Raw genomic sequence first — 57,671 nt, forward strand, 5'->3', positions numbered from 1 at the left:
TGCTGGGCGAAGGCGAACAGTTGCCGAGCCCCGAAGGCCCACTGGCGATTCGCGGCACCGAGGGCCTGGTGCTCAGCTACGCCAAATGTTGCACGCCGATCCCGGGCGACCCGATTGTTGGCCACTTGTCCGCCGGCAAAGGCATGGTGGTGCACCTGGACAACTGCCGCAACATCACCGAAATCCGCCACAACCCGGAAAAATGCATCCAGCTCTCGTGGGCCAAGGATGTCACCGGCGAATTCAACGTCGAACTGCGAGTGGAGCTGGAACACCAGCGCGGCCTCATCGCCCTGCTGGCCAGCAGCGTCAACGCCGCCGACGGCAATATCGAGAAAATCAGCATGGACGAACGCGATGGTCGCATCAGCGTGGTCCAACTGGTGGTCAGCGTGCACGACCGCGTGCACCTGGCCCGCGTGATCAAAAAGTTGCGCGCCTTGACCGGTGTGATCCGCATCACCCGCATGCGTGCATAACCGATCCATTACAAGGAGTCATTCATGACCAAGACAGTTATCACCAGCGATAAAGCTCCAGCCGCCATCGGCACTTATTCCCAGGCGATCAAGGCGGGCAACACCGTCTACATGTCCGGCCAGATCCCGCTGGACCCAAAGACCATGGAACTGGTTGAAGGCTTCGAAGCCCAGACCGTACAGGTCTTTGAAAACCTCAAGTCCGTGGCTGAAGCTGCCGGTGGTTCGTTCAAGGACATCGTCAAGCTGAACATCTTCCTCACCGACCTCAGCCACTTTGCCAAGGTCAACGAGATCATGGGCAAGTACTTCGAACAACCTTACCCAGCCCGCGCCGCCATCGGCGTTGCCGCCCTGCCAAAGGGTGCACAGGTTGAGATGGACGCCATTCTGGTCATCGAGTAAAACACCCGGCGCAGCCCAAACAGGCTGCGCCGACTTCGTTTCAGAAGGATTTCGTAATGCGCAAAGCGCTTGTAGCCTCCTCGTTGCTCGCCCTGTTGCTCGGCGGCTGTGCCAGCAACCCCGCCGACCTGGATGTAAGCGGTACCTGGATCAACCAGGCCGCCATCGACGCGGCAGCCAAGGGCGGCCCTTTGCGTGAAGCCCTGCAGTCCTATGGCCCCAACCTCGAGTGGGAGGTCAACACCAAGGCTTTGCAGGCGCGCTACTACAACGGTTTTGAAGTGGCGGAAGGCAAGTTGTCGGGTGAAAAGCCCGGCGCATGGAACGTGGATTTCTATGGCAGCTCTGCCACCGAACTCAAACGCAAAGGCAAACAACTGCTGCAAGTGGCCAACGACAACGAGCCCGAGCAGCTGTTTGCCCGCGCCAAAGACCCGGCCCCAGAAGGCGCGCCACTGGGCGCCAACTTCGAACGCACGCTGTACGCGGCCTATATGGGCGGCGACTGGAAGATCAGCGACGGCACCGGCAGCGGTGCCACGGTGCAGTTCCAGGCAGACGGCAAGGTCGCCGGCCTGCCGGGGGTTGATCGCTATTCACTCTGCCTGGCAGGCGATTGCGCCTCCATGAGCGGCGGCTACGACAGCATCTGGCTGCAACTGGACGGCCAGGGCAACCCATGGATCTTCACGCGCAAGGGTAAGCAACTGGAGATCTTCCAGGCGATCAATACCGCGCAGGCCGATGAAGTGCCTTCGTTTACGCCAGGCCCTCGCCAATGGTTGCTTGAGAAGTAATAAAAGCCTCGCCCAAATCCAAATGTGGGAGCTGGCTTGCCTGCGATGACGGTATTACATCCAACAAAGATGTGATTGATATACCGCTATCGCAGGCAAGCCAGCTCCCACATTTTTTGCCGCGCTTCAGCCTTTCAGAATCGCCGCATAGCCTTCCCGGTAAGTCGGGTATGTCGGCGTCCAGCCAAGCGCCTTGATACGTGCATTACTGCACTGCTTGCTCCCCGCACGCCGCACACTGGCGTCCTCGGCCCATTCGGTCACACCCAGGTACTCGCGCAACCACGCCACCACCTCGGCCAGTGGTGCCGGCGCATCGTCAACGCCGATATAGACCTTGTCCAGCAAACCGCCCTTCTCCACATGCCGCAGCAAAAAGGCGAGCAGGCCCGCGGCGTCATCGGCGTGGATACGGTTGCCATACAACGGCGGGTCAACCGCTACGCGATAGCCTTGGCGAACCTGAGTGAGCAGCCATTCCCGACCCGGGCCGTAAATCCCGGTCAGTCGCACGATGGTCGCTGGAATACCGCTGTTGAGCGCCACCTGTTCAGCTTCCAGCATCACCTGCCCGGAATAGCCCTTCGCTTGCGTCTCGGACGTTTCGTCGACCCACTCACCGTTTTGCTGCCCATACACACTGCTGCTGGAGACAAACAGCAAATGCTTGGGCGTCTGGCCGTAGTCGTCCAACCACTCCAACACATGCTGCAACCCTTGCACGTAGGCGGCGCGATAGCCGGCCTCGTCGTGGTCGGTGGCAGCGGCGCAGTACACCAGATAATCCACCCCGCCGATCGGCCAGGTGTCCGGGCAGTCCTTTTTGAACAGGTCGCCGGCGATGCCGATCACCCCGTCGGGCAGGCGCGAAATATCGCGGCGCAGGCCGTGAACCTCCCATTCCGAGGCCAGCAATTGGCTAGCCAGCCGACTACCCACATCACCGCAACCGGCAATCACAACAGAAGGCACAGACATCACAAAACTCCATTCTCAAAGGCGCAGATTAGCCGCGCGAGTGGATCAACGGCCAGTAAAAAGCGAAATAAAGTAACAGTGCCACTTTAGTTAACAAGAATTACTTGCAATAATAACCGCCCATTTGTCCTCGACCCTAAATGGTCTGGAAGGACGATCACCCATTTTTTCTCTCAGGTCCGGCCAGCATGACACGTCATACAACCCCCGCTTCGCCAACCAAGCTTCACAGCCCCTCCCGCGCCTGGCGTGCGATTGCTGCGATGCTGTTCAGCGTATTGCTGGCACCGACCGCCGCATTCGCTGACGCCACTGCCCCAGCCGCTCCGGCAGCTGCCGAGCAAAATGCCGCTACTGCGGCAACGCCTGCCGTCGCGCCAGTGGCCACCGACCCGGCCCAGGCCGCCGGCGCCGCCGCACCTGCCGACGAAACCGGCGTGGTGCTGGAAGAAGACAACACCCTGGGGATGGCCCACGACTTGTCCCCATGGGGCATGTACCAGAATGCTGACGTGGTGGTGAAAGCCGTAATGATCGGCCTGGCCATTGCCTCGATCATCACCTGGACCATCTGGATTGCCAAAGGCTTCGAGCTGTTGGGCGCCAAGCGTCGTCTGCGCGCTGAAATCGTCCACCTGAAAAAAGCCACCACCCTCAAGGAAGCGAGCGAAACCGCGACCAAGAAGGGCACCCTGGCCAACCTGCTGGTGCACGACGCACTGGAAGAAATGCGCCTGTCGGCCAACACCCGTGAAAAAGAAGGCATCAAGGAGCGCGTCAGCTTCCGCCTTGAGCGCCTGGTGGCCGCCTGCGGCCGTAACATGAGCAGCGGCACCGGCGTACTCGCTACCATCGGTTCCACCGCACCCTTCGTCGGCCTGTTCGGTACCGTGTGGGGCATCATGAACAGCTTCATCGGTATCGCCAAAACCCAGACCACCAACCTCGCCGTCGTTGCCCCCGGCATCGCCGAAGCCCTGCTGGCTACCGCCCTGGGCCTGGTTGCCGCAATTCCTGCGGTGGTCATCTACAACGTCTTCGCCCGTTCGATCGCCGGCTACAAGGCTCAGGTATCGGATGCGTCGGCAGAAGTCCTGTTGCTAGTCAGCCGTGACCTCGATCACCTGCCTACCGAGCGCAGCTCGCAACCGCACATGGTGAAAGTGGGGTAATCGGCCATGGGCCTGCATTTGAATCAAGGCGACGACGAACTCGTCGAGAACCACGAAATCAACGTCACGCCGTTTATCGACGTGATGCTGGTGCTGCTGATCATCTTCATGGTGGCGGCACCGCTGGCAACCGTGGACATCAAGGTGGACCTGCCCGCGTCCAGCGCCAAGCCGGCGCCGCGGCCAGAGAAACCGATCTTCCTCAGCGTCAAGGCGGACCAACGCCTGTTCCTGGGCGAAGAAGAGGTCAAGGCTGAAACCCTGGGGCCGGTGCTGGATGCCAAGACCCAAGGCAAGAAAGACACGACCATCTTCTTCCAGGCCGACAAAGGCGTGGACTACGGCGACCTGATGAGCGTGATGGATGCCCTGCGGGCAGCCGGCTACCTCAAGGTAGGCCTGGTCGGACTTGAGACGGCAGCCAAGAAATGATCACGACGCGCCACAAACTGACGCGTTATGGCACCAGCCTCGCCGTCGTGCTGGGCGTGCACGCCGTCGCGATCATCATCGCGCTCCAATGGTCCGCGCCGCAGGCGATCCAGCTGCCACCCGCCGCCATGGTCATCGACCTGGCGCCGCTGCCAGCACCGCCGCCGCCTCCAGCACCGCCCAAGGTCGTTGCGCCGCCGCCGCCACCGGTCGAAGAGCTGCCCCTGCCGAAGCTGGCCGAGGCGCCCAAGCCAACGATCCAGGTGCCCAAGCCGGTCAAGCCCAAGCCCAAGCCACAACCGCCAAAACCGGTGGAGAAGAAGCCCGAGCCGCCCAAGGAGAAACCTTCCGAGGAGCCGCCGAGCGAAACGCCGCCGAGCAACGCACCTGCGCAGAAGTCCGCCCAGCCTACACCGGGCCCGTCGGCACAGCAGCTGGCCGCCCAGGCATCCTGGCAAAGCACGTTGCTGGCGCATCTGCAGAAGTACAAGAAGTACCCGCCCGGCGCCCAACGCAGTGGCAAGGAAGGTATGAACCGCTTGCGCTTCGTGGTCGATGGCGAAGGCAATGTGCTGTCCTACGAACTGGAAGGCCGCTCCGGCAACGCCGACCTGGACCGTGCAACCCTTGAGATGATCCGCAAGGCTCAGCCGCTACCCAAGCCACCGGCAGACCTGTTGAAAAACGGCAGCGTCGAACTGGTCGCGCCGTTCGTCTACAACATCGACAAGCGTCGCCGCTGAGAGAGCACTGTGGGAGGGACTTGCTCCCTCCCACATTCGCTTTAATACCTCAGTAAAATTCCGATATTCCCCACTCAATCCCCAGCAAAGTTCTGATAACGTGCGTCTATCGATTGCAGCCGGTATGCTTGGCCCGCAACCTCATGGACGCCCGCTATGACTCTCACAGAATTACGCTACATCGTGACCCTCGCCCAAGAACAGCACTTCGGCCATGCCGCCGAGCGTTGCCACGTCAGCCAGCCGACGCTGTCGGTGGGTGTGAAAAAGCTTGAAGACGAACTCGGTGTGCTGATTTTCGAGCGCAGCAAGAGCGCCGTGCGCCTCACCCCGGTGGGCGAAGGTATCGTTGCCCAGGCCCAGAAGGTCCTGGAACAGGCGCAAAGCATTCGCGAACTGGCCCAGGCCGGCAAGAACCAGCTGACCGCGCCGCTCAAGGTCGGCGCGATCTATACGGTCGGCCCCTACCTGTTCCCGCACCTGATCCCGCAACTGCATCGCGTCGCGCCGCAGATGCCGCTGTATATCGAAGAAAACTTCACCCACGTGCTGCGCGACAAACTGCGCAACGGCGAGCTGGACGCGATCATCATCGCCCTGCCCTTCAACGAAGCGGACGTGCTGACCCTGCCGCTCTACGACGAGCCGTTCTACGTGCTGATGCCGGCCTCCCACCCGTGGACCAAGAAGGACACCATCGACGCCGGCCTGCTCAACGACAAGAGCCTGCTGCTGCTCGGTGAAGGCCACTGCTTCCGCGATCAGGTGCTGGAAGCCTGCCCGACCCTGACCAAGGGCAACGACGGCGCCAAGCACACCACGGTGGAATCCAGCTCCCTGGAAACCATTCGCCATATGGTCGCTTCCGGCCTGGGTATCTCGATCCTGCCGCTGTCTGCGGTAGACAGCCATCACTACGCCCAGGGCGTGATCGAAGTGCGCCCACTCACGCCGCCGGTGCCGTTCCGTACCGTAGCGATTGCGTGGCGCGCCAGCTTCCCGCGCCCCAAAGCGATTGAGATTCTCGCGGACTCGATCCGCCTGTGTTCGGTGGCCAAGCCGCCCGTTGCGAGCTAAGCCACGGTATGACTGAGCTGTCGCAGGTGTCGGTGACGGCACTCAAGGGTGTCGGTGAGGCCATGGCCGAGAAACTGGCCAAGGTCGGCCTGGAGAACCTTCAGGACGTGCTGTTCCACCTGCCCCTGCGCTACCAGGACCGCACCCGCGTGGTGCCCATCGGCCATTTGCGCCCTGGGCAAGACGCGGTGATCGAAGGCACCGTCAGTGGCGCCGACGTGGTGATGGGCAAGCGCCGCAGCCTGGTGGTGCGCCTGCAGGACGGTACCGGCGGCTTGAGCCTGCGCTTCTACCACTTCAGCAACGCGCAGAAGGAAGGCCTCAAGCGTGGCACCCGCGTGCGCTGCTACGGCGAGGCACGCCCTGGCGCATCGGGCCTGGAAATCTACCACCCGGAATACCGCGCCATTACCGGCGACGAGCCGCCACCGGTGGACACCACGCTCACGCCGATCTACCCGCTGACCGAGGGCCTGACCCAGCAACGCCTGCGCCAGTTGTGCATGCAAACCCTGACGATGCTTGGCCCGCAAAGTCTGCCCGATTGGCTGCCCCTGGAGCTGGCCCGCGATTATCAGTTGGCGCCCCTGGCCGATGCGATTCGGTATTTGCATCACCCGCCCGCCGATGCCGATGTGGACGAACTCGCCCTCGGTCATCATTGGGCCCAACATCGCCTGGCCTTTGAAGAACTGCTCACGCACCAGCTGTCCCAGCAACGCCTGCGCGAAAGCATGCGTTCCCTGCGCGCCCCGGCGATGCCCAGAGCCACGCGGCTGCCTGCGCAATACCTGGCCAACCTCGGCTTTGCGCCCACCGGCGCGCAACAGCGCGTGGGCAATGAAATCGCCTACGACCTCAGCCAGCAAGAACCGATGCTGCGGTTGATCCAGGGTGACGTAGGGGCAGGCAAAACCGTGGTCGCTGCCCTGGCCGCCCTGCAAGCCCTGGAAGCTGGCTATCAAGTGGCGCTGATGGCACCGACGGAAATTCTCGCCGAACAACACTTCATCACCTTCAAGCGCTGGCTCGAACCGCTGGGCCTGGAGGTGGCGTGGCTGGCTGGCAAGCTCAAAGGCAAGAACCGCGTGGCCGCCCTGGAGCAGATCGCCGCCGGCGCACCGATGGTGGTGGGCACCCATGCGCTGTTCCAGGACGAAGTGCAGTTCAAGAACCTTGCGCTAGTGATCATCGACGAACAGCACCGATTTGGCGTGCAACAGCGCCTGGCCCTGCGCCAGAAAGGCGTGGGCGGGCGCATGAACCCGCACCAGTTGATCATGACCGCCACGCCGATCCCACGCACCCTGGCCATGAGCGCCTACGCCGACCTCGACACCTCGATCCTCGACGAGCTGCCGCCGGGGCGTACGCCGGTCAACACCGTGCTGGTCACCGACACCCGGCGCGTCGAAGTGATCGAGCGCGTGCGCGGTGCCTGCGCCGAAGGCCGCCAGGCGTACTGGGTATGCACCCTGATCGAAGAGTCCGAAGAACTGACCTGCCAGGCCGCCGAAACCACTTATGAAGACCTCACCAGTGCCTTGGGTGAGCTCAAGGTGGGGTTGATCCATGGCCGTATGAAACCGGCGGAAAAAGCCGCGGTAATGGCCGAGTTCAAGGCCGGCAACCTGCAATTACTGGTGGCTACCACCGTGATTGAAGTGGGCGTGGACGTCCCCAACGCCAGTCTGATGATCATCGAAAACCCCGAACGCCTGGGCCTGGCGCAACTGCACCAATTGCGCGGGCGGGTTGGCCGGGGCAGTGCCGCCAGCCACTGCGTGCTGCTCTATCATCCGCCACTGTCGCAGATCGGTCGCCAGCGCTTGGGCATCATGCGCGAAACCAACGACGGTTTTGTCATTGCCGAAAAAGACCTCGAACTGCGCGGCCCCGGTGAAATGCTCGGCACGCGCCAGACCGGCCTGCTGCAATTCAAGGTCGCCGACCTGATGCGCGATGCCGACCTGCTGCCCGCCGTGCGCGATGCTGCGCAAGCATTGCTCGAGCGTTGGCCCGATCACGTCAGCCCCTTGCTCAACCGCTGGCTGCGCCACGGCCAGCAATACGGCCAGGTTTGACCTCTTCCCTGTAGGAGCGAGCTTGCTCGCGAAAAACGCCAACGATGACGCGGACGCTCTGGATGATGGCGCCGCCAGGAAGGTCTTCGCGAGCAAGCTCGCTCCTACAGGGTAATCAGCACACCGCCAACCTCATCACAAACGCCACTTATCCGACCAACACCCGTATCAAGCTGGTTATACTCCAATGAATGTAAGAAATTGGATCAGGCCATGTCAGAAGTTGCCCTCGCCACAGCCCCACTGACCGCCCCGCCGGTCATTCGGGCGCTGCTCGCAAAGCTCGCCATCCCCTACACGGAAGTCATCGAACAGCCTGGCCTGAACCCTGCCCGAAAGGTCCAGGCGGTGTTGCTTGAAGATGCGGTTGGCGCGCTCATGGTGCTGTTTCCCCAAAGCCAATTGCTGGACCTCAACCGCCTCGCCGAACTCACCGGTCGCCGCCTCACGGCTGTCGCCCCCGAGCGGGTCGAGCGCATGCTGGGCAAGCATGACCTGAGCCTGCTGCCGGGCTTGCCGCCACTGACCAGTTCGCCGTGCCTGTACGAAGGCCGCTTGCTCAATGAGCCGAGCCTGCTGGTGCATTCGGGCGAAGCCGGGCTGTTGCTGGAAATCCCCACCGACGCCTTCAAGAGCCTGCTCACCAAGGCCAGCGCCGCACAGTTCGGTGAGCCCTTGAGCAACATCCGTCCGAACCTCGACCGCCCCAATGATGACCGCGAGGAAATCACCCAGGCGATGCAAGCCTTCACCGCTCGCCGTATCCAGCAACGCCTGGAAGCGACCATCGAAATTCCGCCGCTGGCCGACACGGCGCAGAAGATCATCAAGCTGCGCGTGGATCCCAACGCCACCATCGACGACATTACTGGCGTGGTGGAAACCGACCCGGCCCTTGCCGCCCAGGTCGTAAGCTGGGCCGCGTCGCCCTACTACGCCTCGCCGGGCAAGATCCGCTCAGTCGAAGACGCCATCGTGCGCGTGCTGGGCTTTGATCTTGTGATCAACCTGGCGCTGGGCCTGGCCCTGGGCAAAACCCTGAGCCTGCCCAAGGACCGCCCGCACCTGCCCACGCCGTACTGGCACCAGTCGATCTACACCGCCGCCGTGATCGAGGGCCTGACCCGCGCCATGCCCCGCGCCCAACGCCCGGAAGCCGGCCTGACCTACCTGGCAGGTTTGCTGCACAACTTCGGCTACCTGCTGCTGGCCCACGTGTTTCCGCCGCACTTCTCGCTGATCTGCCGCCACCTGGAGGTCAACCCGCACCTGTGCCACAGCTACGTCGAGCAACATTTGCTGGGCATCAGCCGCGAACAGATCGGCGCCTGGCTGATGCGCTACTGGGACATGCCGGACGAACTGTGCACCGCCCTGCGCTTCCAGCACGATCCCACGTATGACGGGCAATACGCCGAGTATCCGAACCTGGTGTGCCTGGCGGTGCGCCTGTTGCGCAGCCGGGGGATTGGCTCCGGGCCGGATGAATCCATTCCCGACGCGTTGCTTGAGCGCCTGGGCCTGAGCCGCGAGAAGGCCGAGGACGTGGTGGGTAAAGTGCTGGATGCCGAAGTGCTGTTGCGCGAATTGGCTTCGCAGTTCAGCCAGGGGTAAGCCCACCGCCTGTTAAACCGCTATCGCAGGCAAGCCAGCTCCCACAGTTGACCGTATTTCCAAGTTGGAACGCGGTCACTGTGGGAGCTGGCTTGCCTGCGATGAATCCAACTCGGTCTACCTGACCACCTACTTCTTTTTCTTCGGCTTCAAATACTTGGTCAGACCCTGGAACCAGATCACCAGTGCCGGGTTGCCCTTGATCTGGATCGACTTGTCCTGAATCCCCGTCATGAACGCCAGTTGCTTGTTCTTCGCCTGCATCGTGGCGAAGCCGTAGGCGGCATCCTTGAAGGCAATCGCGAAGGCCGGCGCCGGGTGGACACCTGAGCGGCTGGTGATGCGCTGGTCTTTGACGATGAAGTGACGGGCAACCTTGCCGTCGAGGGTCTGCAGCTGGAAGGCCAGGTCTTTGTCACCCAGTTGCTGCTGGAAGGCGGGGTTGGTGCGGCTGGCTTTGCCCATCATCAGGCCCAGCACCCACAGGAGAAGACGAAATTTCATGCACACGGCCTCGGTGTATTTATTGGAGTGGCCGCAGCAGTGTAACGATTTGCAAAAGGAACGCCACCGATCTCGCGCTTTAGGCGCAGATCGGTTGGCGTTTAACGCTTATAGCAACAAGTACTTAAACGTTAGGGCAAGGCACTGGCGCCCAGTCGGCCAGGTTTGGATTGCGGCAGGTTGCTTCGATCTGGGTCTTGCCCGCACTGGCGACCTGCTTGCTTTCAGCTTGCTTGGCCTGCACGGTCTGGATGCTACGTTCGGTGGTGACCGCTTCTTTCGGCACTGTCGGCAGAACCGGCTTCTTGGCTGGCTTGACGGCTTTCTTGCCCTTGGCCGGAGCGACCACTGGCGTGGTATCGGCGGTGGCCACGGTCACCACATCGCTGCGCTGTACGCCGACCTGTTGCAGGTCTTTCTCGTAGGCCTGGGTGTAGTTGTTCAGGTCTTCGCTGGCTTTGCCGTTGACCGTCACGATCAGGTCATTGGACTCCTTCAGGCCCGCGACGATTTCCGCCAGGCGCTTGCGGCCTTCGGTGTCGTTGACGGTCTTGGCCTTGCGATCAGCCACCAGCTTGGTGAATGCGCTCTGGTAGCACTGCTGCGACGCCTTGGCATAGGCGGTGCTGCGGTCGATGTCCGAGGCGCTTTTGTTGAAGTCGGTGGAGTAGGACGCGATGCGCTGGTTGTCATCGGTGATCTGTTTCTGGCGCTCGGTGTAGTAACCCGCCGCACCGCCAGCCAGGGCGCCGCCTGCGGCACCGATCGCGGCATTGCGGCCACGGCTGTCCTTGTCGCCGGTCAGCGCGCCCAGCAGGGCACCGCCGGCCGCGCCGATCGCGGCACCGGTGACGACCGACTTGGTCATGTCCGAATCGGTGGCGCGCAGGTGCTGCACCGGCTCGTAGCAGTTGGGGTAGTACTCGACCTTGGTGCTCGACGCCACCTTGGACGCAGGCGACGTAGCGCAACCAGTCAACACGGTGCTGAAACCAGCTACGATCAGCAGCAGGTGACGCTTGGAAACCGCCTTACGGGAAAAAAGCATAGATGTGATCTCTGTTAAGTTTGACTTGCCCAGCACGGCCCACCGCCGCCTGAGTCCCTTCCAAGCTCGCTAGACAGCCAACGATCAAGACCGCTGACCGCTCGCTGCGAGCAATTCCTTCAAGATCGTTGCCGGGTCGGCCCGCTGTTGCTTGCGGTAGTTGCCAACATGGCGAACGAACAGTGTCGCGCGCGTCACCAGGCTCTTGCCGAGCACTGGCTTGCGATCCAACTCTTCCTTGATCCGTTGAAACTGCGCCTGGATCACCGCATCGGTGTAGCGCGTGCCGGTGGCCAGGTTGTCGATGTAAATCGCCACCGCGCCGTCCAACGCGCTGCGTCCATTGGTGATGGCCATGTCGAACAGCTGCGTGCTGGCCTCGTCCTTGCTGTCCACCGCCTGCTGGCGACTCTTCTGCAGGTTGGCCAGGCGGATGTTGTAGTTGCTGATGGTCTCGGCCACCAACGCCGCCGACTGGATCAAATTGCCCGCCGCTTCTTCGCGTTGCTGGGCGATCAGCGACACGTTGCGCTTGAGCTCTTCGTTGACCAGGCCCAGTTCGGCTTGCAGCTTGGGATCGACACTGGCGGCGATGATGCTGTCCAGGCGTTTGGTCGGGTCCTGGGCGTCGTCGATGGCATCGGTCAGCGCGGCCAGGCGGCCTTCCTTCTGCCACTGGGCGAACAGCTCCTTGTAGCGCGAGCGCGGCGCCGACAACGCGCCAATCGCCACGCGAAAACCAGTGGTCTCGTTGCTTTGCTCGGTGCCATCAGCGGCAAACAGCGGGTATTCGCGGCGCATGCCGGTGAACAACGTGCCCTCGCCTTCCAGGTAGTTGCCGCCCTTGACCACAAAGCCGCCGTAGGTGCCCTGGCGGCGGCCAGCGTGTACCAGTTGGAAGGATTCCTGGACCATTTCCGCGGCGTTGCCGATCACGTCGAACATGCCGATGGGGTTAGGCAATTTGGTGCCGATGGGCATCAACCGCGCCGCCTGGCCGGTGCCGCCAGCCACTTGGTTGAACACCGCGTAATCGGCCAGCGGGCCATCGCTTTCACTGCCCTCGGCGCGCCGTGGATACAGCCGGCCTTCCAGGTCCTGGCGGCTCACCGCCTGGCCGCCGCGTGCGGCGTACTCCCACTCCACTTCGGTGGGCAGGCGCACAAAACCCAGGCCACCGTCTTCGGCCGACGCACCGCGCCCGCTCACCGGCAGCAGTTCGCGGTGGTATTTCATCAGCCAGGCGCTGTACACCGCCGAAAAACGCTCGGCTTCAAAGCGCGACAGTTTCACCTTGGGCAAACGTCCGGCCATACCGGTGGGCGCCTCACACGCCGGCGCCGGTTCGCCGCTGGCCAGGGACTGCGCCTGGGCCATCACCTGGGCGTATTGGCGAGCAGTCACTTCGTATTTGCCAATGAAGTACAGCATGGGCTTGAGCGGGGTCTTGGCGTCGGTCTTCGGCATCTGCGGCGCGATGACCTTGCTCCAGTCCTTGGGCAAGTCCTTGAGGGTGAACTGGCCGTTGATGAAGTCGCGGCGGTAACCGGAAATAAACGACTGCTGATAACCCGCCTCGCCTTCGGCAAAGGGGTAGCCCAGGTTGATTTCACGGTCATCCAGGGTGCCCTGGGCCAGAATGTAGGCGTAGCGGAATACCATGTTGCCTTCGCAGGGCAGCGGCAGGCTCACGTCGTCCGGCAACGGCTTGGGGTTGTCGAGCTTGTCACTTGCTTCATCAGCCCAGGCCAGCGAGGCCAGGCTCAGCGCCACGCAGGCGCCCAGTAATTTATACATCTCTGATTCCTTCAGAAGCCTGGATACGGGCCACCCGCCAACCACCACAGGCGGCCGCCACGGCACTGACGCCGAGCACCGCCACTAGGGCCAGGCCGTAATGGCGCGCCAACAGATGGCTGGCGTACTCGCCTGGCACCTGCACAAAAAGCTTGTTCAACGCCGCCTCAGCCAGGCCATACAGCCCAACGCTGAGCACAGCGGCAAAACCCGCGCTGTATAGCGCTTGCAGCAGCACAAACAGCAACAATGCGGCGGTGGAAAACCCCAGCAGGCGCAACACCGAGAGTTCACGGTGCTTACGCGCCACCGCCGCCAGGGTCCCCGCGAAAATCGCCGCAAACGCCCCGGCCAACGCCAACCCGGCGATGATCCAGAACACAATCGACAGGTTGCGGCTCAACGATTGCACTTGAGCGATGGTGTGCGCCTGGGTTGAAACCAACAGGTTCTGCTCGGCGAAATACACCCGCAACGGTTCCACATCACTGAGGCTGCGCGCATACAGGCGAAACGCCGGGTAGATGCGCTGTTCACTCACGCTCGCCGCTTCACCGGCCCAACCCAACGCCGGCACCGCACGGCCATCGCGGTAATCTTCCGCTGCCTCCAGCAACGCCAGATCGGCAAACAGGCCCTCGCGAGCGAAGGCCTCCAGCGGCAACACCGCCAGCACCTGCAACCGCGTGCGCTGGGCCTCGACGCGCCCCGCCACTTGCCGCGCAAAGCTGGTTTCCAGCCAATCACCGGGCCTTGCCGCGAGCTTTTCGGCGGCGGTATGGCTGAGCACGATCTGGTCCAGGCCGTGGGGCATCGGCAAGCCTGCCAACAACGGGTCGCCTGCGGCAGTCGGCAGCATTTCCAGGGTCAAGGTGCCCACCTGCGCCGTGGCCGCAATCTGCCGTGTGCGCGGCACAGCAAACGCGACATCGCTGCGCTCACCCAGCTGCGCGATAAACGCCGCGCTGAATCGACCACCGCCCAACGGGATGATTTCACGGCTGGCGGGGTCGGTCTCCAAGCGTTCGGTCAAACTGCTAACCAGTCCAAATTTCAGCCCGAATAACACCAGCAATGGTGCGATAACCGCCACCAATGCCAACACCGAACAGGCCGACAGCCACCCATCGTTGCGGTAGTCCTGCCACGCAAGCGAAGCAACCAGGCCGATGCGCATCAGCACGCCTCCCCGAGGGTTGCGGTGACGCCGCCGTCTGGGTCGCGCTGGCAACTGATACGCCGCACCTGCAAGCCACTGGCGCGGGCCAGCGGTTCGTCATGGGTGGCGATCACACAGGCCGTACGGTGTTCGCGGGCCTGGGCCAGCAGCGCCTGCATCACGCGCTCGGCGTTGAGCGGGTCCAGGGACGCCGTCGGCTCATCAGCCAGCACCAGTTGCGGCCCATGGGCCAGAGCCCGCGCACAGCTGACCCGCTGGCGTTGGCCCACCGACAACGCCGCCGGGCGCTTGGCCAACTGATCGCTGATCTGCAACTGCTCAGCCAGGCGCGCCACGCGGCCGTCGTCCTGCAAGCCCAGCAGTTGGCGCGACAGCGCGATATTGCCGCGCACGTCCAGAAACCCCAGCAACCCCCCGGTCTGCGGCACATAGCCCAAGTGCTGGCTGCGTAACGCGGCCAGCGCCGATTGCCGGTCGGCACGCCACAGCGCGCCGACGTCGTGTTGGTTGAATGCAAACTGCCCCACCTGATCCGGCGCCAACACCAGCGCCAGCAGGTCGAGCAAGGTGCTCTTGCCGCAACCACTGGGGCCGACAATTGCCAGTTGTTCACCCGCGCCCAGCTGCAACGCAGGGATCGCCAGGCTGTAGCGCTGGCTACCGACGCCCCGGCTCTTGTGCACCGCGCTCAGGTTCAACATTACGGCAGCGTCGACAGCGGCACGCGATACAACGCATCGCCCGGTTCGGCATCGCCGAAACGGACCCAGTTGGCCACGTCGTTATGGAAGGTTTCATACAGGCGGATTTTCGAATCCAGCTCGTCGATAAAGTCTTCCTGCTCGGCCACGCTCAATGACAACCACAGGTCCTGGGTCATGTTCAGCGACTTGCTGCGGTACGGTAGGCCCTCCAGGTATTCACCGAGCAGGCCGCCGTCAGCCAGGTTGCCGCCCTTGCGCAGGGCCTGCGGGTCGCGGCTCATATAGGCCGAGGCGCTGGCGATCTCCTGGAAGAAATCCTTGGGCGAGCTTTGTGTTTTGCGCGCTGCATCCACGATCAACTTCAACGATTGTTGCAGGTCGTTGAGTTGCAGCTTGGTCAACATCACGCACACCTGGAACGCTGGCAGCGCCGGGTTGGTTAGGTCACGATCAGCGGTCCAGGCGCTGACCAATTGCGGTGCCTGGCTCGCGGTCTTGCGCCCGAGAAAGTCCATGTGCATGGCATGGCCGACGGCGGCGGACTTGTCCGCCAGGCTCGGCGCGGCACTGAGCAACGGCACGGGCTGCGGCGTGTTGCTGCGCACCTGATGCACCAGGTTGGCGAACACCGTGCCGATCTCATCGACGCGCTCACCCAGCTTGCGCACATCGCCCCCTGGCACCGGCGTGTACAGGTCGCCGATCTGCGGGTTGGCGTCGGCGGTGAGGACGCGATACTGGCTCTCGGCGCCGGCATGGGTTTTCTTGCCGGCATCGGTGCGCAGGTGCAGCGCGTAGATCTTGATCTGCTTGCCCAGCGCCGCCTGGCGCACTTCCGCTTCGTTCATCTGGGTGGCGGCGAACGGGTCGTTCTTGCGCAGCGCGCCGGCATCGGAAACCAGCAGGATGATTCGCCCGCCGTAGCCGGACCAATCCATGCCGTCCACTGCCTGCATCACCCCGGCAAACGCATCTTCGTTGAACGAGTGGCTGGACACCGTCGACGCTTTGACCTGGCGCGCCATATCCAGGAAGCGCTGCGGGTCGCGGCCTTGGTCGAGGCTGATCAGGGTCTTGGCGACATACTCAAGGCCCGGGGTTTTCTGAATGCTGCTGCGAAAGCCGACCATGCCGAAGCTGACGCTGTCCAACTCGCCACGCTCGGCAATGCGGGTTTGTAGCTCGTGCACCACGTCGCGAATCTGGTCGATGTAGGGCTGCATCGACACGGTGGTGTCCACCACCAGCACCACCGCCGTGCGGAACGCGTCGGCATTGGCGCTGAGCGTCGGGCTGGCCGGTCTGGCAGCGGCGCGGCTGCCTGGGTCGATGGAGGCCACGTTGAGCAACTGCACCGGCTGGCCGTTGTCGTCGAAGCTCTCCTTGGATTCGAAGATCGGCAACAGGTAGAACTGGTTCTGCGGCACCGCGCTGGCGGTGGGTTCCAGGGCCAGGACTTGCTGGTTGTCTTCTCGGTTGTTCTGCGCTTTGGCCAAGGCGCTTTTCGCTGCGGCGGGGTCGGCCAGCAGTTTTTCCACCTCACCGGGCTGGCGCAGGAACATCACGGGAGCCCGGCCTGAGCGCTCGGTGAACTTGAGCACCAGGCTTTGTTTCCAGTCGCTGACCTGGGAGGCCGGCAGCCAACCGTCGCTGCGACCATCGGTAGCGGCGCCGACGCGCACCCACGGGCTGCCATCGACTTCTTTGCGCTGATACACGTAGAGCACGGAAAACGCCGGCAGCGCTTTACCCGGCGGGCTCCCAGCGTCCGCTGAAAGCTGGGCGCCGGGTTTGCTGAGTACACGCTGGAACAAGGTTTTCTTGCCTGCCATCAGCAACGGGCGCTGACCGCCATCCACTTCAGCGACAGCCACGGGCGGCGTCACCTTGGGCACCACGGCGGCTGGCGGCTTGGCCGGTTCATCGCCGCCGTTCAACCACCAGTAGCTGGCGCCGCCAATGGCCAACGCGACGGCGACCGCCACAGCGGCCAAGGCCAATACCGGCCCACGGCGCTGCTCGGACGGAGCATTGTGCTGCGTCGGCGTGACCACCGGTTGACGCACTATTGGCTGCGGCTGCGGTTTATCCGTCGGAATGTCGATGGTGACAGGGGTCATGCCCGCCAGATCAAAGCTCAATGGAATCGGCAGCGGCCGCACCAGCGTGGCATCCGATTCATCAGCCGGCAGTTGATCCAGCGCCAACAACAGCGCTGCCGCATCCGGATAACGCTCCGCCGGGTCCTTGGCCAACAATTTGCGCAGCACACCCTGGTAGCGCCCGTGATGCACCGGCAATTCCGGCAAGGGTTCAGTCAAATGCGCCAGAGCGGTGGAAAGCGCATCGGTGCCGTTGTAAGGCAGCTTGCCGACGAGGATTTCATACAGCACCACGCCCAGCGCGTAGAGGTCGGCGCGGCCATCGATCTCCTGACCCCGCGCCTGCTCGGGGCTCATGTAGCTCGGCGTGCCCACGGCAAACCCGGCCTGGGTGAATTGGGTGCGATCGTCCAGCGACTTGGCAATCCCGAAGTCCGACAACACCGCCGTGCCATCGGCCCGGAACAGAATGTTCGCCGGCTTGACGTCGCGGTGCACCAGCCCTTGGGCATGGGCATAGCCCAGGGCCGAGGCAATCTGGCGGATGAGCGTCACGCCCTGCTCCGGGGTCAGCCCAGCAGCAATGCGCTCCTTGAGCGTGCCATTGGGCAGGTATTCCATGGCCATGTAATACAGCTCACCGACGTTGCCGATGTCATGGATGGTCACCGTGTGCGGGTGTGACAAACGCGCCAGCGTCTTGCCCTCGCGCAGGAAGCGTTCGCAGAAACTCGGGTCGGCCGCCAGCGCTGCCGCCATCACCTTCAACGCCACCTTGCGCTCCAGCGAGCGCTGGGTCGCCAGGTACACGCTGGCCATGGCGCCTTCGCCAATCTCGCCCTCGATGTCATAACCCGGAATGACGATGTTCATGACGAGACCTTCACGACGAGGGTGGTGATGTTGTCCGGTGCGCCTCGGTTGAGGCCCAGGTGCACCAGGCTGCGCACGATTTCATCCGGCGCGTCATGGCTGAGCACGTCGCGGATTTCGTGGTCTTCGACGGTTTTGTTGAGGCCATCACTGCACAGCAAATAACTGTCGCCGGGAGCGATCAACAGGTCCACCGAGGCGACGTCCAACTGGGCCTCAACGCCAATGGCGCGGGTGACGATATTGGAGCGCGGGTGGGTGCGGGCGTCGGCTTCGCTGAGCAGGCCGCTGTCTTGCAGGTCTTGCACGTAGCTGTGGTCGCGGGAAATGCTTTCCAGCACGCCGTCGCGCAAGCGGTACAGGCGACTGTCGCCGGCCCACAGGCACACCCCGCGCAAGCCGCGCGCGGCGAACACCACCACGGTGCTGCCCATCATGGTCACGCCACGGTTGGCGGTTTCTTCGCGCACGGCCGCGTTGATGCGCAGCAGGTCATTGCGCAGCGCCGCCGAGTATTCGTCCAGGGAGCGGCCCAGCGGCACATGGCGCAGGCTGTCGACGATCAAGCTGCTGACATAGTCCCCCGCCGCGTGCCCGCCCATACCATCGGCCACCACCCACAAGCGGTTTTCCGGCAGGTCCAGAAAGGCATCTTCGTTGACTTGGCGAACCATGCCCACATGGCTTTTGCTCGCGGATTCGTACGTCACGCCCATCTACACCACACCTTCTTGTCCGAGCAAAAACTGCGCAAAATCGCTGGCGGCAGGCAGGCCCTGGCACCGTAATAAACCGGGGGAGATACGCTGCGAACCTCGCCCCCACCACAGGCTTGCGCCCTCGCACGCCTGTTCGGCCAGTGCGGTCATACGCTGGTGCGGCACGGTGGCTGCCACCCTTTGCAGGCCGGCGAAACGGCTGTCCACCGCCCGCGGCTCGCTGGCCGGCACGCCCAACTCGTCGAGCCCGGCGTTGAAGCTTTCGAAGGTCGCGCCGCTGTCGAGGGTGCTGAGCAACAAGGTTTCAGCCTGCTCGAACCAGGCGTCAGAACCGCCCACCAGCGACGCCGGGTTGGTGTCGTGATCCAGCAAGGTCACCACCGCCAGCGGAAAGTAACGCCCGACCCGGTCAATGCTCGGCATCACCACGCCCGCCGCCGCATCCGGCCCGCACACGCCCGGCGCCAGCACAAAGCGCCACAACGGGCTGACCAGGTACGCATTCAGCCAGTCAGCGCCGAGGCTGTTCTGGCTGGCGAGCAAACCCGCTGCCAGCCAGCTGTCCCACGGGCCTATAAAGCTCTGGGGCAAGGCGCGGCTGACGAAGTCCCCGCGGCTGGCCAACTTGCCGTAGAAACCCAGGGCCATCATAGCCGCTCCGGCAGGCTGAAGCCGCTGAGCACGCGGCTCTTGAACGGGTTGAACGCACTGTTGGCGCGCAACTCGTAGGCGATGCTCGCGCCATCGACCCGCAGGCGCAGGTTGAAACGGTCCGGCGAGTTGCCCGCCGTGAGGTCTGATTGCTCCAGCAGACGGAACCAGGCCCACGGGCCGTCCAGGGTGATACCGGAGCGACCACTGGCCGACGGCGGCATGATAGAAATACGCACCACGCCAATGCTGCCGGGGTTCGGCCATTGCATCGCTACCGGGCGGCTCGGGCCGTGGTCGTAGCTCAACTGCTGGCCGTCCAGGTCAAGCAGGAACTGGGTGATGGTAGGGTCCATCGACACCGGCTTGAGTTCGAAACGCACGATGGGTTGGGTGCCACCGGAGCGGAAGAACGCGTCCCGAATCGTCGCCGCACGCTGGAAGGTTTGCAGAACGCCAGGAGCAATCCCCAGCTTCTGCGCCGCCCCCGGTTGCCAGCGCCAGGTCTGTGCCGACGTGTCCACATAGGGCTGCAGGTATTTGCGGAAGTAGTTGTCCATCACCCCGCCCACACCGAAAAACTGGCCGAAGTCATCCAGGGTGGCGTCCCGCGCACTGCCCGGCGACATCGGGTAACGCCCGGCCAACGACTGGCGATACACGTTGACCACTTCACTGACCCAGGCCGCGTTCAGTTGGTTACGCACCCCGCCCATCATGCTGTTGGTGGTGGAATTGACCACCGACTTGACCATGCCCTGCACCAGCGGCGGCTGGCGCTCGGCGTTCAGGCTGACCCGCGTGGCCGCAGCCGCCGCCTGGTTCTTGGCCTCGCCGAGCAAGGCATCGCCGCTGGCACCGACCATGGCGCTGACCTGCACATACAGCGCATTCATGTCCGACAGCAGGCCGTCGATGGCCGCCGGTTCGCCTTCGTTTTTGCTGACGATGCTGTTGAGTTCGGCAAAGTGCGCGGTCACCGGATCATCCGCCGGTGCCGGGGCATTCGCCGTCGGTTGTGCCTCACCCAGCAAACTGCCGAGGCGCTCCTTGAGCTTGTCCACGCCGCCTTCCACCGGCACGCCTTTGGCGGCCAGTTGGCGTTCTTCGGCTTGCAGGTCGGTTTCCCTGGCGACCGCCACCAACAGTTTTTTCAGCGGCGAGGTGGGACCGGAAATCACCCGCAGCACATCGGCGGCCTGTGCCACGCTGGTGATCGGCACAAAGTCGATGTCGGCGAGCAACGCGTCCCACTGGCGCTGGTAATCCTGGAAGTACAAACGGCGCACGTCGGCGGCCAGGCTCACCACGTTCTGCTGGTCGGCCTGCTCATGGCCCAGCACCCATTGCTCTTCGGCTAGGGTGCCGGTCTGGTTCAGGCTGCTGAGCAAAAACGCCTGGCGATAGCCCTTGGCAGTAAAGAAACCACTCAACGGCTCGCCCAACGGCTTGCCGCTCTTGCGGCTGAACACCAGTGCGGCATCGCGACCGGCGGCCTCATTGAGACGAAAGTCCGGGATACCTTCGGGCAGTTTCTGGCGCTTGACGCGGTCGTACACGCGCTGGGCTACCGGCAATTGCTGCAATTGGCGACGCAGGTCGTCGATCAGGCGTGGGTCCAGGCGCGCGCTCGGCGGATGGCGTTCGAACAGCGCTTGCAAGTGCCCGGCCAGGGCCTGACGCTGGTCGGCCGGCAGGTCGCGGGGCAGGTTGCGGTCCCAGTCCAAGGCGATCCAGGCCTTGATGAAGTCCGGGTCGTAATGCTCGGTGTCGGCGAGCATCAGGTAAGCCTTGAGGCCCTCATAGAGAAAGTCCGAGTTGCCGCCGCCGTGCAGTTGCTCTTCGATACGCGTCACCAGGCGTGGGGCGAACACGGCGATCAAGAGTTTGCGGTACACGCTGGCGGACTCGGCTTCGAGCATATCGCCCTGGTACAGCCCCAGCCCTTCGGACCAGCTCGGTGAATCCCCCGCCAGGTTCTTCACCGCGTTGAGCAACGGCAGCACGGCGAGCACTTCCCGTTGTGCTGGGCTCAGGTTCTGTACGGTCTGGCCCAGTGGCGCGACCTTCTGATCGACCTGGGCGATATATGCCTGGTTGGCGCGATAGCTCACCCACCACAGGCTGCTGACCACCACCACCAGCGCGACGGTGGCCGCCAGTACGCCACGGGCGATCCACTTGCGGCGCCGCTCGACTTTCGGGTTCACCCCCACCAGGCCGCGCTCGGCAAAGGCCACGGCGGTGAAAAGTTTTTCGATGAAGTAACTGCGCCCGGTGCCGCTCTGGCGCGCCAGGTGCTGGCGGTCCAGGTTCATACTCTGGGCCATGGCACCGATCAGGCGGTCAATCGGGCTGCCTTCCTGGGTGCCGCTGGTGAAGTACACGCCACGCAGCAACACGCGCTCTTCAAAGGCGTTGGGTTTGAACACGCCTTCGAGGAAGCTTTGCAGGCAATCTTTCAGCGCGCCGAACTGCTGCGGGAAGCCGTAGATCAGGTCGCGTCGTGCCGGGTCGCGTTCCTGCTGCAAGCGCTCGACCAGGCGTTCGTTGAGACGCTGCTCCAGGCCCGCGAATTCGCTTTGCAGGTGCGCCAGCGGGCTGTCGCTGTTTTTGCCGTCGTCCAGGGCAAAGGTCATGCCCCACACCTGGGCGCGCTCTTCCTTGCTCAGGTTGTCGAAGAACTCCATGAAGCCCGGCACCAGGTCGAGCTTGGTGAGCATCAGGTAGATGGGGAAACGCACGCCCAGCTGCGTATACAGCTCCTGGATGCGCAGGCGAATCGCGGCGGCATGGGCTGCGCGCTCGGCGTCGGTGCCCAGCAGCAGATCCGAGAGGCTGATGGCGATAAACGCCCCGTCGATCGGCCGGCGGGAACGCTGCTTTTTCAGCAAGTCGAGAAAGCCCAGCCAGGCGGCTTTGTCCACCGTGGAGTTGCTGTCCTGGGTGGTATAGCGGCCAGCGGTGTCGAGCAATACGGCCTGGTCGGTAAACCACCAGTCGCAGTTGCGCGTACCACCCACGCCCCGCACCGCACCGGCACCCAATTGCGCCGCCAGCGGGAAATGCAGCCCGGAGTTGACCAGCGCGGTAGTCTTGCCCGAGCCCGGCGGACCGATGATCACATACCACGGCAACTCGTAGAGGTTGCGGCGCTCATCGCCGCCCAGCTTGGCCTTTTTCAGCAGTGCCAGGGCTTCGTCCATGCGCTGGCGCAGCGTGGACAGCTCTTCGGCGGTCGCAACGCTGTTGGGGTCGACCGGGGTTTCTGCGGCCAGGCTGCGCATCACTTCGGCGGCCTGGCGACGGGCCTGGATGATGCGGAACACGCGGTAGGCCACCCACAGCGCAAACACCAGCACGATCAGCGCCCAACGGCGCCCTTCGGGCACCAGCACGTCCAGCAGCGGGCCAACAAACCAGATGATCAGGCTCAGGGCAATCAGGCCCAGCACGGGGATCACCCAGCGAATCATGAAACTGAAAAACGCCTTCACTCGACGCCCTCCGCCAATACGGTGATTTCAACCCGACGATTGCGGGCACGGCCTTCGGCAGTACTGTTGGTGGCCAACGGCTCGGTGTCGCTGCGGCCTTCGGCGCTGAAGCGCTCGGCCTGGCCGGTCTTGGCCGCGAGAATTTCCAGCACCGACTTGGCCCGGGCTTCGGACAATGCCCAGTTGGACGGGAAGCGCAACGTGGCAATCGGGCGGTTGTCGCTGTGCCCGGTGACACGCACCTGGCCCTTGACCTTGCGAATGGCGTCAGCGATGCGCAGCATCAGCGGTTGGTAGTCATCGACGATGCTGGAGCTGGCCGAGGCGAACAGCTCATCGCCACGAATGGTCACCACAGAGCGGTCAACCTTGTCTTCCACGGCCACGCGGCCGGCCTTGATGTCATCGGCCAGGAACCCGGCCAGGCGCGGGCGCTCAATCACTTTGGGCTGCGCCACCGGACGGTCGATGGCCTGCACCGGGATCTCGCCCAGGGCATGAATATTCTTGAACACCGGCTCGGCGTCCGAGGCCAGCTTCATGCGCAGGCCGAACAGCAACGCCAACAGCAGCGCCAAGCCAATCGCCACGGCTATCCATGGCGGCATGAATTGCGCCAGGCGATCACGGGCCACGGTCACGCCGCGCCAGTGCGGCGACAGCTCACGCTCGTGCTCGCCACGGGCGCTGCGTATCGCTGCGGCGGTGCGTTCACGCAAGGCTTCCAGCTGGCTGCGCCCGTCGGTCATCACGCGGTAACGCCCTTCAAAACCCAGGCACATGCACAGGTACAACAGCTCCAGCAGGTACAGGCGTTCCCGTGGGCTTTGCAGACAGTGGTCAAGCAACTGGAAAACCTTTTCACCACCCCAGGCTTCGTTGTGCACGGTGATCAGCAGGCTCTGCTTACCCCAGTCACTGGTGCTGCCCCACGGCGTGCTCAGCACCGCTTCATCCAAGGCAGTGCACAGCGCGTAACGGGCCAACAGCACTTCATTGCGTGCCACACCGGCGGCTTCGGCGCGTTCTTCGAACTGGCGCAGGTACGCCAGCAACTGCGCACGCAGGCTGGCCGGCGCGGGATGGGCAATGGTGTTGCGCAACCGCGTCAACAACGCCAGCAACGGGCCGGCGGCACTTTCGAGCGGGTTGAGGCCCTGGCTCTTGCCGGTGAGGATCGGCGCAGCCGGCATCGACAGCGGCGCAGGTTCGGCACGCGCGGGTGCAGGTTCTCGGCCACCCGGGCGCGGCATGAACTGGGTGCGGTCATCATCATTGGGATGCATCGCCAATTATCCTCGGATCGCCCAGAAGGCCAGGTTCAAGCCCGGGAACTGCCCGGCGATATGGAAGGCGAAACCGCCGGAATTATTCAGCTGCTGCCAGTGCTCGCTGCCACGGTCCAGCTCGTAGTAGGTGCTGCCGGCGTGGTAAGGCAATTGGCGCGGCGCCACCGGCAACGGCTGCAGGCCGATGCCCGGCAGTTGCAGGTTGACCATGTCGCGGATGTGCTCCACCGAGCCGACCTTGCTCTGCTGGCCGAAACGCGCACGCAGGGTTTCGCCGGGCACATCGGCGCGTACCACGAGGATGAAACTGGCGTTGTCGAGCAGGGTCTTGTCGGCCAGCATCGCCACATGGATGCCGTAGGCTTTCTCCACAATCGGGATCGGCGTGGCCTTGCTGTCGATGAGCATCGACAGCGCCTCACGCAAGGCCGCCATCACCGGCATGAAGCTCAGGGCCAGGTCATCGTGCTGGTACTGCGGGTATTCCTGGGGGCGACGGCTGGAGGTTGAGAAGGTGGAAAACTCACCGGCCAGGCTGACCAGTTCGCTGAAGAAGCGCTCCGGGTGCAACGGGCTCAACTGGCTGAAGTGCTGGATCAGCGGCTGGGCGCGGTTGACCAGTTGCAGCAGCATGAAGTCGGCGATCTCCGAGGCACCACCGGCACCCGAGGCCACCACGCGGCCGGCCAGGGCTTCGCCACGCTGGTGCAACAGGCCCAGCAGTTCGCTGCGAAAGGCCGTCAGCGGTTTGCTCGCGGCCACGTCCAGCACGGGCGGGATGTAAGTGTCATCGAGCACCAACGCACGGTCGGCACGCTTTTCCTTGATGCGTACCAGGCCGATGGCCGCGTAGTCGCTGATGCCGTCCTGCGCCGTCAGCAGGCGCAACGCCCGCGACCCCACGGCCACCGGTGCACGGTTTTCGAACGGGGCGTTGTCGTCGCGCACTTCACGCACCTGGCTCACGTAGCGCGCGGCTTCCAGGGCCTCGCCCTCGTCCACCGTGTCACGGGCGCCGGCACGCTTGAGCGGCAGGGCCAGGTAGACCAGGCCGTCGCGCAGGTTGTCGTCGATATTCAACGGGCTCGGCGCCAGGTCGTCCTGGGGAATATTGAACGGCGTGCCATCGGGCAACAGGCCGCGGGCCGACACGATCGCCAGCTTGCCCTGGGCCAGCAGGCCCTGGTCGATCAGCAGCTCGGAGAACCCCCAGGCACCCGCCGACAACGGGCGGCTGCGGGCATCGATCAGGTTTTCCAGGTAACGGTCATGCTGCTGGAAGTGCTGCGTTCCGATGAACATGCCTTCCGACCAGACCACGCGATTGTTCCAGGACATGGGGGCTCCGATTGCTTGTTATTGGGCTGGGCTGGATGGGGAAGCCACGACGTCGGCGCGCACGGCATGCACGTCGAGGCTGATCTGGTATTCGCTGTATTGGCGCGGCGGCACGTTGATGACCGTGCGCCATTGCGCACGGTCCAACTCGCGGTAGCCCACCAGCAAGCCGATCTGGCGCGTGGACGGGTCGAGATCGCGCTGCAGGCTCAGTTGTTGGCCGGGCTGCACCATCACTTCGTCCTGGTCCAGCAGGTCGAGGCCGAGGGTGGATTGCGCACGGTCAGCCAGGGCGAAGTAATCGGAGCGTGAAAAGGTCGCGGCGTTTTTCAATTCGAAAATGCGCACCCGCACCGGCGCGGCCTGGCCGTTGGCACCGGGGTTAAGCCCGGCAATCGCGTGAAAATGCAGCTCAACGGCGGCCGTGTCAGCTTCGGCCTCGGCAGCCGCCTGGGGTTTGGCAGTGTCGTTGGCACACGCCGTCAGCAGCAGCACGGTGGCGGCTGCGAGTAAAAACCTGGGAATCATCCTGCGTCCTCAATGACGTATTTAGCTATCCGTTTTATCCATTGGTGCGAGGCGTTTTCAGCGTCGCTGTCGTGCACTGTGTTCTTCGTAGGCCCGGCTGAATTCACGACCGAACAAGTCCTGGAAATCGTCCTGGGCCTCGCGGGAAATGTTGCTGTAGAGCTCGGTGAACTGCTGCCAGTACTGGGCCTGGCGCGAACCATTGAAGAGACTGGAGAGGCCGCCAGGCTTGCCCATGCGCTCCTCCAGCTGCGCCGGTTCAAAGCGCGTGAGCAGGTGTTTGATCGCCGCTTCCACGCCAGCCATCACGGCCAACTGGTGGGCGCGCAGGTCGTCGAAACTGTCACGTACGGCGAGGTCCGGCGCCATGAACGCCTGGTTGCCATGACGCAGCAACAGCAGTAACGCTTCATCGGCATTCGGGGCGAATTTCAACGGGTTGTTTTCGGCGGGGCGGATCATCGTCTGCTGCATGCGAAACTCGCCCTTGAGGCTGGCACGGGCACGCAATACGTCGATCAAGCCCTCGACCATCAACCGGTAGCTGCGGCCGATGCTTTCCATCTGCGCGCAGGCGTCGGCTTTGTCCAGGCGCAACTGGTCCAGGCCCGCACCGCGCAGGAAGGCTTGCAGGAGGTCCGGTGGTGGCTCGGCATTGGCCACGGGGAGCGCAACAGGCTCGACCACGGGCGGCGGCGGGATGATCGGTGCTGGGGCGGGCGCAGCATTGACGATGGGTGCGGGCGCGTCGCTGAACAGGTCCCAGTCTTCGGGAATCACCGAGCCTTGCACCAATGGCTTTTCGGGCGCCAGTACGGCCACTGGAGCCGGGGGGCGAAAATCGTGTTGCTCGGACGGCACATGGTCCGCCACGGTGGGCGGCGGCACGGCGGTGGGGCTGAGGAAGTCGAACAGGTCTGGCAAGGTTTCCATGGCCGAGGCGCCCTGGAACTGCGGCGCGATCATCGGTGTGGGCGCAGGTTGGCTCGCCACGGCGCCCATCAGCGCTTCAAAGCTGTTGGGTGAGTCACCGGCAAATGGCTGGCTGTCGATGGCCTGCACGTTGAAGTCGATACGCGCCTGGATTTCGTAATCGCCGATGCGGATCAATTCACCGTCTTGCAACGGCTCGCTGTTACCCCGACGCATACGAATACCCGCCTTGACCAACTCCACACCATTGGTGCTGTTATCGGTCAAATAATAACGGCCATCTTTGTATTGAATAACGCAATGTTGCGAAGAGACGAGACGCTCAGGGTCGGGCAATACCCAGTCATTGTCAGAACTGCGGCCAATAGCCATCACGCCCTGATCCATGGACTTTTCGGGGCATTGCCCAGGTGTGATCTTGTGATAACTAGTGATAGTCAAACACAGCGACATCTTGCCTCCTTGCTGATACATCGCGCGCAGTCTACCCAGGAGGCAGCACCGCCCTGGAGAGTCCCGTCCTGTCGTACAAACGACCGCCAAAATCTGCTTTTACCAGCATGATCGCTGATCTTAACTGGCTTCCATGACAAAAATCCGCTCTGGGCGCGCCTTTCGACTCGCCAGTCGCGCAGGTTGTTAAACACCGCACATCTGTCACAGAGGGCGAATAGCTTACCTTGACAAGCCATAAGTACTACACCAAAAATGCACAACTTCTTGAACATCAGTGATGGCACAGTAGTGGCGCGCTGAGTGTATGACCAAGAAAACATGCAAAGTTCATTACGCAACTAGTGCATGAATTGCCCGCCATCCAGCGGGCCGATAAGGAGATCGAATTCAGTGGATGTGCCGTTGCTGCTCACCGCCGTTTCCGCGACGTCGCCTTGTGGCGAGGACATGGAATATGACGCGCAATTTCTGCAATTGGAACGTGATGCCAAGGGCCAACCCGAACGCAGCATGGGCGACTCGATCCTGCCCGCTGAGCCGCCCGAGTGGCGCAGCATCCAGCAGCAAAGCCTCGACCTGTTGCAGCGCAGCAAAGACCTGCGCATCACCCACTTTCTGCTGCAAAGCACCCTCGCCCTCCAGGGTGTGGCCGGGCTGGCCGAAGTCCTCACGCTGATCAACGCCTTGCTGCGCCAATACTGGGCCGATCTGCACCCGCGCCTGGATGCCGACGATGACAACGACCCCACCGTGCGCATCAACGCCCTTACCGGCCTGACCTGCGAAACCAATATTCGGCTGCTGCGCGAAAGCATCCTGACACGCTCGCGCACCTTCGGGCCCGTGAGCCTGCGCGCCGCGCTCAACGCCAGCGGCCTGCAGAGTTTTGCCGATGAGCAGTTGGGCAACCAGCAACTCAACGCCGCGTTCCTGGACAGCGACCCCGAACAACTGCAAGCCACCCGCGACGCCTTGAGCGCGGCGCGCACGGCGTGCGAGGCCATTGAGCAACAGGTCAATGACCAAGTCGGTTCCGCCCAGGGCGTGGACCTCAGCGCCTTGAAGCAGCCGCTCAAACAGGCCCTGCAACTTCTCAATCAAGCGGTGCCAGGCACCGACAGCAGCAGCGATCCTGAGGCCGTCAGTGAAGACAATGCCCCCTCGGTCGACGCCGCCGCGCCCGCAGCCCCTCGCCCGACGGGCGACATCGCCACCCGCGACGATGTGCTGCGCAGCCTCGACAAAATCCTTGCGTACTACACCCGCCACGAGCCTTCGAGCCCGCTGCCGGTGCTGTTGAACCGAGCCAAGAATCTGGTACATGCCGACTTTGCGGCCATCGTTCGCAATCTGATTCCCGATGGCATGTCCCAATTTGAAAACCTGCGCGGCCCCGACAGCGAGTAAGCCGCCGGACCGTGCAGTAACAACACCGTCGCTCAAGCGACCAGGAGCAGCAACGTGGCGAAGCAAAGTTCTCAGAAATTCATCGCGCGCAACCGTGCGCCTCGAGTGCAGATCGAGTACGACGTCGAGCTTTACGGCGCCGAGAAAAAGGTCCAGCTGCCCTTCGTGATGGGCGTGATGGCCGACCTCGCCGGCAAGCCTGCCGAGCCGCTGGCACCCGTGGCCGACCGCAAGTTCCTTGAGGTGGACGTCGACAACTTCGACTCACGCCTCAAGGCCATGCAGCCACGCGTCGCGTTCCACGTACCCAATGAGCTGACAGGCGAAGGCAACCTGAGCCTGGACATCACCTTCGAAAGCATGGACGACTTCAGCCCGGCCGCCGTGGCCCGCAAGGTCGACTCGCTGAACCAGCTGCTCGAAGCCCGCACCCAATTGGCCAACCTGCTGACCTACATGGACGGCAAGACTGGCGCTGAAGAAATCATCATGAAGGCGATCAAGGACCCGGCATTGCTTCAGGCACTTGCCAGCGCGCCCAAGCCTGCAGGGGAGCAGTAATCATGACGGACAATACCGCCCGCGAAGGCAGCCAGATCCTGGGTACTACCGAAGAAGCCAGCGAGTTCGCGAACCTGCTGCTGCAAGAATTCAAGCCCAAGACCGAGCGTGCCCGCGAAGCCGTTGAAACCGCGGTGCGCACCCTGGCTGAACAGGCCCTGGCGCAAACCGACCTGGTGTCCAACGACGCGATCAAGTCGATCGAATCGATCATCGCCGCCATCGACGCCAAGCTCACCGCCCAGGTCAACCAGATCATCCACCACCAGGATTTCCAACAACTGGAAAGCGCCTGGCGTGGCTTGCATTACTTGGTCAATAACACCGAGAGCGATGAGCAACTGAAGATTCGCGTGCTCAACATCTCCAAGCCAGACCTGCACAAGACCCTGAAGAAATTCAAGGGCACCGCGTGGGACCAGAGCCCGATCTTCAAGAAGATGTACGAAGAAGAATACGGCCAGTTCGGTGGCGAACCTTACGGCTGCCTGGTGGGTGACTACTACTTCGACCAGTCGCCGCCCGACGTGGAACTGCTGGGCGAGCTGTCGAAAGTCTGCGCCGCCATGCACTCGCCTTTCATCGCTGCGGCCTCGCCGACCGTGATGGGCATGGGCTCGTGGCAGGAACTGTCGAACCCACGCGACCTGACCAAGATCTTCACCACCCCGGAATACGCCGGCTGGCGCTCGCTGCGTGAATCGGAAGACTCGCGTTACATCGGCCTGACCATGCCGCGCTTCCTGGCACGCCTGCCGTACGGCGCCAAGACCGATCCAGTGGAAGCCTTCGCTTTCGAAGAAAACACCGACGGCGCCGACAGCTCCAAGTACACCTGGGCCAACGCCGCCTACGCCATGGCAGTGAACATCAACCGTTCGTTCAAGCACTACGGCTGGTGCTCGCGCATCCGCGGCATCGAGTCTGGTGGTGAAGTGGAAAACCTGCCGGCCCACACGTTCCCTACCGATGACGGTGGCATGGACATGAAGTGCCCGACCGAAATCGCCATCAGTGACCGCCGTGAAGCGGAACTGGCGAAGAACGGTTTCATGCCGCTGCTGCACAAGAAAAACACCGACTTCGCCGCGTTCATCGGCGCCCAGTCGCTGCAGAAACCTGCCGAATACGACGACCCGGACGCCACCGCCAACGCCAACCTGGCCGCACGCCTGCCGTACCTGTTCGCCACCTGCCGTTTCGCCCACTACTTGAAGTGCATCGTGCGCGACAAGGTCGGCTCCTTCAAAGAGAAGGACGAAATGCAGCGCTGGTTGCAGGACTGGATCCTCAACTACGTCGACGGCGACCCGGCGCACTCCACCGAAACCACCAAGGCCCAGCACCCGTTGGCGGCGGCCGAAGTGATCGTGGAAGAAGTCGAAGGCAACCCGGGGTATTACAACTCCAAGTTCTACCTGCGCCCGCACTATCAGCTTGAAGGGCTGACGGTGTCGTTGCGCCTGGTATCGAAACTGCCTTCGGCAAAAAGCGCATAAGTAACGATTGAGCTAGCTCGTTCCCACGCTCCGCGTGGGAATGCCGCCCGGGACGCTCTGCGTCCCGGTGACGCGTAGCGTCACAGGATGCGTTACCACGCAGAGCGTGGGAACGATCACCCAATCAAGTGGCATGGGCCACACAGGGAGAAAACATGGCTGTTGATATTTTCATCAAGATCGGCGACATCAAGGGCGAGTCCATGGACAAGGCCCACAAGGACGAAATCGATGTGTTGAACTGGAGCTGGGGCATGTCCCAGTCCGGCAACATGCACGTCGGCGGTGGCGGTGGCGCGGGCAAGGTGAATATCCAGGACCTGTCGCTGACCAAGTACGTCGACAAGGCTTCGCCCAACCTGATGATGCACTGCGCCAGCGGCAAGCACATCGATAAGGTCAAGCTGACCGTGCGCAAGGCCGGTGGCGAGAGCCAGGTCGAGTACATGGTGATCAACCTGGAAGAAGTGCTGGTCACCTCCTTGAGCACCGGCGGTTCGGGCAGCGATGATCGCCTGACCGAAAACGTCACCCTGAACTTTGCCCAAGTGATGGTCGACTACCAGCCGCAGAAAGCCGACGGCACCAAAGACGGCGGCGCCATCAAGTTTGGCTGGAACATCCGTTCCAACACCAAACGCTGATAGCCCTTGTGGCCGTGGCCCGGTGCCACGGCCATTGTGTCCCTCTCGCAACCCGTCCGTGGAGCTGCTTTGGTGGTAACTGAAATCGCTTCCCGCGACCGTCTGCAACCGTCCCTGCTGGACCGGTTGACCGACGAAGACCCGACCAACCCCAAGGAAAGCGCCGACAAACGCGTGCTGTCCCTGACCCAATTGAAGGCCTCGGTGCTGCGTGACCTGGCGTGGTTGCTTAACACCACCTCGTTACTCGATACCGATGCCACGCTGCACACCCCGGCCGGCACTTCGGTGGTCAATTACGGCCTGCCGGCACTGGCGGGCAACAGCGCTTCGAGCGTCGATATCAAAGCCCTGGAAGCCTTGATTTACCAGGCCATCGCCACTTTCGAGCCGCGTATTTTGCGCCACACATTGCGAGTCAAGGCGCGCATGGGCCATGGCGAGATGAATCACAACGCCCTGAGTTTCGAGATTGAAGGCGACCTGTGGGCACAGCCGGTGCCGTTGCGTTTGCTGTTGCAGACCGACGTGGACCTGGAGTCCGGCCATGTGCGCGTGCTGAATGCCGACCAGCGGAGACGCCCATGAACCCGCGCCTGCTGGAGCTGTACAACCAGGAACTGCACCACGTGCGCGAAAGCGCTGCCGAGTTCGCCAAGGAATACCCGAAGATCGCCAGTCGGCTGACCCTGTCCGGTATGGACTGCGCCGACCCGTACGTCGAACGTTTGCTTGAAGGCTTCGCCTATCTCACGGCCCGCGTGCAGCTCAAGCTCGACGCCGAGTACCCGACCTTCACCCACAACTTGCTGGAAATCGCCTACCCGCACTACCTGGCACCGACGCCGTCGGTGACCGTAGTGCAACTGCAGACCGACCCCGATGAAGGCTCCCTGGCCGGCGGTTTCCCGCTACCCCGTGATACGGTGCTGCGTGCCGCCCTGGGCCGTGAAACCCAGACCTGCTGCGAGTACCGCACCGCGCACCCGGTGACGCTGTGGCCGTTGCAGGTCAGCAACGCCGAATATTTCGGCAACCCTGCCGCCGTGCTCGGGCGCCTGGCCGCCAGCGAACCGAAAGCCAAGGCCGGCCTGCGCCTGACCCTGCGCACCGGTGCCGAGCTGCCGTTCAACAGCCTCGACCTGGATACCTTGCCGCTGTACCTGAGCGGCGCTGATGAACAACCGTTTCGCCTTTACGAACAACTACTGGGCAACGCCTGCGCGGTGTTTGCGCGCGAGGCCGGTGGCGATTGGGTCGAGCGCCTGCCCCAGGGCGCGTTGCGCTCGCGGGGGTTCGATGATGCCGATGCGGCCATGCCGGTGGTAGCGCGGGCGTTCCAGGGCTATCGCCTGTTGCAGGAGTACTTCGCCCTGCCCCATCGCTTCCTGTTCGTTGAGTTCGCCGAGTTGAGCCGTGCGGTCAAACGGTGTGACGGCCAGGAGCTGGAACTGATCGTGCTGTTCGACCGCCACGAACCGAGCCTGGAAGGCAGTGTCGGCGCGGCGCAGTTCTTGCCGTTCTGCACGCCCGCCATCAACCTGTTCCCCAAGCGCGTGGACCGCATCCATTTGTCCGACCGGGTCAATGAACACCACGTGATCGCCGACCGTACGCGGCCGATGGATTTCGAGATTCACTCCTTGAGCGGCATTACTGGCCATGGCACCGGACCGGAGCAGCCGTTCTTGCCGTTCTATGCGGTGCGCGATCCGTCGCGCTATGGCCGCGACCAAGCGTATTACAGCGTGCGCCGCGAGCCGCGTGTGCTGTCCAGCGATCAGCGCCGCAATGGCCCGCGCTCCACTTATGTGGGCAGTGAAACCTTCGTCAGCCTGGTGGACAGCCGCCAGGCGCCGTATCGCCATGACCTGCGCCAGTTGGGCGTGACGGCACTGTGCACCAACCGGGACCTGCCGCTGTTCATGAGCGTGGGCAACGGCAAGACCGACTTCACCCTGGCCGACAGTGCGCCGGTATTGGCCGTGCGGTGCGTCGCCGGGCCAAGCCGCCCGCGTGCCAGCCATGCGCATGACGCCAAGGCCTGGCGCCTGATCAGCCAGTTGTCGCTCAACTACCTGTCCTTGAGCGAAGAGGGCCAGGGCGCCGGCGCCTTGCGCGAACTGCTGCGCCTGTACGGCGACAGCAATGACGCCGCCCTGCAATTGCAGATCGAAGGCCTGCGCGAAGTCAGCAGCAAGGCGGTGACCCGACGCCTGCCGATGCCTGGCCCGATTGTGTTTGGCCGCGGCCTGGAAATCACCTTGGAGTTCGATGAAAACGCGTTTCGCGGCACCGGCGTGTTCCTGCTCGGTGCAGTGCTGGAGCGCTTCCTGGCACGCTACGTGTCGATCAACAGCTTTACCGAGACGGTGATCCGTACCACCGAACGCGGCGAGATCATGCGATGGAAAGCCAAGCCCGGACGGCGTCCGACCCTGTGAGAACCCTGGACGCGATGCACCAGGAGCCCTGGGAATATGACTTCTTCCAGGCATTGCGGCGCATCGAGTGCGAAACGCCCGAGCTGCCACGCCTGGGCCATTCCCTACGCCTGGCCGATGACCCGCTGCGCCTGGGGCAGCAGGCCGATTGCACCTTCGCACCCGCCACCCTCGCCTCGGTCGACCCCGGTGGCGACGGCAAGCCGGCGCGGTTGGAGCAGTTCTTTTTCGGCCTCGGCGGCCCCAACGGGCCGCTGCCGCTGCACATCACCGAGTACGTGCGCGAGCGCCAACGCAACAACGCCGACAGCACCAGCAAGCAGTTCCTGGATGTGTTCCACCATCGCTTGTTGACCCTGTTCTATCGGGCCTGGGCCGAGGCGCGGCCGACGGTCAGCCATGACCGCCCGGACGATGACTACTGGTCCGCCCGCCTCGCCGCCCTGAGTGGCCGCGGGATGCCGAGCCTGCTCAATCAAGGGCTCATCCCCGATACCGCAAAGCTGCATTACAGCGGCCATCTGTCGGCGCAAACCCGCTACCCGGATGGCTTGAAAGCGATCCTCAGCGAGTACTTCGGCCTGCCGGTAGAGATCGAGGAATACGTCGGCCAATGGCTGGAACTGCCCGAACGCAGCCGCGTGGGGGTCAGCGCCAACCAGTTGGGCGTGGACTTCTGCCTGGGTAGCCACGTGTGGGACCGCCAGCACAAATTCCGCATCCGTCTGGGCCCGCTCACGCTGGATGACTACATGGGCATGCTGCCCGGCCAACAGCCGTTCAACGAGCTGGTGGCGTGGGTGGCCGAGTACCTGGGCCATGAATTGGACTGGGACTTGAACCTGGTTTTGCAACAACCCGAAGTTCCGGCGCTGCAACTCAACGGCCAGTTCCGCCTGGGCTTCAACACCTGGCTCGGCCAACCTGCGCATGACGCCAACGACCTAATCCTGGCCCGGCATTACGCCGACCACGCCACCACCTCAAGGAATCCAGAGCATGGGTGAAATCAGTCGCGCCGCACTGTTCGGCAAACTCAACAGCGTGGCCTACAAAGCCATCGAAGCCGCCACCGTGTTCTGCAAGTTGCGGGGCAATCCGTATGTGGAACTGGCCCACTGGTTTCACCAGTTGCTGCAACTGCAGGACTCGGACCTGCACCGCATCATCCGCCAGTTCAACGTGGAGCCGGCGCGCCTGGCCCGTGACCTCACCGAAGCCCTGGATCGCCTGCCGCGTGGCTCGACGTCGATCACCGACCTGTCCTCCCACGTGGAAGAAGCCGTGGAGCGCGGCTGGGTGTATGGCAGCCTGATGTTCGGTGAAAGCCAGGTTCGCACCGGTTATCTGGTGCTGGGCATCTTGAAGACACCGAGCCTGCGCCATGCGCTGCTGGGTTTGTCCGGCGAGTTCGACAAGATCAAGGCCGAGGCCCTGAGCGAGCGCTTTGATGAATACGTCGGTGACTCGCCGGAAAATGCCTTGAGCGCCAGCGATGGCTTCAATGCCGGCGTCCCTGGCGAGGCCAGCGGTGCCATGGCGCCCAGCGCGATGGGCAAGCAGGAAGCGCTCAAGCGCTTCACTGTGGACCTGACCGAACAGGCCCGCAGCGGCAAGCTCGACCCAATCGTGGGCCGTGACGAGGAGATTCGCCAACTGGTGGATATCCTCATGCGTCGGCGCCAGAACAACCCGATCCTCACTGGTGAGGCCGGGGTGGGCAAGACCGCCGTGGTCGAAGGTTTCGCCCTGCGTATCGTCGCCGGTGACGTACCGCCTGCGCTCAAGGACGTGGAACTGCGCAGCCTCGACGTGGGCCTGTTGCAAGCCGGCGCCAGCATGAAAGGCGAGTTCGAACAGCGCCTGCGCCAGGTCATCGAAGACGTGCAGGCTTCACCCAAGCCGATCATCCTGTTTATCGACGAAGCCCATACCCTGGTGGGTGCCGGTGGCGCTGCCGGCACCGGTGACGCGGCCAACCTGCTCAAGCCTGCCCTGGCCCGTGGCACCTTGCGTACCGTGGCTGCCACCACGTGGGCCGAGTACAAAAAGCACATCGAGAAAGACCCGGCCCTGACCCGCCGTTTCCAGGTGGTACAGGTTGCCGAGCCGTCGGAAGACAAGGCCCTGCTGATGATGCGCGGCGTGGCTTCCACAATGGAAAAACACCACCAGGTGCAGATCCTCGACGAAGCTCTGGAAGCCTCGGTGAAGCTCTCCCACCGCTACATTCCGGCGCGCCAGTTGCCGGACAAGTCCGTGAGCCTGCTGGACACCGCCTGCGCGCGCGTCGCCATCAGCCTGCACGCGGTCCCCGCGGAAGTGGACGACAGCCGTCGCCGTATCGAAGCCCTGGAAACCGAGCTGCAAATCATCGCCCGTGAGCATGCGATCGGCATTGCCATTGGAGCGCGTCAAACCCATAGCGAAGCGCTGCTGACCGCCGAACGTGAGCGTCTGGCCACGCTGGAAAGCCGTTGGGCCGAAGAGAAAACCCTGGTGGATGAGCTGCTCGCCACCCGCGCAACCCTGCGCGAGAAGGCCGGGGTTGTGGACAGCGGCAACGATGAACTGCGTGCAAAACTGGTCGATCTGCAACAGCGCCTCACCGTTCTGCAAGGCGAAACCCCTTTGATCCTGCCGACCGTGGATTACCAGGCCGTGGCCTCGGTGGTCGCCGACTGGACCGGCATCCCGGTGGGCCGCATGGCCCGCAATGAGCTGGAGACTGTGCTCAATCTCGACCAACACTTGAAGAAACGCATCATCGGCCAGGACCATGCCCTGCAAATGATCGCCAAGCGCATCCAGACCTCCCGCGCCGGCCTCGACAACCCGAGCAAGCCGATTGGCGTGTTCATGCTGGCCGGCACCTCGGGTGTGGGCAAGACCGAAACAGCCCTGGCCCTGGCCGAAGCCATGTACGGCGGCGAGCAGAACGTCATCACCATCAACATGAGCGAGTTCCAGGAAGCCCACACCGTGTCCACACTCAAGGGCGCGCCACCGGGCTATATCGGCTACGGCGAAGGCGGTGTGCTGACCGAAGCGGTACGGCGCAAACCCTACAGCGTGGTGCTGCTCGATGAGGTGGAGAAAGCTCACCCGGACGTGCACGAGATTTTCTTCCAGGTGTTCGACAAGGGCGTGATGGAAGACGGCGAAGGCCGGGTGATCGACTTCAAGAACACCCTGATCCTGCTGACCACCAATGCCGGTACCGAACTGATTTCCCACGTCTGCAAGGACCCGGCGAACACCCCCGAGCCCGAGGAAATCGCCAAGGCCCTGCGCCAGCCGTTGCTGGAGATTTTCCCGCCGGCCTTGCTCGGCCGCCTGGTGACCATCCCTTACTACCCGCTGAGCGACGAGATGCTTAAAGCGATCACGCGCCTGCAACTGAACCGCATCAAGAAGCGCGTGGAGAACACCCATAAAGTCGCGTTCGAGTATGACGACGCAGTGGTCGACCTGATCGTCTCGCGCTGCACCGAGACCGAAAGCGGCGGGCGCATGATCGATACCATCCTCACCAACAGCCTGCTGCCGGACATGAGCCGCGAATTCCTCACGCGCATGTTGGAAGGCAAGGCACTGGCGGGGGTGCGGATCAGTAGTCGGGATAATGAACTGCACTACGACTTCAGCGACACCGAATAACTATTGTTGGAATACGGTCAGTGTGGGAGCTGGCTTGCCTGCGATAGCGGTCTGACATTCAGCATTGATGTTGACTGATCCACCGCTATCGCAGGCAAGCCAGCTCCCACAGTTGATCCGGTTCCGTCAGTGATGACGGTATTTACGGGACTACCGATGCTATTCAACCAAGCCTCACGCCTGGCCAAGATCAACAGCCCCCTCGGGCCGGATGTGCTGCTGCTCAACGAAATGGGCGGCGGTGAAGAGCTGGGCCGGCTGTTCAACTATGAGCTGCAACTGACGTCCCTGGACGCCAACATCGACCTGAACCAATTGCTGGGTAAACCGATGAGCGTCGGCCTGCAACTGGCGGACGGCGGCGAGCGGCATTTCCACGGGATCGTTGCGCGGTGCAGCCAGAACATCGACAAAGGCCAGTTCGCCAGTTACCAAGTCACCCTGCGCCCTTGGCTGTGGTTGCTCAGCCGCACCTCCGACTGTCGTATCTTCCAGAACTTGAGCATCCCGCAGATCATCAAGCAGGTGTTTCGTGACCTGGGTTTTTCCGACTTCGAAGACGCCCTCAGCCGGCCGTATCGCGAGTGGGAGTACTGCGTGCAGTACCGCGAGACCAGCTTCGATTTCGTCAGCCGACTGATGGAGCAGGAAGGCATCTACTACTTCTTCCGCCATGAACAGGACCGCCATGTGCTGGTGCTGGCCGACGCCTATGGCGCCCACACCAGCGTGCCCGGCTACGCGTCGATCCCCTACTACCCCAAGGACGAGCAGCAGCGCGAACGCGACCATATGCACAATTGGCACCTGGCGCAGGAGGTGCAGCCGGGCTCGCTGGAGCTGAACGACTACGACTTCCAGCGCCCCAGCGCGAGCATCGACGTGCGCTCGGCCATGCCGCGCCCGCACACCGCCGGCGACTACCCGCTGTACGACTACCCCGGTACCTACGTGCAAAGCGCCGACGGCGAACACTATGCGCGCACCCGCATCGAGGCCCTGCAAACCCTGCATGAACAGATCGAGTTCAGCGGCAATGCGCGCGGCCTGGGCGCGGGCCATCTGTTCAGCCTCACCGGCTTCAGCCGCCAGGACCAGAACCGCGAGTACCTGATCGTCGGTTGCCGTTACTTCATCGTGCAAGAAAGCCTGGAAAGCGGTGGCGGTTCAGGCTCGGCGCAGTTCGAAAGCAGCCTGACCTGCATCGACGCCCAACAGAGTTTCCGCCCGCTGGCCAACACTCACCGCCCCATCGTCAAAGGCCCGCAGACCGCGCTGGTGGTAGGCCCCAAGGGCGAGGAAATCTGGACCGACCAGTACGGCCGCGTGAAGGTGCATTTCTACTGGGACCGCCACGACCAATCCAACGAGAACAGCTCGTGCTGGATTCGTGTGTCGCAATCCTGGGCCGGCAAGAACTGGGGCTCGATGCAGATTCCACGCATCGGCCAAGAGGTGATCGTCAGCTTCCTCGAAGGCGACCCCGACCGACCGATCATCACCGGGCGGGTGTACAACGCTGAGCAGACGGTGCCCTACGACTTGCCGGAGAACGCCACCCAGAGCGGCATGAAAAGCCGCTCCAGCAAGGGCGGAACGCCGGCCAACTTCAATGAAATCCGCATGGAGGACAAGAAGGGGTTGGAGCAGTTGTACATCCATGCCGAGCGTAACCAGGACATCGTGGTGGAGGTGGATGAAAGCCACTCGGTGGGGCATGACCGGAATAAGAGCATCGGGCATGACGAAATCGTGACCGTCGGCAACGACCGGGTACGCGCAGTCAAGCACGACGACATGCTCATGGTGGGGTTCAGCAAGACAGACGCCATCAGTAAAAGTTACCTGATTGAAGTGGGCGAAAACCTGCGTCTGGTTTGTGGCAAAAGCGTGCTGGAGCTCAATGCCAGCGGGCAGATCAATCTCACCGGTGTTCAGATCAATGTGTATTCCGAAGGCAGCTCCGAGATCAACACCGGAGGCAATCTGCATTTGAATATTGGCGGCAAAGGCGGCACCACACCCATGGGCCAAGGGGTCAAGGGCGACATTGACGCCGCCGTCAATGCCATGTTTCCCAAGCCGTCTTCCGGCCAATAAAGAGACTCCGTTTCAATGACCTATCGACTCAATGAATTTGAATTCACCCTGCCCAGCGATGAGGTTCAGGATGCTTCCATCAATATTCTGAAGTTCGCCGCGCTGGGTACGTCGCTGATCGTTAGCCGCAGCCTGCTGGGTGATGGCGAGACGCTGCAGAGCAACTTCGAAGAGCAACTGGCGAAGCTGGAAAAGCAGGTACAGGACTTGCGCTATCAACCGGCCAAGGCTCTTCATGTAGGCGCGGCGCAGGATATAGACGCCATCGAAGTGCATAACCAGTTCAGCAAAGGCACCGAGCGCATCCATCAATACCAGTTAGCACTTGTGATACCCGGCACTCGGCAGATGCTTGCCCTGAGTTATGTCAAAGCCCAACCCCTGGGCGATGCTGAAAGCGCCCATTGGGCAACCATCAAAAGCACCCTGCAGCTGAATCCCAAACCTTGAAGCCCCTAATCCATGTCTGACGCTCTCTGGGCGGCACGCCTCGGCGACGGCCTGCTGCACACTTCGGCGATGGCCGACATCCTGGGCGGCGTGCTGGAAATTGCGGCCAACATCGCTATTACGGCCGTCGCCACGGCTGCGATTGTGGCCGCCACCGGTATTACGGTTGTAACCGGCGGGCTAGGCTGCTTTGTACTGGGCGCCGTGGTAGGCATCATCGTCGGCATTGGCATGAGCAAGACGGGGGCAGACAAGGGACTGACAAAAGTTTGTGACTGGATAGGCAATGCGTTATTCCCGCCGGTGGTGATGGCGACCATTGCCACCGGCTCACATAACACCTTCACCAACGGCATACCCGCTGCGCGTGCCGCAGGCGCAATCGGCCCGGTCAGCCCGCAACCTGCCGAAGGCGGCAATCCCGAGGAAGCCAGCTACCTGGACATGGCCAAGGGATTTTTCTCGCAGATGTGGCGCCCCACCGTGGCGGTTCCTGCGCCGGGCGCAGTCCCCAAACCGCTGGACATCGTCATCTGCACCAAGCATCCACCCATGCCACCGCAGTTTATTGCCGAAGGCTCCAGCAAGGTCACGATTAATGGGCAGCCGGCCGCCCGCAGCGGTGACCGAAGTACCTGCGACGCATCGATTGTCGAGTCGGGGATGATCTCCAGCAACGTGCGTATTGGCGGCAGCCCCGTGGTGGTGCGCGAGATCCGCAGCGGCAAGACCCCCGGTGTCGGGCTGGCGGTGACCGCGCTGTTGATGCTGCGCGGTGGGGGCTCCAAGTTTTTCAGCAAGCTGCCGTGCATGGTCGTTGGTGGACTGGTGTCGTGGGGCACCAGCCAAGTGACCAATGCCATTACCTCCGCAGTAGCAGGCTCGCCTAACCCGGTACACAGCTCCACGGGCGCGAAAATTCTTGATGGGGAAGACGATCTGGACTTCGCCCTGCCCGGCCTGCTCCCTATCGAGTGGCAGCGCTACTACAGCAGCCGGGACGAGCGTCGCGACGGTCTGTTCGGTGCCAGCTGGAGCGTGATCTACGAGGTCTGCGTCGAGATCGGCGTACACCCCGACGGTGGGGAACGGCTGGTCTATACCGATGAGCAAGCGCGACAGATCGACATGGGCGTGATCCCGCTGGGCGGTGCCGTATTCAGCGCAGGAGAAGGCTTGAGCGTACGGCGCAATACCAATGGCCAACTACTGATCGAAAGCGTTGATGGGCTGTATCGGCTATTCGAACCAACGCCAGGCAACGCCTCACACCTGCGCCTTAGCCAATTGGGGGATCGCAACGACAACCGAATCTTCCTTGACTATGACATTCAGGGTCGGCTGAGCCACTTACGAGATACGTTCGACCATGTGCGTGTCGAACTTGTTTACAGCCAGCAATGGCCTGCGCGAGTGGAGCAAGTCAAACGGCTATACCCCGATCACAGCCAAGAAACCCTTGTCAGTTACGGCTACGATGCTCGCGGCGACCTGGCCGAAGTTCGCGATACCGACGCAAATGTGCAACGCCGCTTCACCTACGACAGCGGCCAGCGCATGGTCGAGCATCAGCTGCCCACCGGGCTGCGTTGTTACTACCAATGGGACTGTGTGGACGGTAGCGAATGGCGCGTGGTGCGGCACTGGACCGACGAAGGTGACGAGTACCGGTTCGACTATGACCTGCCGGGCGGTGTGACGCGCATTACTGATGGTTTGCAACGGGTCAGCACACGCCGCTGGAACCCGCAGTACCAGATAACCGAGTACACCGACAACCTGGGAAAAACCTGGCAGTTTGAATGGAATGACGAGCGTCAGCTGCTCAGCGCCACCGATCCGCAAGGCGGCAAATGGCAGTTCGGCTACGACGAGTCCGGCAACCTGTGCAGCACTCGGGATCCATTGGGGCGTATCGAGTCGACGTTATGGCTGGAGCATTGGTCGCTGCCGTTGGTGGAGACCGATGCGGCAGGCCACGCGTGGCAATATCAGTATGACCAGCGAGGCAATTGCGTCAGTGAAATCGATCCGTTGGGGCATGTCACACGGTATCGCTACGATACGTTTGGACAGGTGGTGGAGATCATCGATGCCACGGGCAAAAGCAAAACCCTGCGTTGGAATGAAACCGGACAGTTAATCCAGCATATCGACTGTTCGGGGTACCCCACAGCATTCGAGTACGACCGCCAGGGTCATTTGCAGGTGGTCATTGACGCCTTGGGCGAGCGCCAGCGCTATCAACACGACAGCCAAGGCCGGTTGCTACAGAGCGAAATGCCGGACGGCCGCATCGAGCAGTACCTGCGTGACACCAGCGGGTTGTTGATCGGCTATACCGATGCCGCAGGTCACACCACCCGCTACCAATACGGACGCCGCGGGCAAGTGCGCCAACGAATAGATGCCCATGGCAGGCAGATTGAGTTCCGCTACGACGCCTACGGACACCTCCAAACCCTGACCAATGAAAATGGTGAGAGTTACCGCTTTACCTGGGACCCGTGCGACCGTCTGGTAGAGCAGCAAGACCTCGACGGCAGCGCCCGACGTTATGCCTATGACCTTCTGGATAACGTAGCCGCCGTTGAGTACGTGCCCACAGGGCAGACACCTGAGCCTTCAATTGTGCATCGACTCGAACGCGATGCAGTGGGCCGCTTTCTGTTGAAACAAACCGATGATGGTCGCACCGAATACACCTACGACCCGTTGGACCAACTCACCGCTGTCACCTTCATCGGCAATGACGAAACCACCCAGGCACTGGCCTTCGCCTACGACGCGCGCGGCCAATTGCTTATCGAACAAAGCGCCGCCGGCAGCCTGAACTACCACTACGATGAGCTCGGCAACCTGATCCAGACGCAATTGCCCGACGGCCGTTGGCTCAACCGCCTGTACTACGGCAGCGGCCACCTGCACCAGATCAACCTCGACGGGCGCGTCATCTGCGACTTCGAACGCGACCGCCTGCACCGTGAAGTCCTGCGTACCCAAGGCCAGATCACCACGCGCAGCGAATATGACCGCAGCGGCCGCCTGCGCTCACGGATACGCCGTTCCAACGGCCAGCCCACGCAACTGCCGGCCGCCCAGCAAAAACACTTTGACTATGACCCGGCCGATAACCTGATCGGCCGCCTGGAGCGTGACCGCGATAACCGTCGGGATCAGCGCCAACTGCTCCACTACGACGCCACCGGGCGCATTATCGCCAGCCAGGACAACGCTCAGGGCCAGCGAGAAACGTTTGCCTACGATGCCGCAGCAAACCTGCTGGACGGTCCGTCAGCCAGTGCGGGGCTGGTGGTGAATAACAAGCTGTTGACCTATCAGGACAAACGCTATCGTTACGACGGCTTTGGCCGAATGATCGAAAAGCGCAGTGCCCTACGCGGCGTACAGCTCTTTGCCTACGACGCAGAGCATCGCCTGATCGAAGTCCGTAGCCAGAAGGATGGACGCGAAACGGTCGTAAAAATGACCTATGACCCCCTCGGCCGGCGCATCGCTAAAACCGAACATGACAGCAACGGTTATCCGTTGGGTGAAACCCGCTTTGATTGGGAGGGGTTGCGCCTGCTGCAGGAGCATCGGCATAGCCAGACCAGCCTCTATCTCTATGAAGAAGACGGCTATGTACCGCTGGCTCGAGTGGACGGCACGGGTGAGCATCAAAGCGTGCGCTACTACCACAACGACCTGAATGGATTGCCTGAGCAACTGACCGAAGCTGATGGGAAAACGGTGTGGCAGGCGCGCTATCAGGTGTGGGGGAATGCGGACGAAGAAGTGCGTGAAGCGTACTTTATCGAAGAGCAGAATTTGCGGTTCCAGGGGCAGTATCTGGATCGGGAGATTGGGCTGCACTACAACACGTTTCGGTTTTATGATCCGGATGTGGGGAGGTTTACGACGCCGGATCCGATTGGGTTGATGGGTGGATTCAATCTTTACCAGTACGCGCCGAATCCCATTGGTTGGATTGACCCGTGGGGATGGGCAGGTGACCCTGCGAAAGCGACACACATCACTTACGTCGGCGTGAAAGACGGTAAACCTTATGTGGGTTACGCCAGCAAGCCTGGGTTGGGGCATTCCGCGCAAGCTGTGTTGGACTACCGCTATCCTAATAAGCAAATTTTTGACGTTGCACCAGAGGCAGTATTCAAAGGAGATGGGCAAAAAGGAAAAGACATTGCAAGGGGCCTGGAACAAAGAATATATGAAGACAAATTGAAAGAAGGCCCTGTCGCGAACAAACAAAGACCTGTCGGCCCGAATAACAAAAGACGGGATATTTATCTCGCGGCCGCAGATAAACATAGAGGCGTCAAACCTCAAAAATCAACTAAGAAATTCAAAGGTCCCGGAAGATGCTGAAGAAGATCACATGGCAAGAAGGCAAGATTCTAAGTTTAAAACTAAAAGATGACCTCTACACGCTTGTCCAGATGCGTGAAAACTACTACCTGCAGTTTTTCGACTTGACAAATACTCAGGATACCTGGACAGGTGTAAACCTCCAAAAAGTCGACCCGCTATTTTTTATCTTCGCGTCCACGAAGGCTTTGAAGGGCCTCGCCATAAGTGAGCCGTCATCGGATAAAGTCCGCATAGACATGCGCCCTCCCGAAAAAAAAATGCTGAGAGCTATTATTGGCGGCAATTACGGCGCGGATCTTATAGAACTGACTGATTCTTTTGAAACTCTTGATGCAATTACATTGAAAAGCAACTTAACATTAACCGACGACCTCGACACCATTTATAAATATGAATTATCAGGCATGATCGGCGATCCAGAAAAGCTACAAAATCGTTTAATAAACTATTTTGAAAACGGAGTGAATTGGGACAAATCAAAAGAATTCTTATTCAAAGGCATCTCAGCGCCACACGCCAAAAAATTGAGTACAACCAAATGAAAAACAAAGAGTTACAGGACTTTCAAAAGCATCACCTTAATCTAGAGGGTGAAAAAAAACTTATCGCCAAGATAACGAGGCTGCTCGAAGCACTTATCAGTGAATTGCAACAACTTCCTGAAAAAACAAATCAATCAACCATCTTGGAACACTTCAAAAAGTGCATACTTAACATTAATTATTTCGAGAATGAAATAGAAACTATCGAACGCGAATCTATATTTGAACACATTTATACCTTAGGAAAAATTGTCGGCCTTGACCCAACATCAGAGTATGCTGATGAGTGGCGAGGCGATTGGTAACGGATCAAATGGCTGAGGCAAAAAGGGATGGATGCATTTCGTTTTAATTAAAGTTATTCTCTTTATCTACAATGGATGCGGAAGATGAACATTCTTAATCTAATAGAAAACGCTGACTGCACGACAGCACCTTCTACTGGGTTGCCGAGTAATCCCGTCCCCGATGACTTGACCGATTTTTATAACCATTACAGCAGCGCTGTTTTCTATCCAAAGGCACAGTACAGCTTCATGATTCAGGCGCCAGAACTTGAACGCTCCGACTTTGTCGTTATGGACGAAGACTTGGAGGACCCAGACTCAGCTAACTGGTACGCGCTCGTTAAATGTGCGGATCAAATAATTTCAATTAACCTGAAACCTGGCCCGCAATTTGGCTACTGCTACGACTCGTTCTGGGACAGTTACCCGACCGCCGATGAGAGCACACTGATCGCAAAATCATTTACTGAGCTGATTGAGAAGATCATTAAATCCGGAGGTAAAAATTTATTCTGGATACCGGGCCACACTTGATAGTGAGACCAGACTATATGACCCGACGACCGTTGGCTCAACCGCCTGTACTACGGCAGCGGCCACCTGCACCAGATCAACCTCGACGGGCGCGTCATCTGCGACTTCGAACGCGACCGCCTGCACCGTGAAGTCCTGCGTACCCAAGGCCAGATCACTACGCGCAGCGAATATGACCGCAGCGGCCGCCTGCGCTCACGGATACGCCGTTCCAACGGCCAGCCCACGCAACTGCCGGCCGCCCAGCAAAAACACTTTGACTATGACCCGGCCGATAACCTGATCGGCCGCCTGGAGCGTGACCGCGATAACCGTCGGGATCAGCGCCAACTGCTCCACTACGACGCCACCGGGCGCATTATCGCCAGCCAGGACAACGCTCAGGGCCAGCGAGAAACGTTTGCCTACGATGCCGCAGCAAACCTGCTGGACGGACCATCAGCCAGTGCGGGGCTGGTGGTGAATAACAAGCTGTTGACCTATCAGGACAAACGCTATCGTTACGACGGCTTTGGCCGAATGATCGAAAAGCGCAGTGCCCTACGCGGCGTACAGCTCTTTGCCTACGACGCAGAGCATCGCCTGATCGAAGTCCGTAGCCAGAAGGATGGACGCGAAACGGTCGTAAAAATGACCTATGACCCCCTCGGCCGGCGCATCGCTAAAACCGAACATGACAGCAACGGTTATCCGTTGGGTGAAACCCGCTTTGATTGGGAGGGGTTGCGCCTGCTGCAGGAGCATCGGCATAGCCAGACCAGCCTCTATCTCTATGAAGAAGATGGCTATGTACCGCTGGCTCGAGTGGACGGAACGAGTGAGCATCAAAGCGTGCGCTACTACCACAACGACCTGAATGGATTGCCTGAGCAACTGACCGAAGCTGATGGGAAAACGGTGTGGCAGGCGCGCTATCAGGTGTGGGGGAATGCGGACGAAGAAGTGCGTGAAGCGTACTTTATCGAAGAGCAGAATTTACGCTTTCAGGGGCAGTACCTGGATCGAGAGATTGGGCTGCACTACAACACGTTTCGGTTTTATGATCCGGATGTGGGGCGGTTTACGACGCCGGATCCGATTGGGTTGGCGGGAGGCGGCAATCTTTACCAATACGCTCCTAACCCGACGGGTTGAATAGACCCCTGGGGCTGGGCCTGTTCCTCAGCACAAAGGAGGCAGAATAAAGTCAACGGTAAAGCCGCTGAAAACCTGGTGCATCAGAAGCTATTAAATAATCCCAAAGTGACCGTGCTCGGTACACAGGTTTATGTCAAAACTCCAGGTGCAGGGAGAGGCCGCTACGTAGACATTTTGATAAAAAATAACAAAACCGGGAAAGTCGTCGCAATTGAGGTCAAGTCAGGTGGTGCTGTACGGTCTAAAGCCCAGCTTGCAAAAGACAAAATCATCGCCGATGGGAAAGGCATATTTGGTAATTCTGGAAAGAGCACAAAAGGCGTAACCGTTAGCGAAGCCAGGGTCCCACTATGGAGGTTGCCGTAATGACTGAAACTGTAAAAGATATATTGAAGTTACTGACCTCAGTCTTAGCAGAACCCTTTGCGAAACATGGGTACGCGCTAAAAAAAGGCAGAAATTTTGAATCAAATGGCGAGCGTGGTCGAGTTCGTCGCTACACGATAAATCTATCCAAGAGTAAGGGATGGTTTTCTCTCCACTTGACGCTTCAGATAGTGGACCCAGCGCTGATGACGTGCGTGAACAACGTCCTTAATAAAGCACTCCGAGACGAACGGTTTAAATATCCGGAAAACTGGTCCCAGTCTATTATCGAGAAGACTATTAAAACCCGGACTTCCAACCATGTTGTCGCCGAACTGACGGACTGGCGGCCACTAAAAAATCCCGGCGAAACGCTTGAGAACTTCAATGAGCGTTTTTCAATATGGTTGTATTCATTTGACAGCCCGGATGAAAAACCTGACTGGAAAGAGCAGTTGCTGACCAGTATTGGATTAGCCCAATGTTGGTTTGACGAAGCAGATTCGGAAGACTGGATTCGCACCAACACTGATTATCCTGCTCTTTATTTGCTATATAACGAAGGTCTAAATCAGAAACTTGAGGACAAATACAAAGCTGTGCTGAGGTCCTCTGAAGACCCAAATGAAGTGGAACTGTTTTACCTGCATCTGTCTTGATAGCCAGAACAACACCCAAGGTCCACGGGAACCTTCATCTACGATGCCGAGCATCGCTTGATCGAAATCCATAGCGAGAGGCGCTCTGCCACGTCATTCGCCAAACGAAAAGGTTGTTTCTAAAGGATCACCGGCTATGGGTATCAATCAAATTATCCTCTCAGAGCAAGACCATAACCTTGGACAAATAGGCGGAGGTGCGTGGCTTGCAGACCTTGAACTGTGGCCTAAAGACCCGCAAACCGGGCAGCTTATGCTGCCGGTGATTACGATGACCTCAACGTTCTTGGACGTCCCATTCCTATCCTCCGGGATGGCGCTTACGGTGTTCGTCTCCGTTGAGCGAACTGACGAAACGTACACACGATCGTCTGTACGAAAGTTGACTGTCCATCAACAAAGCGAGATGGAAAAGCTTCAACTTGGCCATAGCCAGGTTCTGCTTCACGCGCTGGCGACTTCCGAACTCACACCCTCTGCGTTGGTTGATCCAATTCCGCGAACGTATATTGCCCAGCAACCGTTCACTCCCGAACAAATGGAGGAGGAATTGGAAGACGTGGACAGTGGCGCGGGTATCAGCAAGGCCCTTGGGCGCCCCGCTTGGTTGCAAGACCCTTTGTATGAAAGCCCTCGCTACTATTTCTTGGCTCAACTCACCGACGCCGACATTGCAAAAATCAGCCCTAGTCACGAAGGAATATTCGGTGGAGGTATCGGCTATGTGTTCGCCGATAATCGAGCGAAAAAGCTGAAGGAAGTGGATGTGGGCGGCTATTTCCTAGTTCAATTCACCTGAAAATGCGATTAGGCGAGCTGGCTTAATCTGGCATACGCATCAGCACCCAACAAAAAATGGGCACCCGACCCAGTCGGCGTGCCCATCTTCTTTACCGCCCCGCCTCCCTTCGAGACGGTACCGCTTAACTTACGGGTTGACGCTGTCTTTGAGCGACTTGCCCGGCTTGAACGCTACGGTGTTGCTCGCCTTGATTTTCACTGGCTCACCGGTTTGCGGGTTTTTGCCGGTGCGGGCGCCGCGGTGGCGTTGCAGGAAAGTGCCGAAGCCGACCAGGGTGACGCTGTCCTTGCGGTGCAGGGCGCCGGTGATTTCTTCGAGGACGGCGTTGAGGACGCGGTTGGCCTGTTCTTTGGTGAGATCGGCTTTTTCAGCGATAGCGGCTGCGAGATCTGGTTTACGCATATGTGAAGCCTCTTTGACGGTTTTTTGTTGTTATGTCCGTGCTGCTCTCTGGTGGAGCAGCGCCAAGGCGCCGCAGGCTCTACTCTGCGGCAGACGGGAGTGAGGATGGCATGCCCTCGGGCGCCGCGCCAGTCTCGCGGCGGCCTTTCTCGGGGTATGAACGTGATGTTTGCGACAGAACGGGTGGTATTTACGCCAGTAACGGCGGAAGTTCTTTGTTCAGCGCCAGTTTTTCCATGACAGCGCTGCCAGTCAGTGCGTAACCCAGCAGGCGGCCGCTGGCATCGCGGCACAGGGCCTTGATGTCGGCACCCTGCCCTTCGACACTCCAGACGCCTTCAGTGCCTCGTGGCGCAGGTGATACCACCAGCGGGCACACCGGGGTTTTCACGGTGATGGGCATCGGTCCATAGCTCACCGCCGTGGCATTGCCGGCCAGGGTTTGCGCCAGGGCACGGGCGCAGCTCATCAGCGGCATCACGTACAACAGGTTCAGGCCATCCACCTCGGCGCAGTCGCCCAGGGCATAGATATTGGTGTGGGAGGTCTTGAGGTGGCGGTCCACCATGATCCCGCGGTTGATTTGCAGGCCGGCCGCTGCGGCCAGGTCTACACGCGGGCGCAGGCCAATGGCAGACACCACCAGGTCACAGTGGATCACTTCACCGTCCGACAGGTGCGCTTCAAGGCCATCAGCCGTGCGTTGCAGGCGATTGAGCACCGGGCCCAGGTGGAAACGCGCGCCGATGCCTTCCAGCCCAGCTTGCACCGCTGCGGCTGCCGCCGGGTGCAGCAGGGTCGGCATGACTTGCTCACACGGCGCGACCAGGTCGATTTCATAGCCGCCCAGGATCAGATCATTGGCAAACTCACAGCCGATCAGGCCAGCGCCAAGCAGCAGCACGCGCCGTTTGCCGGCAGCAGCGGCACGAAAGCGCGCGTAGTCTTCCAGGTCGTTGATCGGGAAAATCAGCTCAGCCGCATCGCCTTCGACCGGTACGCGCACGGTTTCTGCGCCCCAGGCCAGGACCAGGTCGCGGTAGCTCACCGCTTCCTCGCCGATCCACAGGCGCTTGTGGCCTGGGTCGATGCCGCTGATGCGCGTATGGGTGCGCACCTGGGCCTTGAGTTGCTCGGCCATGGCGCCAGGTTCGGCCATGCTCAGGCCATCGGCTTCCTTGTTCTTGCCAAAGCCGGTGGAGAGCATGGGCTTGGAGTAGGAGCGTCCGTCATCGGCAGTGATCAGCAGCAACGGGGTCTCGCTGTCGAGCTTGCGAAACTCCCGGGCGACGTTGTAACCGGCCAATCCTGTGCCGATGATCACGACAGGTGCGTTCATTCCTTTCTCCTTGTAGTACGTTTCTTAAATTCGGGATTACGCGATTTCGATCATTTCGAAGTCCGACTTACCCACGCCGCAGTCCGGGCACAGCCAGTCTTCCGGGACGTCCTGCCACAGAGTGCCTGGTGCAATACCGTCATCCGGCCAGCCGTCCGCTTCGTTATAGATAAGGCCACAGACGATACATTGCCACTTCTTCATTACATGCTTCCTCAGGTTCAGGCGTGTTGGCCGGCGGTCGATGGATCCAGCGTTGCCGCGCGGCTCAGGGCGTTTTGTACTGATCGGGGCCGGCAGATGCAAGCACGTTCGACGCAAACGACGGGTTTGGCGCGGCAAAAGCCTAGGGTGCCATGGTAAGCTCGCCGCCTCTTTTGCTGCCAATACTGACTCACCGTGCCGCACTCAATCGCCCTTCCCGATGCTTGCCAATGGCTGACCCAGAGCCTTCTGAGCCCCTTGCCCACGCCCTTGACCCTCAACTGGCTGTTTGACGAAGGCTCGCTGACGCGACGGCTGACGTGGCTGTCCAACGAGGGTTTCAGCGTGACGCCGCTGTTCGAAGGCTGGCAACCGTTGCGCGACGACGAATGCGCCGCCCTGGACCTGCCGCCGGCCAGTATCGGTTGGGTACGCGAGGTGTATTTGCGCGGGCACGGCCAGCCTTGGGTGTTCGCCCGCAGCGTGGCGGCCCGCAGTGCCTTGCAGGGCGACGGGCTGCACATGGACGAACTGGGCAGCCGCTCGCTGGGCGAGTTGCTGTTCTGCGACCGCGCCTTTACCCGCCAGGCCATTGAAGTGTGTCACTACCCTCGTGCCTGGCTGCCGACAGCGGACCAGGCCGATAATCTGTGGGCGCGCCGCTCGCGCTTCGACCGCGGGGCGCTGAGCGTGCTGGTGGCGGAAGTCTTCCTGCCCAGTTTCTGGCACGCGCTGCAAGATCATCCGGAGAACTGCTGATGTACCAACGTCTGCTCAAGTCCTTGAACCGCCTGAACCCCAGGGCCTGGGATTTCATTCAGTTGACGCGCATGGACAAGCCCATCGGCATCTACCTGCTGCTGTGGCCGACGCTGTGGGCCCTGTGGATCGCCGGCAAGGGTTCGCCGTCACTGATCAATATCGTGATTTTCGTGCTGGGCGTGGTACTGACCCGGGCCGGCGGCTGCGTGATCAATGACTGGGCCGACCGCAAGGTCGATGGCCATGTGAAACGCACCGAGCAACGCCCGCTGGTTAGCGGCAAGATCAGTTCGAAGGAAGCGCTGGTGTTTTTTGCCGTGCTGATGGGCATCAGTTTCCTGCTGGTGCTGCTGACCAATGCCAGCACCATCCTGCTGTCCCTGGGCGGCCTCGCACTGGCGGCAAGCTACCCGTTCATGAAGCGCTACACCTATTACCCCCAAGTGGTGCTGGGCGCAGCGTTTTCCTGGGGCATGCCGATGGCGTTTACCGCCGAGACCGGCCATTTGCCTGCCACCGCGTGGCTGCTGTACATCGCCAACCTGTTGTGGACGGTGGGCTACGACACCTATTACGCCATGACCGACCGCGATGACGATTTGAAGATCGGGGTGAAATCCACCGCCATTCTGTTCGGTGACGCTGACCGCGTGATCATCCTCACCCTGCAAGGCCTGGCGCTGGCGTGCCTGTTGCTGGCCGGCGCACGGTTCGAGCTGGGCGGGTGGTTCCACCTCGGGTTGCTGGCGGCAGCGGGCTGTTTTGTCTGGGAGTTCTGGTACACACGGGACAGGGACCGCATGAAGTGCTTCAAGGCGTTCTTGCATAATCACTGGGCGGGGTTGGCGATTTTTGTCGGGATCGTGGTGGATTACGCGGTTCGCTGAGGATTCTGTGGTGACTGTTGGGACGCCATCGCGGGCAAGCCCGCTCCCACATTTGACTGTATTCGCAAATCAAAAGTGGGAGCGGGCTTGCTCGCGAAGGCCTCCAAGCCGCCGCTTAGTCAGGGCTTGATGATGTGCCAGACGCTACCTTTGCCATCACCGGTCTTGTCACCGGCTTTCTTGTCGTCCTTGTAGGTGTAGACAGGCTTGCCTTTGTAGGCCCACTGGCTGGTCTGGTCGTCGCGGGTGATCACCGTCCAATCGCCGGTCTTGGTGTCGGTGGACTCTGCCTTCAGCGGTGGCCAGTTGGTCGCGCACTGGTCCTTGCACACTGATTTGCCATCAGCGTCCTTGTCGAAGGTGTAGAGCGTCATGCCCTTGTGGTCCACCAACATCCCGTCTTGGGTCATCGCCGGCTCTGCCGCAAACGCCAACCCTGGCAGCGTCAACACCGCAGATACCAGCAGGGTTTTCCAGGAAACAGTGCTGTAAGTCATCGGAACCTTCCTTTTGTGGTTGTCAGGATTCGGACCCAAAGGGTAGTTCAGAGTGCCGTTAATTGCCCAAGCGACTAAATTACTGTCACACGACTGCAATAATTCCGTTATCTAATGCGGCGCAAGACAGTTAAATGACAAGAGGATTGAGCATGGTTGGCAGGAGCATTCTGATCGTTGACGACGAAGCGCCCATTCGCGAAATGATCGCCGTCGCGTTGGAAATGGCCGGCTATGACTGCCTGGAGGCGGAGAACTCCCAGCAGGCCCACGCCATTATCGTCGACCGCAAGCCGGACCTGATCCTGCTCGACTGGATGCTGCCCGGCACCTCGGGCATCGAATTGGCCCGCCGTCTCAAGCGTGACGAGCTGACCGGGGATATCCCGATCATCATGCTCACCGCCAAGGGCGAAGAGGACAACAAGATCCAGGGCCTGGAAGTGGGTGCCGATGACTACATCACCAAGCCGTTTTCCCCACGGGAACTGGTGGCGCGCCTCAAAGCCGTGCTGCGCCGCGCCGGCCCGACCGATGGCGAAGCGCCTATCGAAGTCGACGGCTTGATCCTGGACCCGATCAGCCACCGAGTGACCATCGACGGCAAGCCTGCGGAGATGGGGCCGACCGAATACCGCTTGCTGCAATTCTTCATGACTCACCAGGAGCGCGCCTACACCCGCGGCCAACTGCTCGACCAGGTATGGGGCGGCAACGTCTATGTGGAAGAGCGCACTGTGGACGTGCATATCCGCCGCCTGCGCAAAGCCTTGGGCGATGCGTACGAGAATCTGGTACAAACCGTGCGCGGTACCGGCTATCGGTTTTCAACCAAAGGTTGAGCAATCAGCCACAAGCCGCAAGTTAAAAGCGGGACTGCTTAAGCTTGGAGCTTGCAGCTTGAAACTTGAAACTGCTCCGAAGGACGCACCTTGAACCAAAACTGGCATGGCACCCTGATCCGCCACATGCTTCTGTTGATCACTGCCTGCCTGCTGGTCGGGCTGATCAGTGGCTATTACGGCTGGAGCCTGGCCGCCGGCATCGCGTTGTACCTGGGCTGGACCCTCAAACAATTGCTGCGCCTGCATGAATGGCTGCGCCAGCACAAACCCGATGAGGCCCCCCCCGATGGCTATGGCCTGTGGGGCGAGGTGTTCGACAGCATCTACCACCTGCAGCGCCGCGACCAACGGGTACGCGGGCGCCTGCAAGCGGTGATCGACCGGGTGCAGGAGTCCACCGCCGCGCTCAAGGACGCGGTGATCATGCTCGACAGCGACGGCAACCTGGAATGGTGGAACCGTGCCGCCGAGACTCTGCTGGGCCTCAAGACGCCCCAGGACAGCGGCCAGCCGGTGACCAACCTGGTGCGTCACCCGCGCTTCAAGGAATACTTCGAGCAGGACAACTACGAAGAAGCCCTGGAAATCCCCTCGCCCACCAACGACCGCGTGCGCATCCAGCTGTACCTGACTCGCTACGGCAACAATGAGCACTTGATGCTGGTACGTGATGTGACCCGTATTCACCAGCTGGAACAGATGCGCAAAGACTTCGTCGCGAACGTTTCCCATGAGCTGCGCACGCCGTTGACGGTGATCTGCGGCTACCTGGAGACGTTGCTGGACAATGTCGATGAGATCAACCCGCGCTGGAGCCGCGCCCTGCAGCAGATGCAGGTGCAAGGCTCGCGCATGCAAACCCTGCTTAACGACCTGCTGTTGCTGGCCAAGCTTGAAGCCACGGACTACCCCTCGGACAACCACCCCGTGGCGGTGCAGAGCCTGTTGCAGACGATCAAGAACGATGCCCAGGCCCTCTCGGGCGAACGCGGGCAGCAAATCACGCTGGAGGCCGACCCAACTGTATTGCTCAAGGGCAGTGAAGGCGAATTGCGCAGTGCATTCTCCAACCTGGTGTTCAACGCGGTGAAGTACACCCAGGACAAGGGCAATATCCGCATTCGCTGGTGGGCCGACGAGCACGGCGCGCACCTGAGTGTGCAGGACTCGGGTATCGGTATCGACGCCAAGCACCTGCCGCGCCTGACCGAGCGCTTCTACCGTGTCGACTCCAGCCGCAACTCCAACACCGGCGGCACCGGGCTGGGCCTGGCCATCGTCAAGCATGTGCTGCTGCGCCATCGGGCCCGCCTGGAAATCAGCAGCGTGCTGGGGCATGGCAGTACCTTTACCTGTCATTTTCCGCCGGCGCAGGTAAACCGTTCGCGAGCGGTCGAGGCCGATGATTAAGCGGAAGTGAGCACGGCCCACTGTGGGAGCTGGCTTGCCTGCGATGACGGCGGGTCAGCCAAATTATCGGTAGCAGGCAGACCGCCATCGCAGGCAAGCCAGCTCCCACACGGGTTCTGCGACACGACTTTGCAGCCCCGCCCGGCAGCGGGCACTAGGCAAGCGCCCCGTCAGCCGCTACATTGGCCGACTTGCGCCTGCCTTTCAGGCCTACCTGTCACCCCTTATTGAACACACGGAACCTGCAAAACCCCATCATGGACCCTTCCCCTGGCATTACCCTCGCTACACTCTTCGCCGATTTCGGCATGATTCTTTTTGCACTGATCCTGGTACTGCTCAACGGTTTCTTCGTTGCGGCGGAATTTGCCATGGTCAAACTGCGCGCCACCCGCGTCGAGGCCATCGCCCATAAGAACGGCTGGCGCGGGCAGATCCTGCGTACCGTGCACAGCCAGCTCGACGCCTACCTGTCGGCTTGCCAGCTGGGTATCACCCTGGCGTCCCTGGGCCTGGGCTGGGTCGGTGAGCCGGCCTTTGCGCACATCCTCGAGCCGATGCTGGGCGCGGTCGGCGTGCAGTCGCCGGAAGTGATCAAGGGCGTGTCGTTCTTTGCCGCCTTCTTCGTGATTTCCTACCTGCACATCGTGGTCGGCGAACTGGCTCCCAAATCCTGGGCGATTCGCAAACCCGAGCTGCTGTCGCTGTGGACGGCCGTGCCGCTGTACCTGTTCTACTGGGCGATGTACCCGGCCATCTACCTGCTCAACGCCAGTGCCAACGCCATCCTGCGTATCGCGGGCCAAGGCGAGCCTGGCCCGCACCATGAGCACCATTACAGTCGCGAAGAACTCAAGCTGATCCTGCACTCCAGCCGTGGCCAGGACCCCAGCGACCAAGGCATGCGCGTCCTCGCCTCCGCCGTGGAAATGGGCGAGCTGGAAGTAGTGGACTGGGCCAACTCCCGGGAAGACCTGGTGACCCTGGACTTCAACGCCCCGCTCAAGGAAATTCTCGCGCTGTTCCGCCGCCATAAATTCAGCCGCTACCCAGTGTATGACGCGGTGCGCAACGAGTTTGTCGGCTTGCTGCACATCAAGGATTTGCTGCTGGAACTGGCGGCCCTGGACCATATCCCCGAATCGTTCAACCTGGCCGAATTGACCCGCCCACTGGAACGCGTATCGCGGCATATGCCGTTGTCGCAACTGCTGGAGCAGTTCCGCAAAGGCGGCGCGCACTTCGCCCTGGTGGAAGAAGCCGACGGCAAGATCATCGGCTACTTGACCATGGAAGACGTGCTGGAAGTGCTAGTGGGCGATATCCAGGACGAACACCGCAAGGCCGAGCGCGGCATCCTCGCCTACCAGCCCGGCAAACTGCTGGTGCGTGGCGACACGCCGTTGTTCAAGGTGGAACGCCTGTTGGGCGTCGACCTGGACCACATCGAAGCCGAAACCCTGGCCGGCCTGATCTACGACACGCTCAAGCGCGTGCCGGAAGAAGAAGAAGTGCTGGAAGTTGAAGGCTTGCGGATCATCATCAAGAAGATGAAAGGGCCGAAGATCGTGTTGGCCAAGGTGCTGTTGCTGGACTGACTGTAGACCAGTCGCCCTCTGTAGGAGCGAGCTTGCTCGCGAAAAACTCACAGGCGCCGCGTTTATTCAGGAAGCACGCGTTATCGTTGGCGTTTTTCGCGAGCAAGCTCGCTCCTACAGGGGATAGGCGTCGCGGTGCTTCACGCACCCGGCACGAAATGCTTCTGCGCCGTGCCACGGGCGATCAGGCGGGATATGTAGTCCAGCTTCTGCGCATCCTGGTCGATAAAGCGGAAAGTCAGTTGCAACCAGTCGCTGTCGGGCTTGGGCTCGTAGGCGACGATGGCGTGCAGGTAGCCGTTGAGCCGTGCGACTTCGGCGTTGTCGCCCTGTTCAAGGTCGAGCACGGCGCTTTCCAGTACTTGTGGCAGGACCTCGCCACGCTTTACCACCAGCAACGCTTCCTTGATGCTCAAGGCCTTGATCACGCATTGCTGGGTGCCGCTTGCGAGGCGCAACTGGCCCTGACCGCGACTGCCCGTCGGCGCCGCTGCTGCGGGGGCCTTGGCTGGCGGTGTATTGAGCAGACCTTTGCTGGGCGCCGCCACCGGGGCCGGCTTGACCGCTTCGGGTTTGCCGCCGGTCAGGGCGCTCAGGGAGTCGTTGCCAAAGGCTGAGTTCATCTTGGTCGGCGCGCTGGCAATCAGCGCATCGAGGCGACCGATCTTGTGCAGGGCCTGCTTGACCTTGTTCAGCAACTGCTCGTTGGTGAACGGCTTGCTGACGTAGCCGGAAACCCCCGCCTGAATCGCCTGCACCACGTTTTCCTTGTCGCCACGGCTGGTCACCATCACGAACGGCATGGCCTTCAGGTGCGCTTGCTCGCGGCACCAGGTCAACAAC

The 57,671-nt window shown here is 61.4% G+C and carries 49 protein-coding genes and 1 pseudogene (2 of these 50 running past the window's edge); 31 read left to right on the forward strand and 19 right to left on the reverse strand.

Features of this window, described 5'->3' with window-relative positions:
* The 3 genes in view from spoT to HBO10_RS07900 are tightly spaced (at most 56 nt apart) and all read left to right on the forward strand, a layout consistent with a single transcriptional unit that may run on beyond the window.
* Positions 1-479 carry the 3' end of a bifunctional GTP diphosphokinase/guanosine-3',5'-bis pyrophosphate 3'-pyrophosphohydrolase gene (spoT, locus tag HBO10_RS07890; protein WP_034129094.1) on the forward strand. The gene continues 1,627 nt to the left of window position 1, outside the view, so the window shows 479 of its 2,106 coding nt (coding positions 1,628-2,106); its start codon lies beyond the left edge, outside the window; its stop codon occupies positions 477-479.
* Positions 480-503: 24 nt separating this feature from the next.
* Positions 504-884, forward strand: coding sequence for a RidA family protein (locus HBO10_RS07895; RefSeq protein ID WP_003176922.1), 381 nt, complete (start codon positions 504-506; stop codon positions 882-884).
* Positions 885-940: 56 nt separating this feature from the next.
* The gene (locus HBO10_RS07900) at positions 941-1,681 is read left to right on the forward strand and encodes a hypothetical protein (RefSeq protein ID WP_034129095.1); all 741 of its coding nucleotides are present in this window, start codon (positions 941-943) and stop codon (positions 1,679-1,681) included.
* A gap of 126 nt (positions 1,682-1,807) precedes the next feature.
* Here HBO10_RS07900 and HBO10_RS07905 read toward each other — a convergent pair whose 3' ends face one another.
* Complete coding sequence (locus HBO10_RS07905) at positions 1,808-2,659, reverse strand: SDR family oxidoreductase (protein WP_034129096.1); 852 nt, start codon at positions 2,657-2,659, stop codon at positions 1,808-1,810.
* Between the two features lie 188 nt (positions 2,660-2,847).
* On the opposite strand from HBO10_RS07905, the gene exbB reads away from it, so the two are divergent.
* The 6 genes from exbB (at position 2,848) to HBO10_RS07935 (ending at position 9,781) form a co-directional block, all read left to right on the forward strand.
* Positions 2,848-3,831 (forward strand): tonB-system energizer ExbB, encoded by a 984-nt coding sequence (exbB, locus tag HBO10_RS07910; protein ID WP_034129097.1) that lies wholly within the window; start codon positions 2,848-2,850, stop codon positions 3,829-3,831.
* A gap of 6 nt (positions 3,832-3,837) precedes the next feature.
* On the forward strand, positions 3,838-4,263 hold the full coding sequence (gene exbD / locus HBO10_RS07915) for a TonB system transport protein ExbD (RefSeq protein WP_003195519.1): 426 nt from the start codon (positions 3,838-3,840) through the stop codon (positions 4,261-4,263).
* Complete coding sequence (locus tag HBO10_RS07920; RefSeq protein ID WP_003195521.1) at positions 4,260-5,006, forward strand: energy transducer TonB; 747 nt, start codon at positions 4,260-4,262, stop codon at positions 5,004-5,006. Before exbD ends, HBO10_RS07920 begins: the two co-directional genes overlap by 4 nt.
* A 156-nt stretch (positions 5,007-5,162) precedes the next feature.
* Positions 5,163-6,083, forward strand: coding sequence for a hydrogen peroxide-inducible genes activator (locus tag HBO10_RS07925; RefSeq protein ID WP_003195523.1), 921 nt, complete (start codon positions 5,163-5,165; stop codon positions 6,081-6,083).
* Positions 6,084-6,091: 8 nt separating this feature from the next.
* Positions 6,092-8,167 carry an ATP-dependent DNA helicase RecG gene (recG, locus tag HBO10_RS07930; protein ID WP_034129255.1) on the forward strand — a complete coding sequence of 692 codons (2,076 nt, stop codon included), beginning with the start codon at positions 6,092-6,094 and terminating at the stop codon, positions 8,165-8,167.
* A gap of 213 nt (positions 8,168-8,380) precedes the next feature.
* Positions 8,381-9,781: an aminoacyl-tRNA deacylase and HDOD domain-containing protein gene (locus HBO10_RS07935; protein WP_034129098.1), complete on the forward strand. Its 1,401-nt coding sequence runs from the start codon at positions 8,381-8,383 to the stop codon at positions 9,779-9,781.
* A 129-nt stretch (positions 9,782-9,910) separates the two neighbouring features.
* Here the strand turns inward: HBO10_RS07935 and HBO10_RS07940 are convergent, their stop codons facing one another.
* From HBO10_RS07940 to tagH, 13 genes are all read right to left on the reverse strand, one after another.
* Positions 9,911-10,285 carry a hypothetical protein gene (locus HBO10_RS07940; RefSeq protein ID WP_003195530.1) on the reverse strand — a complete coding sequence of 125 codons (375 nt, stop codon included), beginning with the start codon at positions 10,283-10,285 and terminating at the stop codon, positions 9,911-9,913.
* 124 nt (positions 10,286-10,409) lie between these two features.
* Positions 10,410-11,333: a type VI secretion system-associated lipoprotein TagQ gene (tagQ, locus tag HBO10_RS07945; RefSeq protein ID WP_034129099.1), complete on the reverse strand. Its 924-nt coding sequence runs from the start codon at positions 11,331-11,333 to the stop codon at positions 10,410-10,412.
* Between the two features lie 84 nt (positions 11,334-11,417).
* Positions 11,418-13,130 (reverse strand): SUMF1/EgtB/PvdO family nonheme iron enzyme, encoded by a 1,713-nt coding sequence (locus HBO10_RS07950; RefSeq protein ID WP_034129100.1) that lies wholly within the window; start codon positions 13,128-13,130, stop codon positions 11,418-11,420.
* Positions 13,123-14,307 carry an FtsX-like permease family protein gene (locus HBO10_RS07955; protein WP_034129101.1) on the reverse strand — a complete coding sequence of 395 codons (1,185 nt, stop codon included), beginning with the start codon at positions 14,305-14,307 and terminating at the stop codon, positions 13,123-13,125. Before HBO10_RS07955 ends, HBO10_RS07950 begins: the two co-directional genes overlap by 8 nt.
* Positions 14,307-15,011 carry an ABC transporter ATP-binding protein gene (locus HBO10_RS07960; RefSeq protein WP_034129102.1) on the reverse strand — a complete coding sequence of 235 codons (705 nt, stop codon included), beginning with the start codon at positions 15,009-15,011 and terminating at the stop codon, positions 14,307-14,309. The genes HBO10_RS07955 and HBO10_RS07960 overlap by 1 nt, the downstream gene beginning before the upstream one ends.
* Complete coding sequence (locus HBO10_RS07965) at positions 15,011-17,989, reverse strand: serine/threonine-protein kinase (protein ID WP_169921961.1); 2,979 nt, start codon at positions 17,987-17,989, stop codon at positions 15,011-15,013. Before HBO10_RS07965 ends, HBO10_RS07960 begins: the two co-directional genes overlap by 1 nt.
* The gene (locus tag HBO10_RS07970) at positions 17,986-18,705 is read right to left on the reverse strand and encodes a protein phosphatase 2C domain-containing protein (RefSeq protein ID WP_034129104.1); all 720 of its coding nucleotides are present in this window, start codon (positions 18,703-18,705) and stop codon (positions 17,986-17,988) included. The genes HBO10_RS07965 and HBO10_RS07970 overlap by 4 nt, the downstream gene beginning before the upstream one ends.
* A complete protein-coding gene (gene tagF / locus HBO10_RS07975) occupies positions 18,706-19,359 on the reverse strand; it encodes a type VI secretion system-associated protein TagF (RefSeq protein ID WP_034129105.1) in 654 nt (217 codons plus the stop codon). It abuts the gene before it with no gap.
* Entirely contained in the window at positions 19,356-22,856 is a 3,501-nt protein-coding gene (gene tssM / locus HBO10_RS07980; RefSeq protein WP_034129106.1) for a type VI secretion system membrane subunit TssM, read from the reverse strand. Before tssM ends, tagF begins: the two co-directional genes overlap by 4 nt.
* Positions 22,853-24,142: a DotU family type VI secretion system protein gene (locus tag HBO10_RS07985; protein WP_054896050.1), complete on the reverse strand. Its 1,290-nt coding sequence runs from the start codon at positions 24,140-24,142 to the stop codon at positions 22,853-22,855. Before HBO10_RS07985 ends, tssM begins: the two co-directional genes overlap by 4 nt.
* Positions 24,143-24,148: 6 nt before the next feature.
* Positions 24,149-25,483 (reverse strand): type VI secretion system baseplate subunit TssK, encoded by a 1,335-nt coding sequence (gene tssK / locus HBO10_RS07990; RefSeq protein WP_034129108.1) that lies wholly within the window; start codon positions 25,481-25,483, stop codon positions 24,149-24,151.
* A gap of 18 nt (positions 25,484-25,501) precedes the next feature.
* Positions 25,502-26,011 carry a type VI secretion system lipoprotein TssJ gene (tssJ, locus tag HBO10_RS07995; protein WP_034129109.1) on the reverse strand — a complete coding sequence of 170 codons (510 nt, stop codon included), beginning with the start codon at positions 26,009-26,011 and terminating at the stop codon, positions 25,502-25,504.
* Between the two features lie 57 nt (positions 26,012-26,068).
* Positions 26,069-27,397, reverse strand: a complete 1,329-nt coding sequence (tagH, locus tag HBO10_RS08000; RefSeq protein ID WP_034129110.1) for a type VI secretion system-associated FHA domain protein TagH — start codon at positions 27,395-27,397, stop codon at positions 26,069-26,071.
* 393 nt (positions 27,398-27,790) lie between these two features.
* On the opposite strand from tagH, the gene tssA reads away from it, so the two are divergent.
* From tssA to HBO10_RS08085, 17 genes and pseudogenes are all read left to right on the forward strand, one after another.
* Entirely contained in the window at positions 27,791-28,807 is a 1,017-nt protein-coding gene (tssA, locus tag HBO10_RS08005; RefSeq protein ID WP_034129111.1) for a type VI secretion system protein TssA, read from the forward strand.
* Between the two features lie 54 nt (positions 28,808-28,861).
* Complete coding sequence (gene tssB, locus HBO10_RS08010; protein ID WP_003195557.1) at positions 28,862-29,368, forward strand: type VI secretion system contractile sheath small subunit; 507 nt, start codon at positions 28,862-28,864, stop codon at positions 29,366-29,368.
* A 2-nt stretch (positions 29,369-29,370) separates the two neighbouring features.
* Positions 29,371-30,867, forward strand: coding sequence for a type VI secretion system contractile sheath large subunit (tssC, locus tag HBO10_RS08015; protein ID WP_034129112.1), 1,497 nt, complete (start codon positions 29,371-29,373; stop codon positions 30,865-30,867).
* 155 nt (positions 30,868-31,022) lie between these two features.
* Positions 31,023-31,511: a type VI secretion system tube protein Hcp gene (locus HBO10_RS08020; RefSeq protein WP_003195562.1), complete on the forward strand. Its 489-nt coding sequence runs from the start codon at positions 31,023-31,025 to the stop codon at positions 31,509-31,511.
* Positions 31,512-31,583: 72 nt separating this feature from the next.
* Positions 31,584-32,099 (forward strand): type VI secretion system baseplate subunit TssE, encoded by a 516-nt coding sequence (gene tssE / locus HBO10_RS08025; RefSeq protein ID WP_034129256.1) that lies wholly within the window; start codon positions 31,584-31,586, stop codon positions 32,097-32,099.
* Positions 32,096-33,955 carry a type VI secretion system baseplate subunit TssF gene (gene tssF, locus HBO10_RS08030; protein WP_034129113.1) on the forward strand — a complete coding sequence of 620 codons (1,860 nt, stop codon included), beginning with the start codon at positions 32,096-32,098 and terminating at the stop codon, positions 33,953-33,955. The genes tssE and tssF overlap by 4 nt, the downstream gene beginning before the upstream one ends.
* Positions 33,919-34,962: a type VI secretion system baseplate subunit TssG gene (tssG, locus tag HBO10_RS08035; protein WP_034129114.1), complete on the forward strand. Its 1,044-nt coding sequence runs from the start codon at positions 33,919-33,921 to the stop codon at positions 34,960-34,962. Before tssF ends, tssG begins: the two co-directional genes overlap by 37 nt.
* Entirely contained in the window at positions 34,955-37,615 is a 2,661-nt protein-coding gene (gene tssH, locus HBO10_RS08040) for a type VI secretion system ATPase TssH (protein ID WP_034129115.1), read from the forward strand. The genes tssG and tssH overlap by 8 nt, the downstream gene beginning before the upstream one ends.
* A gap of 156 nt (positions 37,616-37,771) precedes the next feature.
* A complete protein-coding gene (locus HBO10_RS08045; RefSeq protein WP_034129116.1) occupies positions 37,772-39,715 on the forward strand; it encodes a type VI secretion system tip protein VgrG in 1,944 nt (647 codons plus the stop codon).
* A 15-nt stretch (positions 39,716-39,730) separates the two neighbouring features.
* On the forward strand, positions 39,731-40,165 hold the full coding sequence (locus HBO10_RS08050; RefSeq protein WP_034129117.1) for a DcrB-related protein: 435 nt from the start codon (positions 39,731-39,733) through the stop codon (positions 40,163-40,165).
* Positions 40,166-40,177: 12 nt separating this feature from the next.
* Positions 40,178-44,554, forward strand: a complete 4,377-nt coding sequence (locus HBO10_RS08055) for an RHS repeat-associated core domain-containing protein (RefSeq protein ID WP_169921962.1) — start codon at positions 40,178-40,180, stop codon at positions 44,552-44,554.
* Positions 44,548-45,099 carry a hypothetical protein gene (locus HBO10_RS08060; RefSeq protein ID WP_034129263.1) on the forward strand — a complete coding sequence of 184 codons (552 nt, stop codon included), beginning with the start codon at positions 44,548-44,550 and terminating at the stop codon, positions 45,097-45,099. The genes HBO10_RS08055 and HBO10_RS08060 overlap by 7 nt, the downstream gene beginning before the upstream one ends.
* Positions 45,096-45,404, forward strand: a complete 309-nt coding sequence (locus HBO10_RS08065; protein WP_034129264.1) for a hypothetical protein — start codon at positions 45,096-45,098, stop codon at positions 45,402-45,404. The genes HBO10_RS08060 and HBO10_RS08065 overlap by 4 nt, the downstream gene beginning before the upstream one ends.
* Positions 45,405-45,488: 84 nt before the next feature.
* Positions 45,489-45,920: a hypothetical protein gene (locus HBO10_RS08070; RefSeq protein ID WP_034129265.1), complete on the forward strand. Its 432-nt coding sequence runs from the start codon at positions 45,489-45,491 to the stop codon at positions 45,918-45,920.
* Between the two features lie 21 nt (positions 45,921-45,941).
* A pseudogene (locus HBO10_RS08075) lies at positions 45,942-47,051 on the forward strand (RHS repeat-associated core domain-containing protein); the annotation flags it as partial.
* Between the two features lie 371 nt (positions 47,052-47,422).
* Complete coding sequence (locus tag HBO10_RS08080; RefSeq protein ID WP_034129118.1) at positions 47,423-48,082, forward strand: hypothetical protein; 660 nt, start codon at positions 47,423-47,425, stop codon at positions 48,080-48,082.
* 136 nt (positions 48,083-48,218) lie between these two features.
* Positions 48,219-48,881, forward strand: coding sequence for a hypothetical protein (locus HBO10_RS08085; protein ID WP_034129119.1), 663 nt, complete (start codon positions 48,219-48,221; stop codon positions 48,879-48,881).
* 129 nt (positions 48,882-49,010) lie between these two features.
* Here the strand turns inward: HBO10_RS08085 and HBO10_RS08090 are convergent, their stop codons facing one another.
* From HBO10_RS08090 to HBO10_RS08100, 3 genes are all read right to left on the reverse strand, one after another.
* A complete protein-coding gene (locus tag HBO10_RS08090) occupies positions 49,011-49,286 on the reverse strand; it encodes an HU family DNA-binding protein (protein WP_003195589.1) in 276 nt (91 codons plus the stop codon).
* 190 nt (positions 49,287-49,476) lie between these two features.
* Complete coding sequence (locus HBO10_RS08095; protein WP_034129120.1) at positions 49,477-50,625, reverse strand: FAD-dependent oxidoreductase; 1,149 nt, start codon at positions 50,623-50,625, stop codon at positions 49,477-49,479.
* Positions 50,626-50,661: 36 nt separating this feature from the next.
* The gene (locus HBO10_RS08100; protein ID WP_014720509.1) at positions 50,662-50,829 is read right to left on the reverse strand and encodes a rubredoxin; all 168 of its coding nucleotides are present in this window, start codon (positions 50,827-50,829) and stop codon (positions 50,662-50,664) included.
* Between the two features lie 195 nt (positions 50,830-51,024).
* On the opposite strand from HBO10_RS08100, the gene HBO10_RS08105 reads away from it, so the two are divergent.
* The gene (locus HBO10_RS08105; protein ID WP_034129121.1) at positions 51,025-51,588 is read left to right on the forward strand and encodes a chorismate lyase; all 564 of its coding nucleotides are present in this window, start codon (positions 51,025-51,027) and stop codon (positions 51,586-51,588) included.
* Positions 51,588-52,478 carry a 4-hydroxybenzoate octaprenyltransferase gene (ubiA, locus tag HBO10_RS08110; RefSeq protein WP_014720511.1) on the forward strand — a complete coding sequence of 297 codons (891 nt, stop codon included), beginning with the start codon at positions 51,588-51,590 and terminating at the stop codon, positions 52,476-52,478. Before HBO10_RS08105 ends, ubiA begins: the two co-directional genes overlap by 1 nt.
* 119 nt (positions 52,479-52,597) lie before the next feature.
* On the opposite strand, the gene HBO10_RS08115 is transcribed toward ubiA, so the two are convergent.
* On the reverse strand, positions 52,598-52,975 hold the full coding sequence (locus HBO10_RS08115) for a hypothetical protein (protein WP_034129122.1): 378 nt from the start codon (positions 52,973-52,975) through the stop codon (positions 52,598-52,600).
* A 152-nt stretch (positions 52,976-53,127) separates the two neighbouring features.
* Here HBO10_RS08115 and phoB point away from each other — a divergent pair, with 152 nt between their 5' ends.
* The 3 genes from phoB to HBO10_RS08130 all read left to right on the forward strand — a co-directional run bounded on the left by phoB (position 53,128) and on the right by HBO10_RS08130 (position 56,828).
* On the forward strand, positions 53,128-53,817 hold the full coding sequence (gene phoB, locus HBO10_RS08120; RefSeq protein WP_003195617.1) for a phosphate regulon transcriptional regulator PhoB: 690 nt from the start codon (positions 53,128-53,130) through the stop codon (positions 53,815-53,817).
* A gap of 126 nt (positions 53,818-53,943) precedes the next feature.
* Positions 53,944-55,230 carry a phosphate regulon sensor histidine kinase PhoR gene (gene phoR / locus HBO10_RS08125; protein ID WP_219857405.1) on the forward strand — a complete coding sequence of 429 codons (1,287 nt, stop codon included), beginning with the start codon at positions 53,944-53,946 and terminating at the stop codon, positions 55,228-55,230.
* A gap of 257 nt (positions 55,231-55,487) precedes the next feature.
* Positions 55,488-56,828: a hemolysin family protein gene (locus HBO10_RS08130; protein WP_003195620.1), complete on the forward strand. Its 1,341-nt coding sequence runs from the start codon at positions 55,488-55,490 to the stop codon at positions 56,826-56,828.
* A gap of 140 nt (positions 56,829-56,968) precedes the next feature.
* Here HBO10_RS08130 and HBO10_RS08135 read toward each other — a convergent pair whose 3' ends face one another.
* A protein-coding gene (locus HBO10_RS08135) for a response regulator (RefSeq protein WP_034129124.1) crosses the window boundary here: on the reverse strand, positions 56,969-57,671 show its 3' portion. Its footprint extends 197 nt past the window's final position; 703 of the gene's 900 nt are visible here — the last part of the coding sequence; the start codon falls outside the window, past its right edge; the stop codon is at positions 56,969-56,971.

Origin of the sequence: Pseudomonas sp. WS 5503 (assembly GCF_012985385.1) — a bacterium.
Taxonomy (GTDB): domain Bacteria; phylum Pseudomonadota; class Gammaproteobacteria; order Pseudomonadales; family Pseudomonadaceae; genus Aquipseudomonas; species Aquipseudomonas paracarnis.

Coding starts and splice junctions, on each gene's coding strand:
- HBO10_RS07965 (WP_169921961.1), bottom strand. CDS start 17,989: ATGAACATCGTCATTCCGGGTTATGACATCGAGGGCGAGATTGGCGAA.
- ubiA (WP_014720511.1), top strand. CDS start 51,588: ATGTACCAACGTCTGCTCAAGTCCTTGAACCGCCTGAACCCCAGGGCC.
- HBO10_RS07900 (WP_034129095.1), top strand. CDS start 941: ATGCGCAAAGCGCTTGTAGCCTCCTCGTTGCTCGCCCTGTTGCTCGGC.
- HBO10_RS07985 (WP_054896050.1), bottom strand. CDS start 24,142: ATGCATCCCAATGATGATGACCGCACCCAGTTCATGCCGCGCCCGGGT.
- HBO10_RS07895 (WP_003176922.1), top strand. CDS start 504: ATGACCAAGACAGTTATCACCAGCGATAAAGCTCCAGCCGCCATCGGC.
- HBO10_RS08115 (WP_034129122.1), bottom strand. CDS start 52,975: ATGACTTACAGCACTGTTTCCTGGAAAACCCTGCTGGTATCTGCGGTG.
- HBO10_RS08055 (WP_169921962.1), top strand. CDS start 40,178: ATGTCTGACGCTCTCTGGGCGGCACGCCTCGGCGACGGCCTGCTGCAC.
- tssG (WP_034129114.1), top strand. CDS start 33,919: ATGGAAAGCCAAGCCCGGACGGCGTCCGACCCTGTGAGAACCCTGGAC.
- HBO10_RS07905 (WP_034129096.1), bottom strand. CDS start 2,659: ATGTCTGTGCCTTCTGTTGTGATTGCCGGTTGCGGTGATGTGGGTAGT.
- HBO10_RS08050 (WP_034129117.1), top strand. CDS start 39,731: ATGACCTATCGACTCAATGAATTTGAATTCACCCTGCCCAGCGATGAG.
- recG (WP_034129255.1), top strand. CDS start 6,092: ATGACTGAGCTGTCGCAGGTGTCGGTGACGGCACTCAAGGGTGTCGGT.
- HBO10_RS07970 (WP_034129104.1), bottom strand. CDS start 18,705: ATGGGCGTGACGTACGAATCCGCGAGCAAAAGCCATGTGGGCATGGTT.
- HBO10_RS07950 (WP_034129100.1), bottom strand. CDS start 13,130: ATGTATAAATTACTGGGCGCCTGCGTGGCGCTGAGCCTGGCCTCGCTG.
- HBO10_RS08065 (WP_034129264.1), top strand. CDS start 45,096: ATGAAAAACAAAGAGTTACAGGACTTTCAAAAGCATCACCTTAATCTA.
- HBO10_RS08085 (WP_034129119.1), top strand. CDS start 48,219: ATGGGTATCAATCAAATTATCCTCTCAGAGCAAGACCATAACCTTGGA.
- tssC (WP_034129112.1), top strand. CDS start 29,371: ATGACGGACAATACCGCCCGCGAAGGCAGCCAGATCCTGGGTACTACC.
- tagF (WP_034129105.1), bottom strand. CDS start 19,359: ATGATGGCCCTGGGTTTCTACGGCAAGTTGGCCAGCCGCGGGGACTTC.
- tssJ (WP_034129109.1), bottom strand. CDS start 26,011: ATGATTCCCAGGTTTTTACTCGCAGCCGCCACCGTGCTGCTGCTGACG.
- HBO10_RS07940 (WP_003195530.1), bottom strand. CDS start 10,285: ATGAAATTTCGTCTTCTCCTGTGGGTGCTGGGCCTGATGATGGGCAAA.
- HBO10_RS08070 (WP_034129265.1), top strand. CDS start 45,489: ATGAACATTCTTAATCTAATAGAAAACGCTGACTGCACGACAGCACCT.
- tagQ (WP_034129099.1), bottom strand. CDS start 11,333: ATGCTTTTTTCCCGTAAGGCGGTTTCCAAGCGTCACCTGCTGCTGATC.
- HBO10_RS08045 (WP_034129116.1), top strand. CDS start 37,772: ATGCTATTCAACCAAGCCTCACGCCTGGCCAAGATCAACAGCCCCCTC.
- exbB (WP_034129097.1), top strand. CDS start 2,848: ATGACACGTCATACAACCCCCGCTTCGCCAACCAAGCTTCACAGCCCC.
- HBO10_RS07960 (WP_034129102.1), bottom strand. CDS start 15,011: ATGTTGAACCTGAGCGCGGTGCACAAGAGCCGGGGCGTCGGTAGCCAG.
- HBO10_RS08080 (WP_034129118.1), top strand. CDS start 47,423: ATGACTGAAACTGTAAAAGATATATTGAAGTTACTGACCTCAGTCTTA.
- HBO10_RS08100 (WP_014720509.1), bottom strand. CDS start 50,829: ATGAAGAAGTGGCAATGTATCGTCTGTGGCCTTATCTATAACGAAGCG.
- HBO10_RS07955 (WP_034129101.1), bottom strand. CDS start 14,307: ATGCGCATCGGCCTGGTTGCTTCGCTTGCGTGGCAGGACTACCGCAAC.
- phoB (WP_003195617.1), top strand. CDS start 53,128: ATGGTTGGCAGGAGCATTCTGATCGTTGACGACGAAGCGCCCATTCGC.
- phoR (WP_219857405.1), top strand. CDS start 53,944: ATGCTTCTGTTGATCACTGCCTGCCTGCTGGTCGGGCTGATCAGTGGC.
- tssK (WP_034129108.1), bottom strand. CDS start 25,483: ATGTCCTGGAACAATCGCGTGGTCTGGTCGGAAGGCATGTTCATCGGA.
- HBO10_RS08060 (WP_034129263.1), top strand. CDS start 44,548: ATGCTGAAGAAGATCACATGGCAAGAAGGCAAGATTCTAAGTTTAAAA.
- HBO10_RS08130 (WP_003195620.1), top strand. CDS start 55,488: ATGGACCCTTCCCCTGGCATTACCCTCGCTACACTCTTCGCCGATTTC.
- HBO10_RS08020 (WP_003195562.1), top strand. CDS start 31,023: ATGGCTGTTGATATTTTCATCAAGATCGGCGACATCAAGGGCGAGTCC.
- HBO10_RS07920 (WP_003195521.1), top strand. CDS start 4,260: ATGATCACGACGCGCCACAAACTGACGCGTTATGGCACCAGCCTCGCC.
- HBO10_RS07935 (WP_034129098.1), top strand. CDS start 8,381: ATGTCAGAAGTTGCCCTCGCCACAGCCCCACTGACCGCCCCGCCGGTC.
- tssF (WP_034129113.1), top strand. CDS start 32,096: ATGAACCCGCGCCTGCTGGAGCTGTACAACCAGGAACTGCACCACGTG.
- HBO10_RS07925 (WP_003195523.1), top strand. CDS start 5,163: ATGACTCTCACAGAATTACGCTACATCGTGACCCTCGCCCAAGAACAG.
- tssH (WP_034129115.1), top strand. CDS start 34,955: ATGGGTGAAATCAGTCGCGCCGCACTGTTCGGCAAACTCAACAGCGTG.
- exbD (WP_003195519.1), top strand. CDS start 3,838: ATGGGCCTGCATTTGAATCAAGGCGACGACGAACTCGTCGAGAACCAC.
- HBO10_RS08095 (WP_034129120.1), bottom strand. CDS start 50,625: ATGAACGCACCTGTCGTGATCATCGGCACAGGATTGGCCGGTTACAAC.
- HBO10_RS08090 (WP_003195589.1), bottom strand. CDS start 49,286: ATGCGTAAACCAGATCTCGCAGCCGCTATCGCTGAAAAAGCCGATCTC.
- tagH (WP_034129110.1), bottom strand. CDS start 27,397: ATGTCGCTGTGTTTGACTATCACTAGTTATCACAAGATCACACCTGGG.